Genomic DNA, 55,420 nt, shown 5'->3' on the forward strand with positions numbered 1-55,420 from the left:
CCCCAGCCACCAGGTGCCCCACCCCAACCACCGGGTGCTCCACCCCAGCCGGGATTCCAACCAGGCCAGCCTCCCCATGTAGGCCAATAGCCAGGCCAGCATGTATTGCATCCCCACCAAGGATATGGCTGTGGGACGACAACGACCTCAGGGCCACGTCTTCTTCGGAAAAAAACGGGATGAGCCTGATCCTCTGGAATGTATTGAAAATCCTGGTCTGCTGAGTAATAAGGTGACTGGTCATATTGGGCAGGAACAAATTGGTTTTGATCGTATTCGTTTGAATCATATTGAGTTTGATCGTATTGGTTTTGATCGTATGGATAAGGTTGCATGTTGCGATTGGCACTCCTCTCGTTATCTGTCTGTGCATCTGTGCAGTAGCAGTATACGAGGCATTTGCCTGTAAGGAGCATTGTCCAGCAGGAAATGGGCGGGGGCTACAAATAAAAAAAGGAAGAGCCCGCATTCGCTCTTCCTTTGGTGAATTAAATGGCTGCTTCCAAAAATGCTTTCAATTCTTCGGCTTCGCGCTCGTTCAAGTTGAACGCGAATTCCAAATAGCCTTCTTCTTCCAGATCATCATGTCCAATAATAGCGGAGCGCCCATTTTGAATGTTGATGACAATCGCTTTCCCATAAAAACGGTTGGTCGTCGTAATCGCGAGGTCAAAACGGGTAGCTTCTCCCATGAAGCTGACGAAGCGCGTTCGAGTATCCTCCGCCTCGTCGTACAAGTAGAACAAATCATTTGCCATATAGGTGTCCCTCTACTTCCATAAAAGATTTGGTTTGTGTTCGGTATTGTGTACAGCGCGGACAAAGCGGATGGTTTTGGTTTTGGCACGCATGACGATCGAATGAGTTTCCACCATATCATCGCCGAGATAGCGGACGCCTTGCAACAGCTCTCCATCAGAAACGCCTGTTGCCGCAAAAATGGCGTCGTCCCCTTTGACCAGATCGTTCAGCATCAAAAGCTGCTCCGGATTGTCGAGCCCCATTTTGATGCAGCGCTCGCGCTCGCTGTCGTTTTGCGGCTTGAGCTGGGCTTGCATGTCGCCACCCAGGCACTTGATCGCCGCGGCACTGATCACGCCCTCTGGCGCACCACCGATCCCCAAGAACAGGTCAATCCCTGTATGCGGCAGACAGGCAGCAATCGCAGCACCCACATCGCCATCTCCAAAAAGCTTCACTCGCGCACCCTTTTCACGAATGGCGTCAATAATCGCCTGGTGGCGGTCGCGTTCCTGAATAATGACCGTTACATCTTGCACGCGCTTGTTGTTTGCTTTTGCTACAACCTCTATCATTTTATCCACGGGATCGTAAAGGTTGATTAATCCGGCAGCACGTTTGCCAACGGCCATTTTCATCATGTACATGTCAGGTGCATGCAACAGTGTTCCACGGTCGCCGATGGCGATAACAGACATGGCATTGTTGTGACCCTTGGCGACAATCGTCGTTCCTTCTAGCGGATCAACCGCCACATCTACCTCAGGTCCGCCTGCTTCCGGGTTACCGAGCTTTTCTCCGATATAGAGCATGGGGGCTTCATCCAGTTCACCTTCGCCAATGACGACGGTACCCCTCATGTTGATCGTGTCAAACATGGCGCGCATGGCGCTGGTCGCTGCTCCATCTGCTTCATTCTTTTTCCCGCGTCCCATCCAGTGAGAAGAGGCGAGTGCAGCCATTTCCGTTACCCGCACAATTTCCAGAGCCAATTCGCGTTCCACAGTATGTTCCTCCCCTTATTCTTGCCGGCAAAAATTCACCCCATCATTGTAACATAAAGTTATCACCGATTCGTGACAGGTCGTACAAATTTGGTATACTGAGGGATGAAAAGAGGTGAAACCGGTGAGCAATTCCTATTTGCAGGAAGGGGAATTGGTGCTTCTCGTCCTGGTGCTAACATTTGTGTTTACCGTTTACTACTCAAAACGCAAATCAAAAAAGCGAAAGTAAGGAGAAATATATGTACGACGTGAATACAAAACGAATCGACCAAGTATTGGAACATATGTCTCGTATGCTTGATCTGTTGGACAAGCTCAGCGAACGAGGAGCCAAAGCGGTTTTGGCAGATGAAGTAGCTGTTGCTGCGATGGAGCGAGCCCTGCACTTGTCTATCGAAGGAATAGTAGATGTCGGAAATGCGCTGATCGACGGATTCATTATGCGAGATCCAGGAAGCTACAGCGACATCGTGGAAATTTTGCGGGATGAGCAAGTCATCACGGATGAACAGGCTTTGATCCTGACACGTGTGACTGATTTCCGCAAGCATCTGGTCAATGATTATACGAGTGTGCCGGTCAATGAGATGTACAGCCTGGTAGAAGAAGCTGCCGGTATGATTCGTCAGTTTGAACCACAGGTTAGAGCCTTCTTGAAAAAAGAACTTTTTTAAAAAGATGTTTTCAATCTATCCACAAACGTAGCGGATATTTTATACAAAAGACTTTCGTTTGTTTACTAAAACGTCTTCATCCACTACAATAGGGAGAAAGGACGGTGATACGTATGACAAACGAAGGAACGTCCACTCGTGATCAAATCCTGCACATGCTCAAGGTCAAAGGTTCACTCCCTGTCAGCGACATGGCCGTCGAGCTAGGGATTACTGAAATGGCGGTACGGCGTCATTTGAACACCCTGGAGAGAGATAATTTGATCAAGTCTACGCTTGTTCGGCAAGCGATGGGACGCCCAACGAATGTTTATTCATTGTCGCAGGAAGCAGACGAGCTGTTCCCGCGCAATTATTCTCATTTAACATTAGATTTTTTACAGGACATAAAGGAAATCGACGGTTTGTCCAAAATAGAGATGCTGTTTAGACGCCGCGAGAATCGCTTGGAGGAGACTTATCGCTCCCACATGCAAGGTGACTTGGAAAATCGTGTAGCCAAGCTGGCCGAGCTACAAAACGATAAAGGCTATATGGTCGAATGGGAAAAGGACGAAAATGGAGACGGCTATCGGATTCAAGAGTTCAATTGCCCAATCTCGCAAGTAGCTCGTGAATTCAACCAAGCGTGTAGCTGTGAGCTTTCCTTGTTCCGTCGGGTTTTGAAAGCCAATGTCGAGCAAACCACGTGCATGGCAAAAGGCGGAGACAAATGCGTGTTTCACATCAAGGAAGCGAAATAAAATAGTTATAACGACAGTCCACTCGAATCGGGTGGATTTTTTCTTTTGTTTAAAACCGGCTGTACTAAATAAGAACGAGGCAGGCACAGGATTCGGTTAGGGTCCTGTGCCTTTTTTTCTAGAATCACGCAGGTATTAAGTACCTTTTTGCTCTCATTCTAGCAATCTTAATGTTGGTTTAACGTTTTCTTTATGTTGGACATTTACTATTTATGGTGTAAAAAACAACAAAACACACAGAAAAACAACGGAAAGGCGGAATGATATCAAGATAATTTTGGTTAGCCGGATAGCTGTCGTGACGAAAAACAGATGAGGAGAGATCCGTAATGAAAAAAATGGTATCAAGTATAGCTGCTTCTGCCATCTTGTTGGGTGGAATTCTGCCAGTTGTTGATTCCGCACATGCAAAAGACAAATTTTCTGAGAAAAAGATGACGATGACATTTGACGTGATCAGTGACATTCAAGGAGACCTCCAAGATTTTGATCACGTTTTGCAAGACATCAATGAAGAAAATCCAAAGTCCGAAGCACTGATCATTAACGGTGATATTACTCCTCGCGGCTACGATTTTGAATATGAAGCCGTGCAAGATGTGCTCGATAACAATCCTCACCCTGAAAATGTGTGGTACAGCATCGGAAATCATGAGTTTTATGTGCCGAAGTGGAAGAATCCCCAAACGCTTGCACAAAGTAGCTGGCCAAACGGCACAACGGAAGAAGAGTTGTTCGATAACTTCTACCAATTCAGCGGAGAAGACAAGGTCTATCACCAAAAAGAAATCAATGGATATCCCTTTCTCTTCCTCGGCACAGAAAAATACATGAAATACCACGATCCTAAATTATGGGATGAAGTATATATGAGCGACGAGCAACTGGATTGGCTGAAAGATAATCTGAAGCATTACAGCAAGCAGGACAAGAATAAGCCCATTTTTGTATTCTCGCACCATGTGCTCCCGGACAGTGTCTCGGGCTCCAGACAAAATCCATACAAGAACGATTACCTGGATGTGGACAAGCTCCTTGACATCTTGAAAGACTATCCGCAAGTTGTTTTCTTCTCGAGCCACACCCATTGGGATCTGAACTTGCCGGACTGGGCAGGCAAAAAGAAAGTCAAAGGCGGAGACAAACGCGGCTTTACTGTCGTAAACACGGCCGGCATTGAAAAGGGTTGGATGTCAGCCGGTCCAGACGGTGGCGAAAAAGTCACGCCGGATGGAGGGGCTTTCAAGCAAGGGCTGCGCTTGCAAGTGTACGGTAATGATGTCGTCATCCAAGCGTATGACTACCAACACGACAAAGTAATTAAGAAGCTCAGCATCCGTAATGGAAAAATCGAGCAGTTGCCGCCGGATGTACAGGCAGACGATGATGATAATGTGCTTGTCAACGCGACGCAATACATGGAGTACGCAGTTGGCAAGCAAAAAAACTGGCGGGATTTTGATCCCGAAAATCCACCAACATTTCCAGGAAACCAGGTCGTGTATGTCCGTCATAAAGGGGAAATGAACCTGGAAGCCGGCACGCCACTTATGGTCAAATTCAAGAAATAACGGGACTGACGAACATTGTTCGTTAGAAGAGGGCCGATCAGGTCCTAAACAAAAAACAGGAAGCGGTATAATGCCGTTTCCTGTTTTTTGCGATTGGAAGGACGAAGGTTTACACTAACAGGGGAGAGCTTGTTCAACCGGCTTACGACAACAGATAGGAGATGGAACAACGTGAAACAATATAAAGGCTATTTGCTTGATTTGGATGGGACGATCTATCGGGGGAAAGAAGCGATTCCGGGAGCAGCAGCATTCATCACCCACTTAAAAACACACCAAATTCCGTATTTGTTCCTGACAAACAATTCTTCAGCCTCTGCACAGCACGTGGCAGAACGGCTGGTAGCAATGGGCATAGAAGCACAGGCTAGCGACGTGTATACCACGAGTATGGCTACTGCTACGTATTTACAAGAGCAGGCACCAGCGGGAACACGCGTGTACGTGATTGGAGAGGCGGGCTTGCATGATCAGCTCACGGATGCAGGCTATGTGATTACAGAGGAAGACCCGGCTTATGTCATTGTCGGGATTGATCGTGCGTTTACGTATGAAAAACTGGCGATCGCCGCACGTGCTATCCGTGCAGGAGCAACTTTTATCGCTACAAATGCAGATGCAGCCCTGCCGACAGATGCCGGTCTGTTCCCTGGCAATGGTTCACTGGTGGCAGCCGTCTCCGTTGCCTCCGCGACCAAACCAATCGTGATTGGCAAACCAGAGTCTATTATTGTCCGTTACGCTCTGAATCAGCTTGGTATTGCTGCGGCTGATACGCTGATCGTCGGGGACAATTTATATACGGACATTGAGGCAGGTGCCAACAGCGGCTTGGACAGCTTGCTCGTTTTGACAGGCTATTCCACGCGCGAAGAAGCAGACAAGCATCATGCTTCGCCTACCCATATTGCGGAAAATTTGCCGGAATGGCAGCAGCGAATCTCACTATGATTCGGCGCATTCTTCCTGCTGCTTCTGGCGGTGGGCAATGCGGCTGGAGGCGGCGGCTGCGACCGCTCCGACGAGATCGTCCAAAAAAGTATGGACACCAAAACGCTTGTCGTTGAGTTCGGCGAGTTTGCCGTGCTTCAGCTTGTCTACATAACCGAAGTTAGTGAATCCGATGCTCCCGTACAGGTTGACAATGGCGAGGGCGAGTACCTCGTCAATACCGTATAAGGGCTCGTCTGTTTCGATAATCGCCTGGAGCGGAGGCAGCAGCTGCTTTTGTTCTGCGAGGATGTCGAGCTGAATCCCGGTCAGCAACGCGTTTTGGACCTCACGTTTTTTCAAGACGGACGCGACACTCTCGAGACACAACTCCAAGTTGATGTCCGGGATGTATTGTGACTGCAGGAACATGACAATTTCAGCAATGTCGTTCAAACTGACTCCTCGTTTTTCCAATAGCTCAATAACGAAATCTAGACAACTCTCGCTATTTAGTGGATGCTCACTCATGCTTGCGGTTCCTCCTTTTTCACGTGCGTGTTCAAATAGTCGACTTTTCAGCACCCAGAAAGTCGGCATGAATGCATCTAGTATCTGCATACAGATAGGCACCTATCCCGATCTACCGACATACAATGCCAGAAGAGCAGTATGCAAGGAGGGTGAACAACTGTATGGAAGAAAAAGAGCTTCTTCAAGAGAAGTACGGATTTGAACTTCAGGGATATCGTACGACGGGGGCAAGCAAGGTACTGGAAACGGATCGAGGCCTTTTCTACATGTTCGAGGCGCCAGCCGGATATAAATACAAAAGTAAGTTTATTGAGAAAGTAAAAAAACATTTAAGCCAACAGCAAAACATTCGCTTGTTAAAGCTGGTCAACACAACAAGCGGGCAGGCTCACATCGTTGATGATGAGCAGCTTTACTATTTATACAGAGGCGTGCGAGAGGCGGTTCCCGAAAATCCATATTATGCCAGTGGTCAGTCACTCGCGAAGTTCCATCAGGCCACGAGTGATTTTTCATCTGACAAGATGTTTATACCCTATAGCTCTCTTGGCAACTGGCCGAGCATGTGGCGCAAAAAGCTGCGGAATTTTAATGAGTACCGGGATGAAATGGATGAGGAAAATGTAGAGCTCGCGCCAATGGATGAATATTTGTTGACCTGCTTCACGTACATTACTCAGCTCGGGGAATTGTCCGTTCAATATTTGTTGGATGCCGGATACGATAAAGTCGTGAAGGAAACAGCGAGTCTCGGGAAAGTAGCCTACCAAAATTTTGATCAAGGGTATATGCTATGGAAAGAGAAGGATGTACGTCTAATGGCAGGTGAATGGAACTGGGTTCTTGATATGCGTACTCGCGATGTGGGGCAGTGGATCAAAGCCGAGACAAAGCGAAACGGCTGGAATGAAGAGGCTGTGTCCAGCTTTCTCGATGGCTACAACAGCGTCTCTGCTCTGCTTCCCGCTGAATATGCCGTGATTTATGCGCTCATGCTCTACCCAGGCAGGTTTTTGAAGCTCGTAGAAACTTATATGGAGTTGCCAGTAGAAGAGCGCCAGGAAGTCAACATTCAAGCATGGCAAACGCAGCTGGAAGACGAGCTAACCAAAATGGAAGACGGACTTCGAAAGTACCCATTATTCATTGCACAGCGTTATGACGTATCCATTCCACAAATTGACTGGTTGTGGAGGAAAAAAGATGATCAAGCAACAAGTTTTCGTTACGAGGAAACTCAATCCTGAAGTGATCGCGATGCTTGAAAAAGTAGCCGAAGTCGAACAATGGACAAAAAATGCGCCAATCCCGCGTGAATTGTTGCTGGAAAAGATTAAACATGTAGATGCCGTCTTGACCATGCTGACAGAACGAGTGGACGAAGAATTTTTGGCGAGTACAAAACGACTCCGTATCGTGGCGAACATGGCGGTCGGTTACGACAATATTGATTTGGAAGCGTGCAGACGACACGAGGTCATCGTAACCAACACGCCCGATGTGCTAACAGAGTCTACTGCCGATTTGGCTTTCGCTTTACTGATGGCGACAGGCCGACGATTGACGGAAGCCAACCGATTTTTATTACAGGGCGAATGGACATCGTGGAGTCCGACTCTCATGGCTGGACAAAATGTATATGGTTCGACTCTGGGGATTATCGGAATGGGGCGAATTGGGGAAGCTGTGGCGAGACGCGCCAAAGGATTTGGCATGCGAATCTTGTATCACAACCGGAATCGCAAACCGCAGGCTGAGCAAGAGACAGGGGCACGGTATGCGGATTTGGCGGAGCTTCTGCAAGAGTCCGATTACGTCGTTCTGCTTACACCGCTGACAGAGGACACGCGCATGCTGATGGGGGAAAAACAGTTTTCGCTCATGAAAGAAACCGCTGTGTTTATCAATGTTTCTCGTGGTGGGACAGTCGATGAGTCCGCATTGTATCAAGCGTTGGTTGAAAAGAAAATTTGGGCGGCTGGCCTGGACGTTTTTGCGGTTGAGCCTGTCCCAATGGATAACCCGCTCTTGCAGCTGCCGAATGTAGTCGCGTTTCCACATATTGGTAGTGCAACTGTGCAAACGAGGGCGGAGATGGCGAGGCTGGCTGCTGCTAACATCGTAGAGGTGCTAAGTGGAAGGGGACCACTGACTGCGGTATGAACACGTTCTTTGTTTTACTTTCAGGACTCTTCGCGCTGCTCTTGCTTGCAGCAGTAGCCGTTTCGTTTCATGTAACCTGGCGCTTGACGCATCCTGTACGAAAACCGATTCACATGGAACCCCGAGATTTTGGAATCGAACAGGTTGAGCCGGTTGTTTTTTCGAGCAGGGAAACGACGATTTCGTTGGCTGGATGGTATTTGTCGGCAGAAAAAAATGGGCGAGTTTCGAATGGAAGCACGCTGATCTTTGCTCACGGGTATAGTCAAAACAGATTAGAGCCACATCTGCCAGCGTTGTCTCTGGCTGCAAGACTGGTTCAGGCCGGCTTTGATGTATTGATGTTCGACTTTCGCAATTCCGGGGAGTCCAGCAAAGCACTGACTACGATTGGTCTTCGAGAACAGCAAGACCTCCTTGGGGCCATCGATTTTGCAGCAGCGAAGAAGCCAGAGCACAGACTTGGTCTCGTCGGATTTTCGATGGGGGCAGCAACCTCTTTGATGGTTGGCGGAGTGGATGAACGCATCACAGCGATTGTGGCAGATTCACCGTTTTATTCCTTGCGTGAATACTTGGCTGAGAACTTGCCGCAGTGGACGGGCCTGCCCCGCTTTCCATTCAACTGGCTCATTCTTACCTTGTGTCCTGTTTTGCTAGGAGCCAACCCGCGAGACGTCAATCCGTATCAGGCAGTCCAGCAAGCGAAAAAACCTATTCTTTTTATACACGGGACAGGCGATACGACGATCCCCCTGGCAAACAGCGAACGACTCTTTGAGCTGACTCAAGACGAAGATTCCGAGATTTGGATCGTACCACGAGCGAGTCACGTCCGCAGCTATGCGTTAGTTCCTGACGAATACGGGAAGCGTATCATTGCCTTTTTTGAAAAAGGAAGGGAAAAGAGGAAATGAAAAAAGCAGCTACGCGGTTGCTGTAGCTGCTTTCATGTCGATGTGACTGGATTAGAATACTTGTTGAACTTCTTTGATCCCTGGGATTTCTTCCACCAGTGCACGCTCGATTCCTGCTTTCAGGGTGATGGTAGAGGAAGGGCAGCTACCGCAAGCACCCATCAGGCGCAGCTTCACGATGCCATCTTCTACATCAACGAGTTGTACGTCTCCGCCGTCACGTTGCAGGTAAGGACGCAGTTTATCGAGAACTTCTTGTACTTGATCCATGATATCCATGTTACATTCACTCCTTTCCAACCTCTCCTTTATTATAATCATACCATGGTGAGAAATCCATGGCTTACATGCCCTGTTGACACTTTGAAGTTTCGTTGACACACCGAAGTTTAGCAGCATGGACTTTTTGTAATCTTTGCATGTTATAATGAAAAAGAAAGAAGCAAGTACTTCAATATAAGGAGTCAGATCTTCGTGAACGTATTTCGCAATGTGAAGGAATTGATTGGTAATACGCCGATCGTCGAAATTACTCAATTTGAGCTTCCAGAGGGTGTCCGCTTGTTCGCCAAGCTGGAATATTTTAACCCAGGGGGCAGCGTAAAAGACAGACTGGGCATGGAGCTGATTCGTGCCGCAGAAGAGAACGGCCAATTGGCCCCAGGTGGTACCATTATTGAACCGACAGCAGGAAATACAGGAATTGGTGTAGCGCTGGCCGCTGTAGGAACTGGTTATAAAGTCATTTTCTGCGTACCAGCGAAGTTTTCCGAGGAAAAGCAAGAGCTGATGCGTGCCCTCGGAGCAGAAGTCGTCAATACACCGACAGAGCTCGGGATTAAGGGTGCAATCGCCAAGGCAAAAGAACTCGCAGAATCCATTCCAGGTGCTTTTGTTCCACAGCAATTTGCTAACCCGGCGAATCCGGACGCACACTACAAAACAACAGGTCCGGAAATTTGGAGTCAAATGGACGGCCAAGTACACGTATTTGTGGCAGGCGCTGGTTCTGGCGGTACTTTCATGGGGGCTGCTCGCTACCTGAAAGAACAAAACCCAAACGTAAAAACGGTCATTGTCGAGCCAGAGGGTTCCATCTTGAATGGAGGAGAATCCGGCCCGCACAAAACAGAAGGGATCGGCATGGAGTTTTTGCCTCCGTTCATGGATACGAGCTACTTCAACGCCATTCACACGATTCTCGATGTGGAAGCATTCGATCTGGTTAAGCAGCTGGCTGCCAAGGAAGGCTTGCTCGTAGGCAGCTCCTCAGGTGCAGCCATGGCAGCGGCACTGCGCGAAGCAAGAGAAGCAGCTCCAGGGACGAATATCGTTACACTGTTTGCCGACGGCAGCGAACGTTATCTGAGCAAGAAAATTTACCAGGGAGGAATTTAAGATGCGTATCAAAACTCGTCTGATCCATGGCGGAATCGATGGAGATCCACATACAGGAGCCGTATCCGTTCCAATTTACCAGGTAAGTACTTATAAACAGGAAGCCATTGGCGTTCACAAGGGCTTCGAATACTCCCGTACCGGGAACCCGACCCGTCACGCATTGGAAACATACATCGCAGAAATCGAAGGCGGCGCACGCGGCTTTGCATTTGGTTCTGGTATGGCGGCACTCTCTACCATCCTCTCCATGTTCAACAAAGGTGACCATCTCGTGGTAGGTGACGATGTATACGGTGGTACTTACCGCGTCGTTACACGTGTTTTCTCCCGTATGGGTCTGGAAGCAACCTATGTAGATACAAGCGATTTGGCAGCAGTAGAGGCGGCAATTCGCCCGGAAACCAAAGCAATCATTATGGAAACACCAACAAACCCGCTGCTGAAAGTAAGCGACATCAGCGCATTGGCAGGCATCGCGAAAGCAAAAGGCGTACTGCTCGTGGTAGACAATACGTTCATGACACCATACTGGCAAAATCCGCTGGATCTCGGTGCTGACATCGTGTTCCACAGCGCAACGAAATATTTGGGCGGACACAGCGACGTGGTAGCAGGTCTGGTTGTAGCAAAAGATGCGCAAGTGGGCGAAGACCTCCATTTTGTGCAAAATGCAATTGGCGGTGTGCTTGGACCACAGGATTCTTGGCTTTTGCTGCGCGGTATGAAGACGCTGGGAATTCGGATGGAAGAGCATGAGCATAATGCTCGTACACTGGCAAAATGGCTGTCTGAGCGCAGCGACATCAAACGCGTCATTTATCCTGGTCTGTCTAGCCATTCCGGTCATGAGCTGATCAAAAAGCAAGCGCGTGGCTTCGGTGGTATGATTTCCTTCGACGTAGGCAGCGCAGAGCGTGCTGACGAAGTGTTGGCAAAGGTAAAATACTACACGCTGGCAGAATCGCTGGGTGCAGTGGAGAGCTTGATCAGCGTACCTGCACGCATGACACATGCTTCTATCCCGGCAGAGCGCCGTGCTGAGCTCGGTATTACGGATGGCTTGGTACGCATCTCTGTTGGTATTGAAGATGTTCAGGACTTGATCGAGGATCTGGACCAAGCATTGTCCTAAGCTAGCTGACCCGGGGGAGGGCGGATATAGTGACTGTCGATATCAAGGTTTTTGGGACAGAGCAATTGTGCGCAAGCTGCGTCAATTTGCCATCTGCAAAGGAAACAGCCGAGTGGCTGGAGGCGGCACTCTCTCGCAAATATGGGAGTGACAGCATCCGCATCGTTTATAGCGACTTTCAACAGCCGCAGACAGACGATGACAAAAGCTGGGCGAATCGCATTATCGAGGAAGATTTATGGTATCCGCTTGTCGTAATTTCCGGGGAAATTGTCGGTGAGGGAAATCCGAAATTAAAGGACATCTATGAAAAGCTGGAGAGCATGGGCGTGCAGCCGATTGCTTCGACAGCAGATGCCGAATAAACCATAGAGGGAACTACAATCATTTTTTAAAGCGACCAGATGCATGAGCCTGGTCGCTTTTTTTCAATCTGTGCGAAACCGAACAGCTCATTTTTACGTCTATCTAACAATATTGATAGCGAAGGGTGTTTTTTGGTATGGATGGAAAAACAATACTGAGTGGTGTGCTAATTTGTACGCTGTGTTTTGCGGGGATACTGGCTCCTACTTCCACTCAAAATATCGCAGAAGCAGAATCTGATTACATGATTACATACGAGATTCCGCCGAATCCAGAAAAGTACTTGTTTTCGAAAGAACAGGAAATATCGATTACGAATCCACAACCGATACCTTTTGGACTACGTCCTTATTCTTCTACTGACTATATAAATGACATGCACGTTAATATCGATGAATTTCAAACCTCTAAAAAAGGCTTTCTATGGAATGTCTATCACTTTATCGGAATACTCTCTCCAGCATATCCCACAGACGCCAATATGGAAGACATGGACCGCCAGATCGACAATGTAAAGGGTTTTTCGGATGAGCGGGTAAAATTACGGGAAGCCCGTGCGCAAATCGAAATGAACGCTCGTTTGCAGCCACTCGTTCAGGCTGGATACGTCATGCCAAACGAGATTGACGATGGATTAGCGACAAAGGAATTCGTAGCTACAGTGCTTTATCGCATGTTTGGGAAGACCCGACCCTATCACGGTGGAATTGACCTGAAGGATTCAGAAAATGTTGCCGTTCGCTGGGCTGTTGAGGTAGGGGTGCCTGGTTTTGTAGTAGACAAAGAAAAGTATATTGATCCGCAGACACTACTTACTATGAACCTTGATCCGCACACACTACTTAGTATGAACCCTGGTCCGGAACCATACGTGGATTCTGGTACGTATGGTGACCTGTTTTATTTTATCACGCTTATTATGCCGGGGAAAAAGACGGACAGGGGATGGGAGTATTATCAAGTGGAGCTGAATGAAAGCATGCTGTCCGACTACGCGGCACAGTTCATCCAGTTGAATGGAGAGCCTTATTTGAGTTATCGAAACTACGCACTTCATGGAACAGCCGAATACAAAAATGCAGCGAGAAGCATCCGTGAATGGATGATCCCGCGATTCCCGCAGTTGCTCGACCAAGCACGAAAGGATGCGATGAAGCCCCGCGTATGGGACTGGAGCCGTGATCTCATCCATCATCCGAAGTTTGCCAAGCAAGTGGCTGCCTATCGCAAAAATAAAAGCGGCAAAAACGTAGATGCCGTCTATCATGCGGTCAGACAGCATTACAATCTGAACATCCGTCAGGACTCGCCAGCCATAATCAAAAGTGTGCTGGATAACATCAAGTAACGTGCTGTTTACTTTTTGTATATCATTCGTAAACATTCTGTAACGAAATAGAGCAGGCTTCGTCCTATAGTAGTAAATGTAACCAATAACCTAACATTTAGTGGAGGCCATAACGATGAATAAAAAATGGATGAAGCCTGTTACATATTTGCTGCTTGCAGGAGTTGTAGGCGTAGCTGGATTTTCTGCAATGAATACACAAATAGCTCATGCAGATTCTGAAAAAGGAAAGCAGTTTTCTGCCGCAGCTGAGTTGAAGCTTGCGAAAAACACCTATGTGATCGATCAAAAGACGGCTGACGTGAATGGCGATAAGAAGGATGACGTCGTATACCTGATTGGTGAAAAAGAAAAAGCGGATGACATCTATTCTTCCAATATGAACATCGTAGTGAAAGACGGAAAATCCGGCGCTTATAGCCAAACCGATATCAAAGAGCTGGGAGGCTATGAAGGCGAGCTGACCCTCGTAGACTTCACGGGTGATCATGTTGCGGATGCCTTCGTGAAAACAGCGACTGGCGGAAGCGGCGGTGTTTACAGCCACGTAATCGCTACTTTTGAAAACAACAAACCAGCCGTGATTTTTGGTGAAAAAGAAAACGAAGGAATCCGTTACGAGGGGAAATTCGTGGATGGCTTTAAAGTAGAGGGCAAAGGCTCCCACTTGGATAAGCCGCTGACGCTTGACGTAAGTGCGAACCAGGATGTATACGTAGCTGCCAAGCTGTATGACAAAGCGGGCAAAGTACAGCCAACAGAAGATGCTGTTTCTGTATTCTCCTATCCATTCGGTTCTTTGACTCCAGTCGATATGGATGCGAACGGCACATTTGAGCTGGTCGGGGAGCAACGACTTGTAGGAATGAACAACACAGATACCGTTTCCCGCATCAACTCCGTATGGGGCTACCAAGGTGACGGCAAATGGAATCCATGGGAAGTGGAGTATTCTACTTTCTTGAAAAAACACCCGGGTGAAGCGATCAACACGATGATTGAAAAGTAATAATGGTAGAGCTTGATCCGCAGCCTCCTTTTTCATGACGGAAATGAAAAAGGAGGCTGTTTTTCGTTGCCAGCGACTGGTTCTATCAACCGACTTTTTCTCATATGGATTTTGGGTACAGGGGTAACCAAAGGAGGAAGAGCGGATGGACCAACCGATTGCTCGCTACTACGAGTTGAAGGAAATTCAGAAGCAGGTAGAGGAAGAGTTAAACGAGCTGCGGAGTAAACTGATCGAAGCTTACAGCGAAGCAGGCAGCGCAGAAGAAGGCGAATACAAGCTGGTGATCTCCTATCAGGAGCGGCGAGAATACAACGATGATCGCCTTTACAACGCTTTGCCGGATCCTTCGCTTTGGCGCCTCATGTCGAAGGCCGATACCGGGAAAATTTCGAGCTTGCTGAAGCTGAATGTCATTCAAGAGAAGGTACTGGCAGACACCTTTGAACCAAAAAAAGTACCTGTTTTACGTGTTCAAAAGCGATAAACCAGCAAAATGAGGAAACCGTCAGGATTAGTCTTGACGGTTTTTTACGTTCAAAGAATTATCTTGTATAATGGGATGGTATTGCCAATTTCTGAGAGGACGATCGTGCAGATGAAAGTCTTATTTTGCAGTCAGCCATTTCAAGAAAACAAAGTCGATGAAACCTACGAATATGAGTATACGTGCGCAAAACAACTCGGCTTGGACATTCAGCTGATCAGCTTGGAACAACTGATATACCAGGACAACCCATTAGCGGCTGTGAAACAAATCCAACCCTCTCCTGAAAAAGTAATGGCTATCTACAGGGGATGGATGCTAAAACCGTTCCTGTACCAAAAATTGTACGACGCCCTGCTAGCCAAAAATGTAGAGTTAATCAATTCACCCGAAAAGTACGTGCATTGCCATTACCTGCCTGAATCTTATGAGGTCATCAAAGATTTCACCCCGTTGTCGGTCTGGCTGCACAAAGAAGAGATAGACGCGTCATTTGAAAACGTGTATCGGATCGTAAATAGATTTGGACAGGCTCCGATTATGATCAAAGATTATGTGAAATCTCGAAAACACGACTGGAATGAGGCTTGCTATATTCCCGATGCTTCCGATAAAGAAAAGGTACAGCAAGTGACCAGCCGATTTTTGGAGCTGCAACAGGATGAGTTGAATGAGGGAGTCGTCTTTCGAGAATTTGTGAAGCTTCAATTTTTGACCCATCACTCGCAGAGCAACATGCCATTATCTCAGGAATATCGTGTTTTCTTTTTGGATGGCGAACCCATGTACATGGCAAATTACTGGGAGGAAGGACAATATGACGATACGCCGCCAGACCTCCAGTCATTTTTAGAGGTAGCGAAAAAAATCAAGAGCCGCTTTTTTACTATGGATATCGCCAAGCTGGAAAATGGCTCGTGGACCATCCTCGAGCTAGGGGATGCACAGGTGTCTGCTCTGCCTGAACAGGCTGATAGATTTGAATTTTTTACGAGGTTAAAAAGAAATCTTCTATAGAAAGAGGGATTTCTCCATGAAAATAGGCTTGGCTCAGACGAGGTTTCCCCAATCAGCGGCGGAGGGGCTTACAATCATCAAACAGCAGATGATCAACGCTGCACAAAACAATTGCGATCTGATTTGCTTTCCTGAATCGGTCATTCCGGGGCTGCGCGGTGTAGGCTATGAGGTGGAGGCATACGATCATGAGATACAACGGAGAGCTTTGGAAGAGATTCGTGTGCTGGCGAAGGAATGCCAGCTCGCCGTCATTTTACCGATGGAATGGAAAGATGAGCGCGGTTATCATCTAGTCGCCTTTGTGGTGGGGAAACAGGGAGAAGATCTTGGGCTGCAAATAAAAAATCAGATCGATCCAGATGAGGATCAGTTTGACTATGTTCCAGGCGAAGGGCGCCAATTGTTTACGATAGAGGATGTGGCGTTTGGCATTGTTATTTGCCATGAGGGATGGCGATATCCAGAGACGGTACGGTGGGCGGCACGCCGTGGGGCGAGCATCGTTTTCCATCCGATGTTTACAGGGGAAGTCAGCAATCCCGATTTTTACAACGGGGCAATGGTTTGCCGAAGCTTGGAAAACAACATCTACTTCGCCAGTGTGAACTACGCGATTCCGGATCAACAAGTGACGACGACGCTGATCTCACCGACCGGGGAACGGCTGTGTGTGGCGGCGTCAGGGGGCGAAGAACTGCTAATGTACGAGATTGATCCCGCAAGAGCGACACGATTATTGGCCGAGCGCTTCCAGCCTGAGTTGGTTGATTAGGAAGGTATCGTCTTACCAACCATAAAAAGCTGACGTCCAACCATCCCGACGTCAGCTTTTTTGCCAGTCTACATCTCCATATCCACATAACGTCCATACTTGGGGACAGCTACACGATCAAACTCAGCAGCCAATTGGACTAATCCATCGGCCAACTCCTCACCATACATAGGTGGACCGTGACCAGTGATTGCATACGCAGGGGCGAGATTGGCAAGCTTTTCGACGGATTGCCAAGCTGCCTGCCAATCGGTTGTCAAATAAACAGGAGGACCGGTCAATTGCTTTTGCTGAGTCACGACTTGATACAACGAGTCCTGCTTTACCGTAACAAAAGCGTCTCCTGCAAGGAGAGTTCTGTCTTCATCACGAAATAACGAAATGTGCCCAGGCGAATGTCCAGGTGTGTGTATCCAGCGCCATCCAGGCATTTCGGGAACACTCCCGTCTTCGGGCAAAGGATGAACATGGCTGCCCACATCGATTGGTTCATTTGGAAACAACGGCGATATCTTCGCAAGCAGTCCGCCTTCAACCGTTCCATCTGGCTCCGGATAGTATTTTTGGCCTGTCAAATAAGGGATTTCAAGCGGATGGGCATAGACGGGAACCCTCCACGCTTTTACGAGCTCGACGACTGCCCCAACATGATCGAAATGGCCGTGAGTAAGCAGGATGGCTCTCGGCTTGGCTTCCTCACCAAAGCGCTCCCGGGCAATCTCGATGATTTGTTCCGCCGATTGTGGCATCCCCGCATCTACCAGAACCCATGATTTTGAATCACCGACCAGCGCGATGTTCACAATTTGAATGGTGTAGCATTCTACATCTGGTCTGACTGTCTCTTCGACTCCGCTTCGAAAGGAAGTCATCGGCATGTAGTTATCAGCCAGCGTATCTTTCATATCCTCATATGTGTTTGGTTCCATTGAAAAAACCTCCAAGCTGGTTATTCCGGTCTACGATATTATGCCGATTCAGCTTGGAGATTATATAAAAAAGAAAACCTGTTAGACCATCCGGCCAACAGGTTTGTGCACTATCCCATATGTTTTTTGTACATCCATAGCTGACCGCTCTTGATGACACGAGCCATCTGACCAACCAGAGACATTTTTCCCATGCTGGCAAAGCCTTCCTTTTTGCCGAGGGAACCGAGGAAGCCCTTGTGCTTGAGAGCAGGCAATGAAGCTGGATACTCCTCGCCTTTGATGTCTTTTTTCAACATCAAGGCAATTTGATCGCCTTGGATCTCAGCGGTTTGTGCGCTCGGCGCGATGATGGTGCTTGCACAGTCACCTACCACATACACGTTCGTATGGGATGGGATTTGATGATACTGATTTAGTTTGGCGCGTCCGATGTTGTCTGTTTCGATCGGTAGAGAGCGCACGATTTTGTTAGCTTGAATACCTGCTGTCCATACGATAACATCACTTTCAACAGGCTGGTTGTGGTTGTACACGATCCCTTGCTCGATGCCAGTGACATTTGCCATGGAAACAAGCTGTACATCGTGCTCAATAAACCATTGAGAAGCATATTCCTGAAGCTTTTTCGGGAATGGGCTCAAAATGCTTTGACCGCGGTCGATGATGCGCACATTCAGGTCGGGACGGCTCTCGCGCAGCTCAGCAGCCATTTCCACTCCGGAAAGACCACCGCCCACAACGCTAACCGTGCCGTATGGGTTCACATTATTGATTGCCATGTATGTGTTGCGAGTAGCTCCCATGGTTTGGATCGAACATGTAAATTGATCAGCACCAGGGATATCATGGTAACGATCCTCACAACCCAATCCGATTACAAGCCAATCGTAGGAGAGGGTGTCCCCGTTAGCAAAATTGACGACCTGCTCGTCCAATTCCACGCCAGCAATTTCACCGTATTTGACGGTCAGGCGTGGATCGTTTGGAAAAGTAACACGCAGGTGAGATTCCGGTGTAGTACCTGCCGCCAGAGCGTAATACTCTGTTTTCAAGCCATGAAACGGCATACGGTCTACGAGGGTTATAAATACGTCATCTGGTAAATCAGGGGACAGGACTCGCTCAATAATACGAAGACCCCCGTATCCTCCTCCAAGGATCACAAGTCGTTTCATAGAAGGTCTAGTCCTTTCTTCTGTCCGTTTTTTACAGCACCCACTCTATTTTTAGTCTCTTTCACTAAAAATGCAAGCAGAATCTTTTTCCCGTTTTCTCCGCTGGATTTTTATCAAAGTCGAGGTACAATAAAGTACGTGATGATGTCGAAATAATCGGTAGGTGACAATAGATGAAACCACTAGTAGAATTTTGCGCGAGCAATGTTTCCTCCTATACGCAATCCGTCGTGGATGCATTGGAAAATGATCCTGATCTGGATGTGGACGTACTCGAGTACGGCTGTCTGGGGTATTGCGGTGAATGCTACATGGAGCCATTCGCGCTTGTAAACGGCACATTGGTACAAGCTCCAACAGCGGATGAATTACTGGTGAAAATCAAGAATAAATTACGGGAGGAAGAAGAGCTGCTGGATGCAGACTTTCCTCTGTAAGATTGTTCTCTTAGGATGTTCATTGGGGAGCATGATCAACCGTGCACGTATCAAAATAGTAAAGCTGATGCCCAAGTGATTTGGAGCATCAGCTTTTTTATGGATTAATGTTCTTTGATCACGTTGTAGAAGGTATCGCGTTCCAGCGCGCGTTTTCCAGCGCCTTTGATCAACCAAACCAACTCATCTACAGTCAGAGCTTGCTGGGTAAGTGCACCGGCCGAGTGACTGATGCGCTCCTCGATCAAGGTTCCATGAGCATCGGAAATTCCCATTTGCAAAGAAAGCTGTGTGAGCTGGGTACCGATGTTGATGAAGTATGCTTTGATATGCTGGAAGTTATCGAGCATCAGACGGCTGATCGCCATTGTTTTCAAATCATCAATGGCAGAGTTGCGGCGTTTGATGCCAGCTGTTGCTTTGATCGGTTGAACGGCCAATGGAATGAACACCATGAAGCCGTTTGTGTCATCTTGCAGCTCGCGCAGGCGGAGCATGTGGATCACGCGCTCTTCCAATGTCTCGATGGAGCCGTACAGCATGGTGGTATGTGTTTTCAAGCCCAACTCATGAGCGGTGCGGTGTACTTGCAGGTACATGTCTGTACTCGCTTTTTCCGGGCTCATTTTCATACGATAGCGCTCAGTCAAAATCTCAGCGCCACCGCCAGTAAGGCTTTGAAGACCAGCCTTCATCAGCTCTTGCAAAACCTCGCGGATGGATAGACCGGAAATACGGGAGAAGAACTCGATCTCTGCACCTGTATACGATTTAATCGTCACATCCGGGTACGCCTTTCTCAAGGTACGAAGGGTGTCGAGGTAGTATTCAAATGGCTTGTGCTGGTTATGTCCGCCAACGATATGGAATTCACGGATACCCGGATGGAAGCGCGTTTCTACATAATGAAGCAGCTCTTCCATGCTCATCGTGTAGGCACCCTCATCCCCTTCATCGCGGCGGAAGCCACAGAATTTGCAATGAGCTTCACACACGTTAGTTGGGTTGATGTACAGATTTTGCAAAAAGTAAACGTTATCCTGATTCTTGCGATAGTTAACAACGTTAGCCAATTGTCCAATCGTCAAAAGATCGTTGGAATTAAAAAGGGTGACACCGTCTTCCAAGGTAAGTCTTTCGCCATGCATAACTTTTTCAGCGATTCCGGCGAGAGATTTGTCCTGTATGGCAATCGTTTCAAGCGCCATTCCAAACACTTCCTTTCAAAGTCAATGGTTCTTAGATGAAAGAGCTTTAATCCAGTCATACCCAATCGATATTCGTTCCATGGGAGTGGAAAGGCTCTTAGGAATAGAGTAAATCTCGGGCAACAAGAGCACCTATATTATAAACCTCTTGGTAAGTACGAACAATATCATAAGTTCTCCAACTCTACACACGGCTCCTCTTCGCCAGATTTTCCTTCTATTGGTGATGAAAAGCCGATATTTCTAAGTGCGGAATATTGTAAAAAACTAACAAATATCGGCATTAATTGGGGAAAGTAGGAATTTTCCGTTTGCGAAATTCTAGCTGTTCTTGTAAAATATAGTAAGAAAGCCTGATCTATTATTAGGAGGAGCTTCAAATGCGGGACGTTTTGCTCGAGAAAATCGAACTCCTTCGACAGCGTATGGTAAATATGGGGTTAGAGTTTGGGTTAGATCATCCAGATGTCCTAGAATACAGTATACAAATTGATCAACTACACAACGAACTGAACCAGATCGATCATAGTCTGTCTAAGGCAGGGAACCGGAAGAAAACGTATAGATTTTATTTAATGGAAAACAATGCACATTTTGCATAGGAAGGGGAAACCCTTCTTTTTTATTTGAAAAGAGAGAATGAGCGCGTAAAGTGCAGGGGAACCTTGTGGGAAGAAGCGTTTCTTAGTAAACTGAATATACTGGTTGTAACAAGTGCAGGAATGATGAGCCTGTGAAGGAGGGAAAGAAGCATGATTACATTGACAGAGCGCGCCAGTCTGAAAGTAAAAGAAATGCTGGCGGCAGAAGGCAAGCCCGATGTGTTTTTGCGGGTAGGTGTCAGAACAGGTGGTTGCAGCGGCTTTACCTACGGGATGGGCTGGGACGAAGAGATGAAGGAAGGCGACGAGACCTTCGAGCAAAACGGTGTAAAAATTGTTGTCGATAAGGACAGCTATCCATACATTAAAGGTACAGAGATCGATTTCAAGGAATCGATGATGGGTGGAGGCTTCTCCATCGAGAATCCAAATGCAGTCGCTTCTTGTGGGTGTGGATCTTCGTTCAAAACAGCGTTGGCTGAAGGAAAAGCGGAGAAATGTGACGACTAATTGGCGGCATATCAACGTTTTTCGATTCCGGTAATCTGACCGGAGCCTAGTCGGTAGCCTAACCGGAATTTTTCGGGAAGCCTACCGTGGGTTGAGGATTGCACTCGAAAATCTGCGGATTATCAATCGCGCGAATGTACAATAACAACCCCGAAATTTACGTTTTAGGGTTGTAGATAACGGCCTTCTTAACGGTGGATTGCGTAAAAATACCGTTGAGGAGGCTTTTTCTTATGGTGTTGAAGAAACGCGCAAAACGTACACCAATCGGAAGGCGGCAGGCGGGCACTGAATATCCGCGACTGACGTTTGACCAAGCTTTTGATCTAGTAGTTTCCGCTAAATGTGCGGAGGGAGTACGAGAGCGGACCTTGACGGGCTACAGCAATCATTGGAAGCAATTCACAAAGTGGTTACACGATAATTACGATGTGGAGTACGTTGACGAGCTTACGTCGGATCACTTCCGCGACCACGTAAACTACATGCGGTATGACGCGAAGAGATACGATGGGCACAAGTTTATCACGTCAGAGCAGCGGATCGGTCTTTCTGATACGACGGTAAATATACGGCTACGTACGTTAAAGGCCATATTCAACCATCTGTCGCGCGAAGAGTTGATCGAGGTAAATCCGATTACGAACGTAAAATTGATTCGCCAGGACGTTGATCTAACAAATTGCTTTACGGATGAAGAAGTGAAGGCTCTATTGGAGCAACCGGATAGGCGCGATTTTGTAGGCTTTCGCGATTTTGTCGGAATGACGTGTCTATTGGATTCTGGAATGAGGGCATCAGAGTTGCTCGGTCTTCGAATTCCGGACATTGATTTTCAAACGCGATTCATAACAATACCCGGCGAACGTTCAAAAAATCGAAAGCCGCGCCATATCCCTATATCCGCACATACTGCGAAACTACTACTACAGCTCATCAGTGAGAATCGCGAACACTTTACGACTGATCGTTTGTTTTTATCTTGTTACGGCGAGCCGTTATCACCGAATCACTTTAATAAACGGTTGAAGTATTACGGAGAGAGGGCTGGAATAAGCGCCAAGAAAATGACGAGCCATGTATGGCGTCATACGTGGGCAAAGGGAATGGTGCTTAACGGCGCTGATCCGTTCACTATTCAGAAGATGGGAGGTTGGGCAGATATCCGAACCATGAGGCGGTACGTTCAAATGGATACGGAAGACATGCGCAACAGTCACGACGCACACAGTCCAGTTAATCGGTTCATAAAGAGACGCTAGCCATTTCCGGCTGGCGTTTTTTTCCGTTATCGGTACGAATCGGGTAATCACATCCTATCTCCGGCAATGTCCGCAAAACACCGTAGTGACGCGTGTCTATCCGTCAACTATGCCGCGAATTAAGTTTACAAAACTGTACATTCGGCGCAATTTTCGGGGCTCAAACGTAGGCGTGACGCGGGTTCTCCGGTTTACATGTAAAGTTACTATAGCGGTCGCTGACGGGAGGCACCGGACGAGCTGCGCTAACTCAGAGGGATCGGAAGTTACCGTCAAAGTGACGAAATCCAGCGCGGCGTATGGGCTTATCGCGGTCGGGAATAGTGCCGTTTGTTTCCGAATAGAGGTGTTTTCATCCGCTGGGAGCCTCCGGCACGCGACCCCTCCGAAAACTTCGGGGGTATGTCGAATCATGTCGATATTGTCGCGATTGTACGCACAATTACGCCAATTTAACCGAGGCGTTTATGCACTCGTTATGCATGTATAAACGTTTTATGCAATTATACATACGATGCATAAACGTTTACATTACGCCATTGTTGCGTATGCATGAACAAGAGGACGTATGCAACGGATGAATACGCTCAGAAACCGCATAACGGCGCTGGGCACTTTAGTTCACATACGCGACATAACTTTTTATTCTCGGACTCAACTAGCTGACACAAATGCATAAGTATACATGTAGATGAATGGTCGGAATAGTGTCAAAAACGGAAACAATTCAAGTTTTTGTCGGTCGTGCGAAGCCCCAGGACACCCCTCCGAAACCCCGCGGTCTGGTATCTACACCTTGCGCGCAGGATTTAAAACCCCGGGTCTTGAGTTTACCCAAGCGACTCATATTTACAAAAGCGCTAAAGTCGAAAAAAATTTGCGCAATATTTTTAAACTTTTGGGCTCTGAATCTGCGAATGAGACGAGTGTTCACCGTAAGCACGCGCCTTTTATGGTATAATTAGGCAACTAATGCGGATGGGGGTCCGATATGAAACGGTTTACGCTATCATTATTCGTTATTGTCTTAATCGCGACACTATACGGATGCGGTCCGAAAGGCGATCCGAAAGAAACGCTAGAGTCGTACTACACGAACGTAATCAACGCGAACTATGACGCAGCGTACGGACTTCTATCGGAGGCCGACCGGAAGGCTACGAGTAAAGAGGATTTCGTGCTATTTATGCAGTTGAATGCGGAGCTCTACAAGTTGAACGGGGTCGAGGTTAAGCAGGCGGAAAAGAACCGTGAGACAATCGTATTCGACGTGACGGAAAAACAACACAGCTATACGGAGGAAAAGGATAAAAGCCATACCTACAAGCGTTTGGTAGTGGTTGAAAACGACGAGTGGAAAGTGTTCGCGGATAAAACTTATGGAGACAGTATTGCGGGTCAAATGGTAAGGATCGGACAATTGCATTTGAACGGGATAGGAGAAAAGAAGGAAAGTCCGAATGAGGCGGCAATGTGGTTCAACAAGGCTCTTAAGCGAGATAGTGCGCACAACGATGCTAATTTTGGGTTAGCTCTATCGTATATGAAGCTGGGGCGGTTTGAGGAGTCGATCGATGCTGCCAAAAAGTTCGTGGATTCCGAAACCGACAGCATCAAAAAATCCGACGGCTTGAACGTGCTTGGCGTTAGCTATGAGGCTATGCGTGACGTAGCTAAAGCAAAAGAAGCGTATCAAAAAGCGGTCGAGTCGAATCCTGATAATGAGTACGCGAAGACTAATTTGAGTCGATACAAATAACAAAAAGCCGCTTTCCTTCATCGCGAGGGATAGCGGTCTTTTCTTTAGCCAGCGTCAATTCTACGGTTGATTTTCGCCTATCTAGCGCGTTACCTATCGAGGGAGGGTTACGATACCGTCCGGAGTATGAACGTAAGAAAAGCGCATCCCGTGCGTGTGGGAGCGCTTATTTATCGACTGCACAAAGAGATCAGTAGGCGTCAAAAATCCGCGTATCAAAAACTAACTTTGACCTAGCGGGGTGTTAGCGTTTGTTTTACGTAATCTCTTCATGTATTTACGTTGGGCATGCGTTAAGTATCGCTTATATCGTTAACACGCGTCATCTAGCGTTAGTTATAGTTGCACATATTTTTATATCGGCTAAAACTAACAAAAGAATCAGACTGTTATTTCGATGATTTCTACTGTAATTTTTAAGCACAGCAAAATTACGTAAGGGATGAAATTAATTGATTAATCATGAAGAAGATCAGAATAGATATACGCTTGATGACGTTTTTGAGTTGCTTAAAAGGGTGGAAAATGATTATGTAAGGAGAGAGCAGGATCGAATAGAATTACTCGATGACCTATTCGACATTTTCTATCGCGCTAAAATTGCGGAGGGAATAGCGGAGAGAACATTAGAAACATATCGTGAAAACTACCGCTTTTTCTGCGGATACTTAAAAAGCAATGATTTTGAGTTGAAGTTGAAAAGCGTGACGCCGTCAGTGATAAGAAATTATATTACTTGGATGCTGAAATCAAAACGTAAATGGAATGGTCATTCGCATAAGCCAGAAAAGTATCAGACAGAGGGTCTTTCACCGGTAACTGTTAATATGCGACTAAAGGGACTCAGAACCATGTTCCGGTTTTTACATGCTGAAAAACTAATTAATTCTAATCCCTTCGCTAATATAAAAAATGTTAAGGAGACGGAAGGGGATATAAATATACTGTCAGTAAATCAACTTAAGAAACTTATTCGTGCCCCAGACCGCACTACATATAGTGGCTACAGAGATTTCTCCATGCTAATTCTCCAAATTGATACTTTTTGCAGAGTTGGTGAAATTGTTTCGCTCAAGAAGAAAGACATCGATTTCGAACGGGGGATAATACGCCTCAGATCAACGATGACCAAATCGCGGCGGTCAAGAGTATTGCCAATATCTGAATACACAATGAGATTATTGAGAAAGTTGATAGACTACACGAGCAAAAAATCAAATTCTGAGTACGTCTTTCTAACTGTATACGGAGAAAAAATGAGTGCAAATCATTTTCGAAGTCGACTAAAGAAGTACGCCGAAGCAGCGGGACTAGATATGCGTATCTATCCTTATCTTCTTCGCCACACCGGAGCAACTATGTTTTTGGAAGCGAATCATAATACGCGATTACTACAGTTGCTACTAGGTCACGTTGATCCGCGTCAAGTTCTTAGGTACACACATCTATCGAGTGCCTATATAAAAAGCGAACATGAGAAACACTCACCGCTTAATCAGGTGGTGAAATGAGAAAATGGAAAACTATAATTAAGAGAGGGTTGTAACGAGGAAATGATACAAGTAACAAATGCCCACTGTCGGAGAATTTCCGGTTGGTGGGCGTTTTTTTTACTCTTCTTTGTCTGGAGTGTATTCAATAATTTGCGATGGCGTTAGTCCGAGGTTTTTGCATAAGGCATTTAAAGTAGGAAAATCAATGCGTGTGCTAGCGTTTGCTACCAATGATTTTACCGTATTTCTATTCAAACCTGTCTTTTCAATAACGTATTTTTGGTCCCAACCTTCTGCTTTCATTATCTTGTCTAGGGATATACGAATCATAGGATAAACTCCTCCAAAAAAATACTTGTTAACTAGTTGACATGTATACAAGATAGCGATATGATTACATCACAAGAAGTTAACTAGTTGACTTGCTGATATCTTAACACATACTCAATGGTTATCCAATAGGAGGAAACGAAAAGTGAGGATGAAGGCAGGGACGTACCAACGACTGACACTGCGTACGCGGTTGCGGTTGCTTATGGCGCTCATAGCCGAACAGGAACGGGGGCGCCGCGTATGACACCGATCACGCTGCGATTTTACGACGACGAGGCGGACGAATACGGAACGGCTCCGGGATGGCTTATCGATGACAAGCATTGCTTTTACGTAGCCAGCGAGGACTATTTGCCAAATCAAATACTCTATTGGTGCCGCGTTAAGAAGGCGGAAGATTATTACGAATCAGACTTGCGCGAGCGACCGATGTTTGAGGGACCGGAGATTACCGAACAGATGGTACAAGCCCTCGTCGATAAACTCGCCAGCATGAGCGGGCTCGATATGATGCGCGAGTACCTCAACTATTCGATATATGGTCATTACTTCAAATACCACGAGATGCTACCGGAACAGTTCCGGAGCCAAATCCAAGGAGGGTTTTAATATGAAAAACATAAAAATCTTAACTAGTTACGATGATGTCGATGGTTCTATCGTTGCGGATATCTTCGATGGGATACTAATCTCCGATCGGTACGCAATTACCTACGATAAAATGTCACTTGCCTTCGCAACGGTAACGCAGGTTTATGGGCACAATGGGGTTTACTCTACGGACGCGGAGCTATTCGAGATAGAGGTCGGAGATGATTTTGATATATCGTCTCTTTACCACTTCGGCCTAACGGAGTTTTTAATGTGCATTGCGGAACATAACGTAATCGTGAAAGACATGAACGCATAAATACAGCTTGCCGATGAAGTTGTCGGCGATAGGCGGGCCGATAACGGAGGGGTCTCATTTCGCGCCAACGGAATGGGATCGATAATGAACGAAAGCGCCGGCGCCAAACGGTCGCTTTATTTTTTTTTGTCCGGAAAGTGTGCGAAACAATTTGGTGTACGAATTAATACATAGAGGGTGCGCGAAATAGGCGATCGCGTACGACAAAAGTAATGAGCGGGAAAATTTCCTGCGCCAAAAGTGTGCAGAAGCGATTGAGCTACGAATGAACAAGTAGAGGAGCAAACGGCGCGAACCGATCGGGCCGGATAAAACGAAAAGGGAGAGGTAAATATGACGACATTCGGTCAATTTGCATTAAAAACCGAAACTACGGCAAGGCACAATCCGAATTGCTGTGAAAGTTGTAATGGCGTAACCACAATTGCAATAACTGACGCGTTTGAACCAGAAAACAGTGCGCTTTTTTGGAAGTTCAAGTTTACAATGAGCGATGGCCGCGAGTTAACAGTCGGCGACTACAATGGAAAAGGAGGTTGGGTACGAGGTATCCAGATTGAAATAGTAGGCGATCAGGATGCGGCAGACATAATTGAGCTGCTAAGGGGCGCTGCTGGCCGGATTCAAGATCAGTATTATCAGAACAACAGGCGATGCGATGCTTACGAGCAAGAATAAAAATCACACCGTCGGCTGACGTGCTCACGGCGTTGGCCTACGGTATGGGTTCGATTATAACGCGATAAGAACGGAGGACGAACGAATGCAAGCACGCGATTCACGTTATCAGCGACTGATGGAACCGGGGCGGACGGCAGCCGCGCAAAAACATCGGGTGCTATCGGACGGAGGCGGCGGATTCACACCGATCCCTCACGCTATCTACCGCGAGATAATGCCGGAACTCGTTGCGAAGTATGACGGTGCGACCGCCCGAGACGCGCTGACGATCTATATGTACCTCCAGGCGCACGCTCACGGGAAAGAGACAAACGACTTCTACATGTGGGCGTACCCGACCGTTGAGCAGATCCGGAGAGATACCGGGATTCACGGCGACCGAATCAGACCGCTCGTTTCTATCATGGAATCGGAGGGGCTCGTAATGACCGAAAAAGTGGCGTGGATGGGGAACGTCAAGAAGCTGTATCTACCGCTTTTCTATCCGAAAAGATACGATTCCTATTTACGGGATGGCACGGATTCCTGAGTCTGGGAACCAACGGAATCCCGCGCATAGGAAAGTAATAATAACGAATTAACAAGAACGAAAGAACAAGAACGATAAAAAGATATCGCATCAATCAGTCACTACGTTCCCTCTATCGCGAGGTCAGTCATATATGAACTAACACATATCTTATCGCGCAAAGACAAGACCAATTAAAAACGAAAGAGCCGCGCCCCATAAACGGGAATCGCTCAGAATGGAGGTCGTCGTTTGCAAAAACAGGCAATTCAACACGCAGGACTCACCGCCATCGCCCGCCGTGGCTTCCCGAATCACAAGCGCGAGCATTACCGCAAACACGCGGAAACATCGCTCGCCTCTCGTAACAAATTGACTCGCGAAATTATCGACGAGCTCATTTCCGAAGGGTGGGCGCAATTGGATCATACGAAAGTCGAGGACAAGCCGTTACTCGCGGTCGGCACGTCTGCCCATACGTTAATCAACGGTCGCCCATCGGTGCCGGCGCTACTCGATCATTTGGCGGACTACATACTTGCGGAGGATCATACGCGCGGCCTCAAGCGGACGAGAGTACCGGATGAGTTCGCGGTGGAGGATCGTCCGTACATCGGGTCAGGTGCGGCGGACTTCGTATTGCTCCGTTATTACGGTCGTCTCCGGATTGGGCCGCGCAACCGTCACCGGATCAAGCGCTGCGAAGTCTGCGAATGGTTTTTTCTAGACCGGAGTCGGAACAACTGCGCGAAGATATGCGGCGACGAGTGTCTCGCGTATAAGGACAAGATTCGGCAGCGGGTGGGGCGGACGGGCGACGAGCGGTTAAAGAAGGACCAGGAGCGACATACGTTAGAGTATCCGTTTTACAGTCCGGTAGAGATGCGCGAGATTCCGTATTACTCAGAGACACCGACAAAAGACTCGAGGATGGGACGAAATGAGACGCGAGACAGCGGGTGTTACGCAAAAGACAACGCAGATGATATGGACAAGCGGTTTCGGAACGGGAGACGCGCTCCGAAGTGGGTTCCGGAATCGGAGTACGAGGGTAAACGCTATAATCCGAAAGGTAATGCGAGATGGAGAGACGCGGAGGAACCGGGCGACGTCGTGACGTACAACATGCGGGAGGTATCGGCAGAATGGATGCGGGCGCGAGAGTGGCAGAACTATCGAAATCATCGGCACAGTCTGACAGTCGGGACAACCGTGCTATAAGGTGGGAAGGGCTACAAAGGGTTCTTTAATTTGCCCTTGTAGTTGAGTATTCAGTAGGAAGTTGACTAAAAGGGAGTGAGTGAAGTGGTCAAAGTTGATAGTGAGCTGGTGATTCGGTTACGTGCAGTAGAAGGGCTAACCCAGGACGAGTTCGGTAGACGGATCAAGGTAACAGGCGGAATGATCAGTGAGATTGAGCGTGGAATGAAACAAGTTAGCAGGAAGTTAGCTATCCGGATCGTTGCGGAATTCGGTCTGACTCCTGAAAGCGCGCAGAGACTTCGTGAATTACCCGCCTAATTATTTTTTGATCACATATTAGATTTTTGATCATAATTACCCAACTTAATTTTATGTCAAGTGAGGTGAAAAAGTCAAGTAATGAATAACGCCCTTTGGCGCTTGGACGCCGACCATCTCGCAGCCTACACGGAGGATATCGGAATCATGGCGCGAATCCGCCGTTACTATCCTGACGTTGAACCGATGGCGAGGTATTATCGCGCAGGCAAACGGATCGCGGTGCAGTATCGCGTACCAAATCGGAGGAAACGATCGATGCGGCGGATGCTCGGTGTTGACGTTGAGTGTGTACGCAATTAGGCAGTTTTGGCGGTTTTGAAGCACGGGGCTACGTTCCCCTTACCGGCTATCGAATGCATTAGAAATGTAGGCTTAAATAGGGCGAAATCACCGATTTGCGAACCAAATGCACACATAAAATCCCCCCGTCCGATTCCGACGGACGAGAGGAGAAAGTAACAGTAAAGGAGGCGATAAGATGAGCAAATTTACAGGTGTCTACTTAGTACCTCAATGTGTAGGACACTGTGAATACAATGAACTACGTGAGACCGTGCTTAAGTGGTTAGTCCAGCAACAATTGACCATTAATGAAGCCATGCAGGTAATCAAGGCTCTAGAGGTTGATTTCATGTCACAGAAATGCTCTGGAGTTTAGTGACTAGCGTCTTGGTTTGACCCCGACCTCGATCTTTTTATTTTCAGGATAAATAATTGCCCTGTAATTAGGGCTAACACTTTCTATCATCGGGTTGTTCTCTTTCGTTAATTTAATATAGCCGATGACTACGTCGTTTTGGATAGCAGTTACAGCATCATCGTTTGCAAACAACACGACATCTGCAATACCTTCAATAGTCCAGTCTTTTAATGTTAACAAATCAATCACTCCCTACTTAGTTTAGGAGTTCTTCTACAAGAAATTACAAAATCCTCCAAGAAAGGAATTGCCGTCATGACCACTGACTCATTTCAGAGCGCATTACTAGCGGAAGCACAGCGCCTCCAAACGCTTGTTAACGATGACGAACGTTTACGCACGGAGTTCCCGCGCGAGTCCCGCTTTATAGCGAGTACATTCCAGGACCGCGAAGATGAATTCCGTAAGCTATGGCAAAGCAGGGAGACGGCCGGAAGAGAGCGGCTGCTATTACGCTCGCTACCTTTCTATCGCGCAGGATTTACGCATATCAACGACAATCCTACGTGGTGCAGTCCGGTACAAGAACGCGGGGTCAATCGAGGTCAAACGCGCAGAAATACGCCAGGCGGTCCGGAAACTCTCCAGGCTTATTCGTGATGGACTCCGGGATAAGTCAGACGAGGTTGAGGGTATGGGAGCAATTGAAGCGTTGCGTTGATATAGCGCCAAAACTGGAGACGGTCGAGGCGCTTTCAATAAACCAATCAAACGGAGGAATAACAATGATCAAACAATGGGAACTAATGGAGCAGTTTAAGAAGCAAGATGAAAAGTTCAAAGAATTGCGAGATCGTTACTGGGAGAAAGAGCGCGATGCAAAGGAGCACGTACAAACTCTTAGATCGCAGTATGACGCATGTGTGCATCGCGAATTGAAAGAAGGGAAGGATTGTACAGCAGAAAAGGGTAAGCTACGCACACAAATCGTAGATGCCGAAAAAGCTGCGGAATTAGCGGTGCAGGAGCGAGTGCAGGTGTATCAATTTATTTCTGATGAGAAGGCACAGGCAGATCGTATTACAATTGCGCATCTAGCGGAAGACTACCGGCTAAACCAGATTCCCGCGATACGTGCCGCAGAGGTTGACCCAATTATCGCGAGGTTGAAGGATGCGCGCGCCGCTTATTTCAACGCTGTCTTGGACCTGCACGAAGTGAGGGATCGCTATCAACCTTTCTACTCTCAATTTAACGAGATGGTTTATAACTATTACAAAAACGGCCAACACGGAGCGCATCCTCATATTCCACACGTATTCGAGGACAGACTTGCTCCGTTTATTCACGAAAATGAACTTGTCGCTGCGCAGAGTCATCGTCGCTTACCCACAGACGTTGCACGCGTGGTATCCGAGGACCAACAGTAATTAAAAATTAAGGGGGAAACGCATTTATGAAAGAACACATTCAAAAAGTATATGACATTATACAAGGGTCTACAGGTACTTATCGCGTATTTCAGCAACAACTTCGCGACGAAATCCAAAAGATCGAACGCGATCCGAAGTTTTCAGAGCATGGAAGGGAATACCTTATCAAGGAGTTAAAGAAAGATAAAGAGCAGGAACTAATCGACCTGGCAAAGATGATGAAAAAAGGGATTCGGGAGGAACTGGCTAGTGCAAAAATGAAGGCCGAAAAGATCATTAATGCTCCTATGAAAAAGCCAAATGACGCAACAATCGAGCGTTTCCGAAAGCAATTAGGCGAATTGAAAACTACGATTGCACTTACACCAAATCCCGCTAGAGCAAAACAAGCATTAATGGAATTTACTGGCGGTATAGAAGACCCATACCTCGCGGAAATGGTTCGTGAAGATTTCGGAAATTTAATTGTTCCGATTGTTTCCGGCATGGGTGGTCAAGAACGAGGACGCTCCCAACTGGAATTGCAGGAGGTATTCCGCAAGCTGAAAGACGATTACAAGTCCGAAGAATATAGAGAAGCGGAGGAGATATTGCAATCGGCAGAAGCGTTAGAGAAAAGCGATGTGTTCAATAGTCTGGTTGTCCAGGTGGTCCAGACTGATTTAGGAAGCCTAGCAGCCCTCTCCATTAATGACCCCGATAACTACGACGAGAAAAAGGCTTATCAAGAGTCTTTAGAAAAAGCAAAACAGGCATAGCTATATCGACGCAGAGCGCTGCCCTAACGGGTGGCGCTTTTATTTCTTATACAGGAGGAGATTAGATGGCGTTTGAGACAAACGAAGAAATCGCAGCAAAGACGGAGGAGCTCCGGCAACGAGTCGCAGCCAGCCGAATCGCTAAAGGTCAGCCGCCCGAGCCACCGGAGAAATTCGTACCGATTCCGCTCGGCGTCATTCTAGCGGAACAGTTGGCACCGTTTTACAAGATCGCGGTCCAGTATGCGGCAGTTATCGCGTCGGGGTCGTTAGTTCACGTTGACACTTCGAAATTGGAGAAATACCGCGAGACGGCGAAGCTGGCGCGTATGTGCATCGGACGTCACTCCGGTCTTATTGCGAGCAGCGTAGAGTGGTGTCTGCGAGAGATGGACGAGATTAACGCAGCCATTAACGAAGGCAAAGAGAGTGAGATTGACAAAACCTCCAAGATGCGCAGGTTTAGTTTCTTCTTGGAATACCTAAACGAGTCACCATGGGCTGATACCTACGATTATAAAAGCACCGAGCCTCACCATATTCGAGAAGCCAAGATAAAAGCGGAAGTCGAGCGCTTGAAGAACGATCCGGACGCGTATCAAGCGGAACAGGATGCCGCCTGGCGTCATTACAGCGAGATTGAGCACTTAATTTAAGGAGTGATAAGCATGGGAAAAAGAAGATCAGATATTGGCCGAAGTTTGACTGACCAACAAAGACGAGCGGCGCAAGACCTTGTTGCGAATGAATTCTGTGAGCTATCAAGTGGAAAGAAACTAACCAAGGATGAGCTTGCGGAGAGGATCGGTATTTCCAGGTCTACGCTGTACGAATGGCTCAAGATTCCGGAGTTCAATGAGTACCACCGTATGATCTCGCGCGATAAGCTGCACGCTCACGGGAGCGAGGTGGACGCCGCTCTTATAAAACTGATCCGCATGCCGGAGCCGCGTATAAAAGCGATCGAGCTATGGTACAAGTTGCAGAGGGAACTCGCGGATGTCCACGTAATCGAGCATGAAAACGAATCGAAATTACCACGTAAGTCTGACGCAGAGATCGCGGCGGATATCCACAAACTGGCCGAGATGGTGAACGGGGAGGAATAATCGTGGACTTTTATGCAATGGCTGTAACAGCAAGCGCGGCAACCACGAAACTCGCCGCAGTGATTGAAGGAACACGCGGATTTTTTCCGTCCGATTACGTCCAGTTCCGTCAGATAGTGGCGGAGCTCAAGCGCGATAGGGTCGAGGAGACTGCACAATTCGCACGCCACATGGACGAGGTGTACCGATGCGTAGCGCGATTGGACGAGTTGAGACGAAAGTGGCCGGAGAACTCGCGACCGATCCGAAGGGAAGTAGCGAAAATTGCGGTGTTGCTTGGCGCGATTGACCTAGCCCGCGACCATCTTATCGCTAAAATCGGTCAGAGGGCGGGTGAATAGCGATGGCATACGATTTAACCGCCCGCCTCATCCTCAAAGACGAAATGAGCTCAAAGCTGACGCGTATCCTCGCAAATATGACGCGTACGAACGATATGTTCCGACGTGCTGCGAACTCGACGGATATGTACCAACGCGCAACGAGTAATGCGAGTCGGGCAACGCGCCAATTGGCAGAGGACAGCAATCGGATGGCACGGTCTTTCCACTCAATGCCGGGCTCTATAGGTAAGGTAACGGGACTGCTCGGGGGGGTGGCTGCGGGAACAGCGGCGGTCGGAGTCGCGTTTAGCTCACTGGATAAGGCGATGGATTACGAAGCGCAATTGTCGTCTATTAAAGCGCTCACGGGTGCAAGCAACGAAGAAATGAAGCGCATGAGTGATCTCGCGATGGAGATGGGCTCAAGTACAAAATACTCGTCACTCCAAGCCGCGCAGGGAATCGAGGAGCTGCTCAAAGCCGGGTTAACTCCCGCGGCTGTTCAAGCAGGGGGACTCCAACACGCGCTGAACCTTGCGACTGCTGGCGGGCTTGAGTTGGCAGATGCCGCGGAGATCATGTCCACCGCGCTTAACGCCTATAAGCGTGATACACTGACCGCGGAACAAGCCTCGAACATCTTGGCGGGAACCGCAAACGCATCCGCGACGAGTGTCCAGGAGCTCCGCTATTCTCTCTCGGCGGTATCGGCAGTTGCAGCGGGTGTCGGTATGACGTTCAAGGATACGAATACAGCGCTCGGACTCTTTGCAAACTCGGGAATTAAGGGAAGCGATAGTGGGACCTCACTGAAAACGATGCTTTCGAATTTACAGCCGACGACGAAAGACCAAATCGAGTTATTCAAACGACTCGGCATCCTTACGAAAAACAACAGCAACTTGTTTTACGACTCGCGCGGCAAGTTGAAATCGCTCGACCAGATCGCGGGTATCTTGCAAAAATCGCTTGGCAAAATGACCGATCAACAACGTATGCTCGCACTCGAAACAATGTTCGGATCAGACGCCATCCGCGCCGCTACCGTCCTCTATAACGAAGGAGCCGAAGGTGTCCGGAAATTCCAAACGGAAATGTCGAAAGTATCCGCATTAGACGTTGCCAAACAGAAGATGGACAACGCGAAAGGTGCCATCGAACAGTTGAGCGGAGCAATCGAAACCATTCAGATATCCGCGTTACAACCGCTGCTCCCAACAATTAAGGACCTGACACTCATGTTCGCGGATATGGCGACGCAATATGGACCGCAGATTACGGCTACTTTCGATGAGATCGGAAAGAGTATCCGCGAGTTTATGGACCCGTACGTCAACAATCCGCAGAAATGGGAAGTTACGGGACAAGCCGAAATGAAGTTCAAGCAAGCGGAAATAATGGACAGGGCAGGCGGACCACCTCCGTTTTGGAAGCACCTTATCGGCGGCTTTGAGGAATGGTATAGCTCATCCGGTAAACAAATGATCGAGTCAGGTGCGTCACGGATTGCCAAAGACTTCGGCTTGTTCCTTGAGGAAAAAGCGCCAGATATCGCAAAAGCTGGCCTCATAATCGGCGCTAGGATTGCGACGAGCATCTCCAAGGGCATACAAAGCGAGATGGAAACCAGTGTCATCGGTAATGCGATAATGTCGTCACCAATAATGCGCGCTAACCAAGCAGGAACTTGGGCGTTCGACACGTTTATGCCGAGCTTTACTGATAAACCAGACGGTTCACATTATAATGGAATTTCGTATATCCCACGCGACGGCTACATTGCACGTATGCACGAAGGTGAGCGCGTACTGACAAAGCAGGAAAATCGCGAGTATTCCGCCGGAGGTTCCGGCGGAAGCGTCAATGTCTCCGGTAATACATTCGTGGTAAATGCGGCTGGTGGCGATTTGAACGATCCGAAGGTGATCGATAGGCTTGCGTTATCTCTTGCGCGTCAGGTGATACGGACTAGATAGAATAACGTACGATAGAATAACGATTGCCCACCGTCGAGAGATCGATAGTGGGCATTTTTTGGTTTAAAGAAGCTGCGCGGAATGTTAGGCGGGATAAGAGCGGCGATTCTGGTCTATACTGATATGGTATAAGAGAAACACGGAGAACGTGGTATAACTTTTATGTTGAATACAACATCACACCACTTTATAATTGGATTAAGGTTAGCAGTTAGCAAATCTTGTTTAACGTTCAACACAAGAAAAAAAATCCGCAGATGCCTAAACATCAACGGATTTTTATAAAGCGTGACAGTGGGATTTCTCACGGCGCGAGTATTTCTCACGATAATCCACCTGCGGCGGCCAAACCATTAGGTGGATTATTTGCGTTTATTTTTGTCATTTTCACACAACGCTCCGTATATTACTACGATCCAATATGTTACTTCAAGAATGGACTCGATCTCCATATGGCTATCACCTCCCCTTATAGGAGAGTCGCCGCGAGAATCCCATCTGTTTCCTCTCTAGTTTACCTATCTTTATCTGTAAAACTCAATAGATTACCTATATAATGTGCGAAATAATTTTCGACAATACTAGATGTTGTGTTTTAAGCTTGTTTCCCTCCTTTGATATAAGTCTATCACACTCCACTGTAGCCACTTGGCTACTTTTTATGGGCCATCTGGCTACTTTTTATTCTGCTCACAGACATCCCCTCATGTTGCGCCTTAAATGCATTGAGCAACTATAACTTGCGCCCACTTATCGGAGTTACATCCAGTCGGTGGGCGCTTCTTTTTTGTCCTAAACCAGCGGAGTACAGTAAGAGGACTAACGTTAAAGGAGCGTGCTCGCCCATGACCTACCGCGATTATGCTCCGCGCAGGATTACGATTGAGAAGGTGTTGCGAGCGGTTAGGAAGTGGAATCCTAGCGTCAAGTACGGGGATTTGTTTCCTCCGATTTAAGTTGCGCTAGCTTGTCCGTTTGGGTATTATAGTAGCAGCGCTATCCACCGTTATATAGGTGCGCGATTAACAATCCCGAAAGCAATCCTCAATCATCCAAAAACGTGACAAAACGTTGCTCTGACGTGGTTTTGGCCTACCGATAGCCTATCGTAAGCCTAACGGAGGCTTCTCCATCGAGAATCCAAATGCAGTCGCTTCTTGTGGGTGTGGATCTTCGTTCAAAACAGCGTTGGCTGAAGGAAAAGCGGAGAAATGTGACGACTAAGGACAAATAAGACAGAACCCCTTCGACTTGTGTGAATGATTGCGCACGAGTTGAAGGGGTATTTTGTTGTTCGGAATGAAAAAAATTTACAAAATAAGGACTAGAATTTATAGTTAGGAATAATTGGAAGTGAAATAAATAGATGAGAGGCAGGATTATGATGATGAAATTCAAACGGCTTACTGCTTGCGTATTTTCGGCCATCCTTTTGTGTACAGCCATTCCAGCTTCGATTGATGCGGCACCACAGGTGAAGTCAAAAGGATATGTGGCCGGCAATCTGACGATGTTTCCACAGCTCGATGTGAATGTGGGCGAGAAAGTCACGATAACAGCAACGATTGCGAAACATGGGAAGATAAAAGGAGATGCGGAATTTCACTTCACTGGTCCCGATGAGGATCTCGTGATGGAGGATGTGAAGGTCACAGAAGGAAAAGAGACGTACGAGGTAACGGGAACCTTTACTCCCTCGGAAAAAGGAAAATATGAAATTAAACTCACACTAACCATGAAGGGTGAGGACAAGCAAGAGACAACGGGTGCTGCGTCTGGCATCATTCGGGTAGGAGATGAATGGAAATACTTCTTTGTCGCAGATGCAGACAGCAAGCTGAAAGGTACGATCTACAAGGATAAATTGGTCAATGAGAGTCCGATGAAAGTGACTCAAGCCAAGCAGGTGACCGGTAAAATCTATCGTGGAAATCAAGAGATTTATTACTTGCAGGTCAACGATCCAGCAGCGGAAAAAGGGCTGCAACAAAGCTCTCTTTACAAGGTAAAGCAAGGTAGCAGCACGCCAGAAGCTGTGAAATTTGCGGGAGACAAGATTACGTCCTTTGTCATGGATGGAAGTGATATGTACTTTACGGCTTATACTGACGACAACCGAGCGATGCTGTATAAAGCGAAAACCAATTCGGACAAAAAAGAGGAAGTTCTTGAAAATGTAGACTATGCAACGGTTTCAAATGTCTGGTATTACTTCCATGACACCCGTGATCAAGGACTCTATAAAATGAAGCTGGATGGGACCGAAAAAACGAAGCTTACTAAAGATGACACGAGAATAGATGTTGAGAAGGGCGGCAGCTTTGAGGTTTATACAGACGGGATTGCCTATGTGGATAGCAGCTCTCGGCACGTGCTGATTTCCAAAGAGGGTAAGCATTTGCAAGATGGCGAGCAAATCAAGGGCAAGATCGTTGATGTCGTAGGTGACAACATGTTCTATCTGGACAGCGACAAAGCTTTGTATCGGACACAGCTCGCTTCAGATAAAACAGAGAAGATCATGGACTTGAAGAGCGATGCGATTGTAGAGATAAACGTACCCGCACAATACATTCTCTATGCCAAAGCAAACAATGAGCTTTACAAGGTTCAGTGGAAATAACACAAGGAATCCATACTTCGGTATGGATTTTTTTTGCGGCAACCTGTCACAAAATGACGCCTTTGTTTGTTATACGTGCGAATCGGAGGTGAGAGGGCTTGGATCATAACGAAATGGAGCAAGTGCTAAAGGAGGTCAGAGCCGGGGATATCGACCAATTTGGTTTGATCATCGATGCGATGCAAAAGCCGTTGTTCGTGTATTGCTATCACATGCTGGGACACCGACAGGAAGCGGAGGATGCTGTCCAGGAGGTTTTCTTGAAAGCATTCGAGCAGTTGGACAGCTATCGACACAACGTTTCTTTCTCGGCATGGATGTATAAGATCGCGTATCATCATTGCCTGAACTTGTTAAACAGGGCGAAGCTGAATCGCGTAGTCACTTTTTTGCGTGCGGGGGTTCAGACGGTCAGTCGCCATGAGGGTGAAAAGAAGATAGAAGATACCGAGTACTTGAACAACCCTCTTCATGTAGCGGTATCAAAGCTATCCGTAAAGGAGCGGAATCTCCTGATCTTGCGTGTGGTGGAAGAACGCAGCTACGACGAGCTGGCCATGTTGTTTGATAGAAAGCCAGCTACGCTGCGAAAACAGTATGAGCGTGCATTGAAAAAATGTAAATCTTACATGCTCGTGAGTGAAGGCGGTGATAGACATGACTCGATCTCAGCAACCTGATGATTGGAAACAGCAGTTACTAGCAGCCGCCAATGATTTCGATGTCAAGGATCAAGTCCTTCAAAAAATCAAGGAACGAACAAATATATCGGAGGGAAAACAGATGAAAAAAAGATTGGGATTACTTGTTGCGGCTATTCTTGTGTTTGGAGGAACATCCGCTTATGCAGCCATGAAGGCATACGAATTGAAGAATGAAAAAGGGGAAGCGGTAGTGAAAGTGCAGCAGACTGCTGCTCCACAGGAAAAAAGCAGCGCTGAAACGATGAAAACCTTTGAAGACGCGCGAAACTCGCTTAAGCCAGGAGAAGGGGCAGCTATTTATATACCTGGACCGGACAATCCGAAAAAACGTGTTTCCTTCACATATATTCCTGTTGAACATTTAACCACACCACCGTTGCAGAAAGAAGTGGGCAGCTTTTATGAGGTACCAGCAGAGATAGAGGGTGGCTACAAATTTTTAAAAGGACATGTCGAGTATCCGTTTGATTATAGCCAACCAGAATTATTCGCAGAAATGCACAAGGAGGCGGAGAAGGACAAGAAACAAATCGTCATGCGAAAAGTATCTCCTAAGCCGACAATAAATAGAGTCTTTACGTTGTACAAAGGGAGTGAAGGAGCAGGGACGGACGGTGACGTGTACATCGCCATCACGAACTTTGAAGGTTTGAAATGGATCGAAGAAGCAGCAGGAGAGGATGCAATTGTAGAAAAAGTGAAAGTCCAAAAATATGAGGGAATGTATGTAGCCCAGAAGCTATTGGATGGAACAGAACAAAAACTTGTAAAGGTTTATCAAGAGGACAAAAACAGACTCATTGAAGTGGGTACCAAGAATCCAGCATTGACGAAAAAAGAATTGCTGTTGATTGTCGAGAATTTAAAGTAAAAACAGTTCAGGTTAAAACTGTAACATTTAACCAATTCTGCACGTACTTACAAGAGCAGCTCTTTTATGGAGTCTGCTCTTACGTTCTTTTTTCGGGCAAAAAGTCAATGTAAGGAGTGAAGAGATTGGCTGATGCTGCGCAAGAACAAAAAGGCTTACAGTGGCTTTTGCTAGGGGCATTTGGGATCGGCATACTGTTTGACTGGATGTTTTACGGGAAAGGCTTGGGTATCTCTTATCTGTTGTTCGTAATCGGCTTGTACGGCCTTTTTATTTGGCAGGCTAGGCAACGCATTCATTTACCCTTTTCTCGAAAGCAAGTATTCGACTGGATATGGACGCTTCCGATTTTTCTACTGGCGCTAACCTTTTTTCTATTTTCCAATTCTCATTTTCATCTGTTCAACCTGGTACTGATTCCATTTTTATTCGTGATCCAAACGATCCTGATCACCAAGCGTCATCAAGCGAAATGGTACGAAGCAGGTTTTTTCATGGAGATAGTGGAGACATTGATTCTTTACACTCCGAAGTATACGCGCTTGCCATTTAGGCTGATAAGGGAACGGATCAAGGACAGGTTGGACCAGGAGAAGTATGGCGTAATGAAGAAGGTTTTCATCGGAATCGGCATCTCGCTGCCTCTTCTGGTGATTCTACTCTCCTTGCTCTCGAATGCGGATAGTGTGTTTGGACATTTTCTGGGTCAAATCCCGCGAAGGGTGATTGATGTCGATTCACTTGAAGCAATCTTTCGAATGATGCTAATCGGGCTCATTACGATCCTTGTATTTGCTTACATGTATTCTCTTTTCGGGAAACGAGAGGAAGCAGTAGAACCGCCTGTGCCTGAAGATGACAAAAAGATCGTCTGGGACGGAGTTATCCTTGTAACGATTCTGGCGATCATCAATATCGTGTACACAGCGTTTACATATATTCAGATATCGTATTTGTTCAGCGGGGCAAAGCGAGTTTTACCAGATGAATTGACGTACGCCGAGTATGCTAGAAATGGCTTCAATGAGCTGGTGACGGTCACCGTTATTAATTTCTTGATTCTCCTATGCTCAATGTATTTCGCTTCCCGGGCAAAACCAATGCTCTATCGGATCATACAGGTTCTGCTGAGTATGCTGACGATTTGTACGGGCTTCATGCTCGTGTCCGCCTATTTTCGCCTTTCGCTGTATGAGGATGCTTACGGGTACACGCATACGCGGCTGTTAGCTCACGTTTTCATGATATTTTTGTTTGTGCTGTTTATCATTGCTCTTTTGAAAATTTGGCGAGATGGTTTCTCTTTGATCAAGTATTACGCGATTTTGACACTCGTGAGCTACGTCATTCTGAATTACATCAATATGGACGTCATCATTGCCAAAAACAATGTACAGCGCTATCATGCGACTGGAAACATCGACATCGAGTATTTGAGCGAGCTGTCTTATGACGCCATACCAGTGGTTATGGAGCTTGTGCAGGACAAAAAGATAGAAGAGAAGTTTATGGAGATGCTGCAAGAGCGAAAAGAGATTTTGTATGAGGACAATAGCTGGCAGTCCTTTAATCTCTCGGAGTATCGGGCAAAAGCTTATCTTCCATGAAAATAGGGAGGACGGAGACGAGGTGATCTATCGTCTCCGTTTTGTTTGGAACCAAAAGAGATAAAGAAAGATTCCCGCAGAGGTGATGACCACGGTGCCTGTAAAGACATAATCGTTCCATACTAGATTGGCGGAACTGATAGGCATGGCACCAGGACCTAACGCCAGCAAGTCTTCTCTGGCATCTGACTTCATGACAGTACGTGTACAGATATTGGTTTCCAGCTCATTTAGCTCCCAATAAGAGGCATAGACAAGGTATTCTTGACCTGGTTGAAAAGGAATGCCGCATGCACCTCCAAGACCGCTGGTGACGATCTGAACTTGTGTCTGATCCACTCCTTTCCACGTAGACTGCACCTCGAAAATAACGTCAAAGCCCCCTCGCTCTGGTTTATCCCAAAAGGGAAGCCAACGAAGCCAGTCTGTTCGCTCATTTACCTGGAGCACCTTGCCTGTAAACACAGCAGCAGACCGATCCTTTGCTGTTAAAGGGTCAGGAGGTCTGGCACAACTACAGGCCGACGCAGGAATAGGCTGGATGAGAAAGGTGAAAAGAAGCACGAACGAGAAAACGGTAAGAATACCTTGAATGTTCCTGAACATCATCACTGATCCACTCCTCTAAACCATAAGACGGAGGAAAGAGAGGATTGTTCCGAAAATGATGTTCAACAATCTTTCCCCAATTCGTCACTGTTCGTTCACATGATCCCAGATTTTGGATTGGTTTCATCGAGTAAGATGGAAGTGTAGAAAAAGAAGAAAGAAGGGGTCAAAAGTGAACAAGAAGTGGGGTCTATTGATTTCTTCAGTTGCATTGTCTGCAATGTTGATGACAGCATGCGGCGGAGACAAGGAAGCTGCTAGCACGGCTCCTGCAGCAACTACTGGCACACAAGTGAATATCGAAGCTAGTAACTGGAAATTCAATCAAGAAACCTATGAAGTAAAAGCTGGCGAAGAGTTCACGATCAACTTCAAGTCGACAGAAGGCTTTCACGGTATTGGTATCCAAGGGCTGGATGTAGATCTCCAAAAAGATGGCAGCAAAACGATGAAAATCGATACAGCTGGCGAGTATACCATCTTTTGCAACGTGATCTGTGGACCAGATCATGCCAAAATGGTAGCAAAATTAGTCGTGAAATAATTCGATTCTCTTATTGGCATAAAACAACAAACAAGCACTTTGGCCTGCATATCGGGTCAAGGTGTTTTTTCATTTCACAGGTGGGGACATACTACATGGGCAGCTACTCATCGAGTAAGGGAGGAAACCACATGTCCAAGCACAACAACAAAGACAAGCGCCCAACGGAAGCATCCGCCGGCTCACGCAGCACTCCTCCGAAAACGGGAGAGAACACCGGGCATAATTTGCGGAAAGAAGATCGATCGTAACATACAGGAGTAGATTCACGTAGGAAAAGCTCTCCCCATGACGGAGGGCTTTTTGCTTGTTATATACATGTTTTCGTGATTTTTGCACATGGTAAGGAGGAAAAGTTTTCAAGTCGGTGATGCGTCCCAAAAAGGAGATGAGTGACACTGGATAAGAAACACTACTACGTGACCTTGCAAGCAGGAACGACCGTGGCAGAAATTCGCGATGAAAAAGGCTCCGCCACGTACGATTTTGAGATCGAAGCGACCGACGTACAAGTGGAAATGATGCGAGATTTGTTCAATAACTGTGTCCATGGGGATTTCATGATGTGGATGCATGGGCATACGCTATGGTCTGACATGCCGGATCGGGACAACGACGAATACGATGACAACCTGCGAGCCATCTACCAGCTTATTTATCAGTATGGCACCGAAAAAACAAAAAGTGATCTCGAGCAAATGGGCCTTGTAAAACTATTGGGGCTGGATAGAGAAGAGTTGCGCCCTTTTTAACGGGTCAATCATAGAAGTTTTCTAAGAAGAAGGAGTGAACAGCATGAAGATGTGGAAGCAAGGAATGATGACAACAGCGCTGGTAATGGGGCTTGTTATGCCAGGTGTCGCGTTGGCACACGATGTATCTGCAACAGTTGCCCAGTCGAGCAAGCCGACTCACAGCCATGATGAGCATGGAGAGAAGCACATGAAGGTGCGACACAGCTCAAACAGAGGCGTTCATCAAAAAATGTACATGCTCTTGCTAGCGGAAAAATACGCACCGGATAGTGTGGGGAAATGGCAGGCAGCGTTTAAAGAACGCGATCGGTTAATGAGCGAGTTCGAGGCGCTGAGTGACGACCCGAAGTGGCAGGCGAAGCGTGAAGAACGCAAGCAACTGATCAACAAGCTGAATGAACAAGTGAAAAAGGGCGAAATCACCAACGAACAGATGGAAAAGCAGTTTAAGGAATGGAAAGACAAAAACATGGGGCCAAAAGAAGAGCGTGACGTCCGAAAAGCTCGGATTGAGCAAATGAAGAAAACACACGAAGCTTTTGACTCTGCGATTGAATCTGGTGATACAGCCAAGATTAAGGAATCACTCCAGCAAATGTTGGAACAAATGCAAGCAAACAATTCTCGCATGGCGGAAAAGCTGGCCATGAAGAAAAAATAACGTTTCGAACTAAAAAAGGACGTGACCGACTTACTGGTACGCGTCCTTTTCCATATTTGTTACAAGCACAGCAGGGGTCCATTCATCCAGAAAGACCATCTGTTCGGTTTGGCAGGAGGGACACCAGCCTGTATGGATGCATTGGTGGTGCGTACGATCCATGTAACCATTATCCATCTTGGAATCGTCTATCTCCCGGTAAGGACTGTAGTCGCCATAAAAGTCATACAGACGGCCTGCATCTTGCAGAGCTTGACCGCACGTTGAACACGCTTGTTGGAGGGCAGTAAAGCCATTGCAAACTGGGCAGAGATGATTCAAAGCGTATCGCCTCCTCGCTCCTCCTACTTTGCACGCGAACAAAAGCGGTTATGCAAAGGAATAAAAAATCCCTGTCGCAGCCATAGGAGGCAACAACAGGGACGAAACATTTTTATGATTTGAAGTTGTCCATGCTGGAAGAATGGCCAGGCTGCAATTTGGCATCCGGATTAAAGTAGGAAACCGCATTGTTTACAGCGGTAGGGGCCTCACCAAATCCAACTGCGATCAGCTTCACCTTACCAGGGTAGGTTGCGATATCGCCTGCTGCGAAAATGCCTGGGATGTTTGATTCCATGCGGGTATCGACCACGATGGAGCCTTTTTCGAGCTCCAGCCCCCAGTTCTTGATCGGACCGAGAGAGGAGATGAAGCCGAAGTTGACAATGACTGCATCGACTTCCAGATCGATTTCTTCTTTTGTCGTGCAATTGGCCAGCGTGAGTTTTTCGATGCGCTCCTCGCCGTGCAAAGCTGAAATTTCGTAAGGTGTCGTGACATTTACTTTGGAGGACATGAGCATTTCTACGCTGTGTTCATGTGCGCGGAACTTGTCTCTGCGGTGGATGAGGTGTACTTCTTTTGCGATAGGTTCTAGCATGAGGGACCAGTCCAGTGCGGAATCACCGCCGCCAATAACAGCTACACGCTGTCCCTTGAAGGAGTTCAGATCGGTAACAAAATAGTGCAGATTGGATTTTTCATATTTGACGGCATCTGGGTGTTCCAGCCTGCGAGGTTCGAACGCTCCTACCCCAGCAGTGATGATGACGGATTTGGAGTAGTGAGAGCCTTTGTCCGTTGTGATTTCAAACACATCGTCTACTTTTTTTACGACATTTTCCACTTTCTCTTCCAGGCAAATGGTTTGCTGAAAGCGTGAAATCTGATCCTTCAGATTATTGATCAAATCTTGTGCTAAAACCTTTGGAAATCCGGCTACATCATATATGTACTTCTCCGGATAAAGAGCGGATAACTGCCCGCCTAGCTGGGGCATGCTCTCAATGATTTTTACACTGGCCTGTCTCATCCCGCCGTAAAAAGCGGTAAATAACCCGGCAGGGCCGCCTCCAATGATCGTAATGTCGTAGATTTGCTCGTCCTTTTGCAGAAAATTCAATCCAAAGCACCTCCGAATTAATCGTAAGCGAACTCCTCAACCATTATAACCCATACAAGTGGAAAAACAGGAGAGAAAATTCGAAAGATGATAGGCAAAAAAACCTTGCAAATCCAATCGGTTGCCGATAAGATGAGGATGACTGTAAAGAATTTGTCACATTTTTCTATGTCTGACTTTGTGCATTTTTTCACAGAGTGGTTCGGATGGCATGACAGGGCAATAATTCCGATACTACACGGGTCATGAATTGGGGCATCTTAATTTGTACCAGACCACGTGAAAAATCGCACAATCTTCCTTAAGTTACCATGGACAATGACATCATACATGATTGGAAGGGATACTGATGGGTACACCCAAAATCCTGATTCTTGGCGCTGGGTACGGTGGTTTGCTCACAACGTTGCAGCTTCAGAAAAAGCTCAACTACAATGAGGCAGAAATCACCTTGGTCAACAAGCACAACTATCACTACATCACGACATGGCTGCATGAGCCGGCTGCAGGTACAGCACCGGCCGATCATGCTCGCGTCAGTCTAGATGGCATTTTGAACAAGGACAAAGTCAACTTTGTCAAAGGAACGGTGCAAGCCATTCAGCCAGAGGAGCAGACCGTCACGCTCGAAAGTGGCGAGGTGCTGTCGTATGACTATCTCGTCATCGGATTGGGCAGCGAGCCAGAAACGTTCGGAATTGAGGGACTCAAGGAGCATGCGTTTAGCATTCGCAGTATCAATGCGGTCCGTAATATTCGCGAGCATATTGAATACATGTTCTCCAAATTTAAAAATGAGCCGGATCGTACGGACTACCTGACGTTTGTCGTAGGTGGAGCTGGCTTTACAGGCATTGAGTTTTGTGGAGAGCTCGGCGATCGTCTGCCAGAGCTGTGCCGAGAATTTGATGTCGATCCAGAACTGGTGAAAGTCTACTGCATTGAGGCAGCACCAACTGCATTGCCTGGCTTTGACCCAGAGCTGATCCAATACGCAATAGATGTATTGGAGAGAAAAGGCATCGAGTTCAAAATTGGAACACCCATCAAGCAGTGCACCCCAGATGGCGTACTGTTGAATACCGGAGAAGAAATCAAATCGAAGACCGTTATCTGGGCAGCAGGAGTCCGCGGCAACAGCATCGTGGAAAAAGCAGGCTTCGAAGTCATGCGCGGTCGCGTCAAGGTAGACGAATACTTGCGTGCGCCTGGTTATGAAAATGTTTTTGTCGTAGGGGATTGTGCCTTGATTTTCAACGAAGAAGGTCGCCCTTACCCGCCAACTGCGCAAATTGCGGTACAGGAAGGCGAGACGCTGGGTGAGAATCTCGCTGCCTTGGTTCGTGGCGATCTTCCGCAAAAATTCATCCCGCATCTGCAAGGGACATTGGCCTCTCTTGGAAAAGGCGAGGGTATTGGGCAAGTTGGTTCGAAAAAGCTGTTCGGCAGCACAGCAGCCATGATGAAAAAAGCGAGCGACCTGCGCTACTTGTACAAAATTGGTGGCGTCGGTCTCGCGCTGAAGAAAGTAAAGCTGTAAAACGATGCGTCACGCGAGCATTCAAGTCCGGGGGCTCATGGTCCGCGAAGAGATGGATCGGTACAACGCTATGATGGAAGTGGGCCTTTATCTGGAGGAGCAGGGGCGACACGATTTGGCATGGCATGTACAGCGTGAAGTAGATATTCTCATCCTGCCTGCCATCGAGCGGCTCAAGGAAAAGGGCCGCGAGAGGGATCGGGAAAATCTGCGATACATGATCGATAATGGGCTCCTTGATGACGAGGATGATTGATAGGTACCCCCGGCGAAGAAGAGCCGGGGGTTTCGTTTAGCTAGGATGTGAAAGGAGCGAGCTGGATGCGTGAAGGGAAGGTTTGGCTAGGCGCCTGCGGGATCGTCATTCGTGGGCAAGAAGCATTGGTTGTCAAAAAAACGTACAGCGGACTAAAAGGACAATGGTCATTTCCCGCGGGGTTCGTGCAGGAAGGTGAGACAGTAGATGAAGCAGCAGTGCGTGAGGTAATGGAAGAAACGGGTGTCGAGGCAGTCGTACGACAAGTAGCGGGAATCCGTTCAGGCGTTATTCGGGAGTCCATTAGCGACAATATGGTCGTGTTTTGGATGGATTACATAGGGGGAGAACCGCGCCCGCAGGAAGGTGAGATCGCGGAGGCGAGATTTATGCCGATACAAGAGCTGCTTCATGATCCGTTGTCTTCGACTTATTTGAAAATCATATTGCCGGACTATATCAAACGGGAGCAGGGAATGACAGGTCAATCCTTTGCTATCGATCCCATTTTTCAATACACTTCCTATAAAATTTTTAAGTAATTCTGCGAATAAGCTAGATAAACCGTAATGTTTCCGCTTACATTGCGGTTTTTTTATGGTTTTTTCGCAATGAACTGCATTGTGAACCAAGGGGAGATTCTGATATAGTTAGATACATCAAAATAATCTGAATATACATGCAATTAATTTTCACGCATGTATGCCGAAAGGGGAGCTCAACATGAGACAAAAACAAGAACAGTGCCCGTACTGCCATGGCCAAGGGTATTTCCAACTGCTCCTGGGGGGCTCGGAGAATTGCCCTAACTGTGACGGAGCTGGCACACAGGAAGCTCAGAAGGAAGCTGTTTCTTCTCATCAATAATGATTACGGAACCTCTATAGAAAACCGTCGAAGCGAATGCATCGGCGGTTTTTTCTGACAGGCGTGCAACACATACGCTAGGCTTCTCTTATTGACCGACCCCTCGCCTTTTTGCTACACTTAATACCGAAAATAGCCCGTCTTTCCTGTATTTGCTTAAAATAGTGGCAAAAGGTGGAGAAGGTGGCAGGAGGTCTTTTTCGTCGATGAACTTGATGCAATTTATGGTATCCATTGTTCTGTTCTCCGTGCTTGGGTTTGGCATTGGGTTTATTTTAAACATGATTTTGAAAACGACATGGTTTCCTGTTGTGATCGGTGTTGGTATAGTCGTAGGGGCACTTGTGTATCAACAAATCGTTCCGGGAATTTGGGATGCGCTCATTCTGGGCTGCGGCATGGCAGGTACAGTGGCGAGTGGCATGACCATTCAAACGCTTCGCAAAAAAGGATATCGGATGTTTTAACAATAAGATCAAGCAGGCCTTTGTTTTAGGCCTGTTTTTCTTTTGGCATTTGATTGGAAAAATGGGCAACTGACTGAATATTTCTGTAATCAACCAAAATTTGTGTATACTTTCCTCCTCGTCGGGACATGACTAGAAACGAGAGGAGGTTTACCAAGAAATGAATGGAAAGCAGTTCGTAAGTATCGTCGCGCTGTTCATCCTGGTCTTGACGGCCTTCGCAAGCGATGGATACAGCTATAATGTTGTGGGAGACCACGGTGTCTCATCCACTTTTGGAATCAAGGAAACGAAAGAGGGGCAACGTGTCGTCAAAAAACGGACGGTATCTGCCAGTTCTCTTACTCAAGTGATTGATAAAGCGGATGTATTTCACGAGCAATATCCAAAAGTACGTGTAGTAGCGACAGGCTACTATGCGGGATACGAGTCGACGGGCAAAAATCCATCTCACCCCTCCTATGGGATTACCTATTCAGGTGTAAAAGTACGTAGAGACGACTATTCCACGATCGCAGCTGACTTGCGCGTTTTCCCGCTGGGGACCATTTTGTACATTCCCGGTTATGGATATGGCGTTGTAGCTGATAAGGGTGGAGCGATTCGCGGCCATAAGATTGACCTGTATTTCGAGACCAAGCAGGACGTATTCTCGCAATGGGGGAAAAAATCGGTGGATGTGTATATCGTAAAAAAAGGTGAAGGCAAAGTAACGGAAGCTTTTCTGAATAGCTTGAATGAAAAAGGAATCGCAGCCATGGCGGAACCCGTCAGCGGCAAACAACAAACTGAATAGCAAGTAACGAAAACGAATGGATGCCGCATCGGTGGCATGAAAGAAAAAAAGAAAAAACGTTCAAGGCACAAGCTTTGAACGTTTTTTGTGTCAATTTGTATGAATCAAATCAACCAGCTTCTCCAGTCCTTCCAAAATGCGAGGAGAAGGGCGGCAATAGAGGCCTTCTTCCAACAAGTGGACCTGATTGTTTCGAATCGCGGTCATGTTCATCCACTCGGAGCGGTTTGTGATCATGTCAGGCTTGATTCGCTTCAGTTCTATTCCGCACCAGACAACGCAAATATGATCCGGATTGCGTTCCATGACCATTTCCCGCGTTGCTTTGACGTTCGCGACAGGATAGTCTGCAAAAATATTGATGGCACCCGCAATGTCACTAACATCAGTCAACCAGTTTTCCTGACCGGGTGTGTAGATGGGATTCGGCCACCATTCCCAGTACAGTTTGGGGCGTTGAGCGTACGTCGCAGCCTTTTGTCGGATGCTTTCAATGGTTTCGTCAAATTGGACCGCAAGCTGCTCGGCTTGCCTCTGTGTTCCTGTCGCCTCACCGACGAGTCGGATATCATGAGCGATTTCCCCGATCCGGGAAGGGTTCAGGACGATATGAGGAATGTCTCTGTCGCGGAGAGCTTCTATATTATTCTCCATGCCAGGTACAGAGAGCGACGCTACGACGAGATCCGGTTGGAGAGCAGCGACCCGGTCCATATCGATTGTCAAATCGGGTCCAACCCGGGGGAGATGCTGCCACTCCAGCGGCCAATCAGAGTGATCATCCAAACCGACGACATGCTCATGCAGGCCTAAATAATACAGGATTTCGGTATTGCTGGGACAGATGGAAACAATGCGCATGGGAGCCCTCCTTTAAAAAAACGGATGGAGCAATAACGCAATCATGACGCCTAACCAACCGCCGATCAGTACCTCGATTGGTTGATGACCGAGCAATTCTTTCAGTTTTTTCGCTTTTTCCTGGTTAGGTCGTACTTTTAACGATTTCATTCCTTCTAGCAGGTGGTTGAATTCATCGACCAGCTTATTTAAGACAACGGCTTGCATACCGGCATGGCGGCGGACACCTGCGGCATCAAACATCACGATCACACCGAGAATGGCGGAAATAGCGAACATGTTGCTGCCAAAGCCCTCACGCAGTCCCACGGCTGTGGATAGTGCTGTCACGGCAGAAGAGTGAGAACTGGGCATACCGCCTGTACTCATGAGCAGTGACCATTGCCACGTTTTCGTTGCAAAAAAATGGAGGGGAATTTTGATAAATTGGGCGATCCCTATGGCAAGCAGTGCTGCCCATAAGGGGAAGTTTTCAAAAAAATCCGCCACGGAAAATCCATTCCTTTCTACTGTGCGCTTATCTCTAGGATTATTGTAACAGAAGGGCGTTGTCTTAATCCGTGAAGTTTTTGTTTGGATGTAAAGTCACTGCCAATCTGTGTTACCATAAAGATGGAAGGTTCGAAACGGAGGCATGCACCCATGGGGTATCCCGAGCAGTATTTGCAGTTCATTGAAAAATTCAATGATGGAGAATACTACGAATGCCACGATCTGTTGGAAGACATCTGGATGGAAGACAAGTCAAACAAGTTTTTGCAAGGATTGCTGCAATTGTCAGTCGGACTGTACCACCAAGAGTACGGCAATATAAAAGGTGCTCGCTGGATGTTAGGCAATGCACGAAAGTATTTGACTCGTTACCAGCCAGTTCACTGGGGACTGGACGTAACAAGAGTTCTTCGTTACATAGATGAATGCGAGAAATTGTTGCCGGAAAAGGATGTCATTTCTTACACAGAGGCAAAAGCCATGACGTTTCCACCCTTGCGCTTATATGTTGACACATCGTGTTAAACAAATGTGCCCATATTGTATCCTACCACAGAGAAAGAGGGAAGAGTATATGAAAGTAGCAGTAGAAAAACGCAGACAGCTTGTGAATATCGCGTGTGATGAACTGATTGTCCCGCTATGGAAGGGCGAGGAGATTTCGCAAGTATACCCGGAATTGGACGAAGCTTTTGGAGGCAGTCTGAGTGACTTGCAACAGGACAAGGAAGTAACGGGTGAGGCGAAGGAAATTACGGTTGTCCACGGAATGAACAGCGTAGCTGCAAAAAAACTGTTGATCGTCGGGATGGGTGAACCAGGGAAATTTGATTTCGTCGCAGCCCGAAATGCATGGGGACGAGCGGCCAAAACTGTCGTAGGAAAAGGCAACGGCAAAACAGTGGTAATTGATTTGCCAACAACAGAGCATCTGAGTGCCGACCGTCTGGCACAGGCAGTGACGGAAGCCTTTGGCCTTGCCGAATACAATTACGAGGGCTACCGTCAAAAGGCAAAGCGTGAGTTTGACCCAATTGCGACGGTGCAAATTTTGGCAGCAGATGCCGATGCTTCATTGGTACAGGCAGGTGTTGCACGTGGTTCAGCGCTCGTATCCGGGACGAATCTGGCCCGCACGCTCGTCAATGAACCAGCAAACTACTTGACTCCCCGCGCTTTGAAGGATGTGATGGTCGAGGTAGCAAACCGCTATGGCATGACTGTGGAAGTAATGGAAAAAGCAAAGCTGGAAGAGCTGGGGATGGGCGGAGTTCTCTCTGTAGCAAAAGGCAGCGAGCTTGAGCCTTATGTCGTCGTAGTCAAATATCAAGGAAGAGACACGTGGGACGATGTCATCGGCTTGATCGGTAAAGGCGTGACGTTTGATACGGGCGGGATCTCCATCAAGCCAGTAGCAGGCATGGAAGACATGAAGTCGGACATGGGTGGAGCAGCTGCGATGATCGGCGCATTGGAGGCGCTGGGACAGATCAGACCAAAAGTAAACGTACTGGCTGTCGTCGGTACCGTGGAAAACATGCCATCCGGAACGGCATTCCGCCCGGGCGATGTCATCACGACCATGAGCGGCAAAACGGTAGAGATCATTACGACAGACGCAGAAGGTCGTCTCGTGCTGGCTGATTGCATCACCTATGCAAAAGAGCAAGGAGTGTCTTGCCTGGTGGATGCTGCTACCTTGACAGGTGGTATTGTGGTCGCCCTCGGCCATTTCTGCTCTGGCGCCATGACCAACGACAAAGCCCTGCTGGATGAGCTGATGAACGCAGCCGACGTGGCGGGTGAGCGTTTGTGGCAGCTGCCTACCTTCGATGAGTACCGCAGCTTGAACAAGAGCCGTTTTGCCGATTTGAAAAACTCTGGTGGACGTTATGGCCACGGCATCATCGGCGGTGTTTTCCTGCAAGAATTCGTTGGCGACACACCGTGGGTACATCTGGATATCGCGGGTACGGCGTACACAGCAAGTGCCGGCGACATGCAACCAGCTGGCGGAACCGGAGCAATGACGCGCACCATTGTTGAGTTTGTTTCCAGCCGCAGTGAATAAGAAGTAGTTCAATATCTCATTTCAATATAAAAGAGGAGTGTTTTCACATGGCACAAAATCCAAGCAACGAAGCACGTCGTCAACTGCTGGAGGATGCAAAAACGATCGCAGTAGTGGGTCTGTCCAACAAGCCGGACCGCACCAGCTATATGGTATCGCAAGCTATGCAGAACGCGGGCTACAAGATCATCCCGGTCAATCCTGTCATCGCGGGTGAAACGGTTTTGGGTGAAAAAGTGCTTGCCAGCCTGACTGAGATTGATCAGCCAGTAGACATCGTCAACGTGTTTCGCCGCAGCGAAGACATCCCGCCTGTTGCGCAGGAAGCATTGAAAATGCTGAACAAGCCAAAAGTGTTCTGGATGCAACAAGGCATTGCCAACGAAGAAGCTGCTAAATTGGTAGCAGAGCAAGGCATCGAGGTTGTGCAGGACATGTGCATCAAGGTAGATCACTCCCTGCTGCGGGTTGGGAAATAATCGAGAACGCTGATCAGCGAGGGGAGTGGAAACAACATGTTTATCAATCCATCATCAGACACCAAACGCGACCGTATTCCCCCTAATCAGAAGCAGACGACAGGTTTTCCTGTCCTGCACTACGGGGAGGTTCCTGAATATACAGACCTGTCCACCGAGTGGAGCTTTCGTCTTTTCGGTCTCGTCGAAGAGGAAGTAACACTGACCTATGAGCAAATGATGGCTCTGCCAAAAGGCGGTACGACCAACGATATTCACTGCGTCACAGGCTGGAGCAAGCTCGACAATGAATGGGAAGGCATTCCGGTAGAGGAAGTACTGAAGCTGGTAAAGGTGAAGCCGGAAGCGAAGTACGTCATGCTGCACGCTGAGCATGGATGGACGGTGAACATTCCGCTTGTCGACTTCATGAAAAGCGGCAATTTGTTCGCTACGAAGCATAACGGCGAGGATTTGACCCCTGAACACGGCTGGCCGCTGCGCTTTGTCATACCGCATCTCTACTTCTGGAAAAGCGCCAAGTGGGTGCGTGGGATTGAGTTTATGGAGAAAGACAAGCAAGGGTTTTGGGAGAAGAACGGTTATAATATGTATGGCGATCCTTGGAAAGAGCAGAGGTTTGCTTGGGATTGATTGGGAAAAAGAGGCGGTGATTATTCCGCCTCTTTTTTGTTTTAAAGGTTCTTGCTGGATAGATTGTGAATTTAATGCTATCGCGGCTAGATGTTTGGTCCATAACATAATGAAATAAAGAACCATCAACTACTACCCTTTTTACTTCCTTCGTAAACAACTTAATAAAGTTTTCCTCCTCAAATCGGTCAGTCTACCATTTGGGGTATTTTACCATACACATACTTCTGGGAATATGCTCTGAAGTTAGTTAACAGAACACATGATTTGATAATTGAGGGGAGTGAGAGCGGTGAAAGTACCAAGGATTTTGCACTATCCAGGCAGCAAGTGTAGCATGGCTGACTGGATAATCGAACATATTCCAGAACATACCACATATTTGGAACCATGCTTCGGATCCGGAGCGGTATTTTTCAACAAAGAATCATCCGCACTTGAAACGATCAATGACCATTACGGAGATGTGGAAAATTTGTTCAAAGTTATCCGTGATCATCCACAGGATTTTAGCAAACAAGGTTAAATTGACCCCCTATAGTCGAGAAGAATACTACAACTCCTGCCACGTAGAGGAGAGGGGAACGAACTTGAAAGGGCAAGGATGTTTTTTTCGGTGCTGGATGGCGAGGGGTGGAAAAACATCCGACAGAAAGTACCTGATCGGATATTGACGGTAACGGATAGATTGAAAAGGGTACAAATAGAACAACAGCCAGCTCTGCGATTGATTGAACGATATACAAATCCAA

69 protein-coding genes and 1 pseudogene (1 of these 70 cut by a window edge) are annotated in these 55,420 nt (G+C 47.3%); 55 read left to right on the plus strand and 15 right to left on the minus strand.

Annotated elements, in window-relative coordinates; genetic code table 11:
* The 3 genes from C7R91_RS16585 to glpX all read right to left on the minus strand — a co-directional run.
* Positions 1-335: hypothetical protein (locus tag C7R91_RS16585; RefSeq protein ID WP_106786207.1), on the minus strand; the 335-nt coding region annotated here is incomplete at its 3' end.
* 153 nt (positions 336-488) lie between these two features.
* Entirely contained in the window at positions 489-758 is a 270-nt protein-coding gene (locus C7R91_RS16590) for a DUF3055 domain-containing protein (protein ID WP_047073008.1), read from the minus strand.
* Between the two features lie 12 nt (positions 759-770).
* Positions 771-1,745, minus strand: a complete 975-nt coding sequence (gene glpX / locus C7R91_RS16595) for a class II fructose-bisphosphatase (protein ID WP_047073006.1) — start codon at positions 1,743-1,745, stop codon at positions 771-773.
* A 242-nt stretch (positions 1,746-1,987) separates the two neighbouring features.
* Here glpX and C7R91_RS16605 point away from each other — a divergent pair, with 242 nt between their 5' ends.
* The 4 genes from C7R91_RS16605 (at position 1,988) to nucF (ending at position 5,687) form a co-directional block, all read left to right on the plus strand.
* Positions 1,988-2,422, plus strand: coding sequence for a DUF86 domain-containing protein (locus tag C7R91_RS16605; RefSeq protein WP_047073004.1), 435 nt, complete (start codon positions 1,988-1,990; stop codon positions 2,420-2,422).
* Between the two features lie 113 nt (positions 2,423-2,535).
* The gene (locus tag C7R91_RS16610; protein ID WP_047073393.1) at positions 2,536-3,165 is read left to right on the plus strand and encodes a helix-turn-helix transcriptional regulator; all 630 of its coding nucleotides are present in this window, start codon (positions 2,536-2,538) and stop codon (positions 3,163-3,165) included.
* 329 nt (positions 3,166-3,494) lie between these two features.
* Positions 3,495-4,736, plus strand: a complete 1,242-nt coding sequence (locus C7R91_RS16615; protein WP_047073003.1) for a DUF4073 domain-containing protein — start codon at positions 3,495-3,497, stop codon at positions 4,734-4,736.
* Between the two features lie 171 nt (positions 4,737-4,907).
* A complete protein-coding gene (gene nucF, locus C7R91_RS16620; RefSeq protein ID WP_047073001.1) occupies positions 4,908-5,687 on the plus strand; it encodes a 5' nucleotidase NucF in 780 nt (259 codons plus the stop codon).
* Here nucF and C7R91_RS16625 read toward each other — a convergent pair.
* Positions 5,682-6,197, minus strand: a complete 516-nt coding sequence (locus C7R91_RS16625; protein WP_047073000.1) for a phosphatidylglycerophosphatase A family protein — start codon at positions 6,195-6,197, stop codon at positions 5,682-5,684. The two genes, nucF and C7R91_RS16625, sit on opposite strands and share 6 nt — an antisense overlap.
* A 164-nt stretch (positions 6,198-6,361) precedes the next feature.
* Here C7R91_RS16625 and C7R91_RS16630 point away from each other — a divergent pair, with 164 nt between their 5' ends.
* From C7R91_RS16630 to C7R91_RS16640, 3 genes are read left to right on the plus strand one after another with little or no spacing between them, the layout of a single operon-like run.
* The gene (locus C7R91_RS16630) at positions 6,362-7,447 is read left to right on the plus strand and encodes a YutH/CotS family kinase-like spore coat protein (protein WP_047072998.1); all 1,086 of its coding nucleotides are present in this window, start codon (positions 6,362-6,364) and stop codon (positions 7,445-7,447) included.
* Positions 7,404-8,363: a 2-hydroxyacid dehydrogenase gene (locus tag C7R91_RS16635; RefSeq protein ID WP_047072996.1), complete on the plus strand. Its 960-nt coding sequence runs from the start codon at positions 7,404-7,406 to the stop codon at positions 8,361-8,363. Before C7R91_RS16630 ends, C7R91_RS16635 begins: the two co-directional genes overlap by 44 nt.
* Positions 8,360-9,280: an alpha/beta hydrolase gene (locus C7R91_RS16640; RefSeq protein ID WP_047072993.1), complete on the plus strand. Its 921-nt coding sequence runs from the start codon at positions 8,360-8,362 to the stop codon at positions 9,278-9,280. The genes C7R91_RS16635 and C7R91_RS16640 overlap by 4 nt, the downstream gene beginning before the upstream one ends.
* 51 nt (positions 9,281-9,331) lie before the next feature.
* Here the strand turns inward: C7R91_RS16640 and C7R91_RS16645 are convergent, their stop codons facing one another.
* Positions 9,332-9,559 carry a NifU family protein gene (locus C7R91_RS16645; RefSeq protein WP_007715787.1) on the minus strand — a complete coding sequence of 76 codons (228 nt, stop codon included), beginning with the start codon at positions 9,557-9,559 and terminating at the stop codon, positions 9,332-9,334.
* A 195-nt stretch (positions 9,560-9,754) separates the two neighbouring features.
* On the opposite strand from C7R91_RS16645, the gene C7R91_RS16650 reads away from it, so the two are divergent.
* The 8 genes from C7R91_RS16650 (at position 9,755) to C7R91_RS16685 (ending at position 16,815) form a co-directional block, all read left to right on the plus strand.
* Positions 9,755-10,678 (plus strand): PLP-dependent cysteine synthase family protein, encoded by a 924-nt coding sequence (locus tag C7R91_RS16650; protein ID WP_047072992.1) that lies wholly within the window; start codon positions 9,755-9,757, stop codon positions 10,676-10,678.
* A 1-nt stretch (position 10,679) separates the two neighbouring features.
* Positions 10,680-11,813, plus strand: coding sequence for a bifunctional cystathionine gamma-lyase/homocysteine desulfhydrase (locus tag C7R91_RS16655; RefSeq protein WP_047072990.1), 1,134 nt, complete (start codon positions 10,680-10,682; stop codon positions 11,811-11,813).
* Positions 11,814-11,842: 29 nt separating this feature from the next.
* Positions 11,843-12,178, plus strand: a complete 336-nt coding sequence (locus C7R91_RS16660; RefSeq protein WP_047072988.1) for a YuzD family protein — start codon at positions 11,843-11,845, stop codon at positions 12,176-12,178.
* A 137-nt stretch (positions 12,179-12,315) separates the two neighbouring features.
* Positions 12,316-13,527, plus strand: coding sequence for a hypothetical protein (locus C7R91_RS16665; RefSeq protein ID WP_047072986.1), 1,212 nt, complete (start codon positions 12,316-12,318; stop codon positions 13,525-13,527).
* A gap of 115 nt (positions 13,528-13,642) precedes the next feature.
* Entirely contained in the window at positions 13,643-14,536 is an 894-nt protein-coding gene (locus tag C7R91_RS16670) for a YybI family spore inner coat protein (protein ID WP_047072984.1), read from the plus strand.
* A 145-nt stretch (positions 14,537-14,681) separates the two neighbouring features.
* A complete protein-coding gene (locus C7R91_RS16675; protein ID WP_047072982.1) occupies positions 14,682-15,023 on the plus strand; it encodes a hypothetical protein in 342 nt (113 codons plus the stop codon).
* A gap of 111 nt (positions 15,024-15,134) precedes the next feature.
* Positions 15,135-16,040: an ATP-grasp domain-containing protein gene (locus C7R91_RS16680; RefSeq protein ID WP_047073392.1), complete on the plus strand. Its 906-nt coding sequence runs from the start codon at positions 15,135-15,137 to the stop codon at positions 16,038-16,040.
* A 16-nt stretch (positions 16,041-16,056) separates the two neighbouring features.
* Positions 16,057-16,815, plus strand: coding sequence for a carbon-nitrogen hydrolase family protein (locus tag C7R91_RS16685; protein WP_047072980.1), 759 nt, complete (start codon positions 16,057-16,059; stop codon positions 16,813-16,815).
* Positions 16,816-16,883: 68 nt separating this feature from the next.
* Here the strand turns inward: C7R91_RS16685 and C7R91_RS16690 are convergent, their stop codons facing one another.
* Positions 16,884-17,744 (minus strand): MBL fold metallo-hydrolase, encoded by an 861-nt coding sequence (locus C7R91_RS16690; protein WP_047072978.1) that lies wholly within the window; start codon positions 17,742-17,744, stop codon positions 16,884-16,886.
* Positions 17,745-17,854: 110 nt separating this feature from the next.
* Positions 17,855-18,922: an NAD(P)/FAD-dependent oxidoreductase gene (locus C7R91_RS16695; protein ID WP_047072977.1), complete on the minus strand. Its 1,068-nt coding sequence runs from the start codon at positions 18,920-18,922 to the stop codon at positions 17,855-17,857.
* 173 nt (positions 18,923-19,095) lie between these two features.
* On the opposite strand from C7R91_RS16695, the gene C7R91_RS16700 reads away from it, so the two are divergent.
* The gene (locus C7R91_RS16700; protein ID WP_047072975.1) at positions 19,096-19,359 is read left to right on the plus strand and encodes a DUF1450 domain-containing protein; all 264 of its coding nucleotides are present in this window, start codon (positions 19,096-19,098) and stop codon (positions 19,357-19,359) included.
* Between the two features lie 104 nt (positions 19,360-19,463).
* Here the strand turns inward: C7R91_RS16700 and mqnE are convergent, their stop codons facing one another.
* Positions 19,464-20,567, minus strand: a complete 1,104-nt coding sequence (gene mqnE / locus C7R91_RS16705) for an aminofutalosine synthase MqnE (RefSeq protein ID WP_047072973.1) — start codon at positions 20,565-20,567, stop codon at positions 19,464-19,466.
* A gap of 380 nt (positions 20,568-20,947) precedes the next feature.
* Between mqnE and C7R91_RS16710 the strand changes: the two genes are divergently transcribed.
* The 5 genes from C7R91_RS16710 to C7R91_RS16730 all read left to right on the plus strand — a co-directional run bounded on the left by C7R91_RS16710 (position 20,948) and on the right by C7R91_RS16730 (position 26,211).
* Entirely contained in the window at positions 20,948-21,169 is a 222-nt protein-coding gene (locus C7R91_RS16710; RefSeq protein WP_047072970.1) for an aspartyl-phosphate phosphatase Spo0E family protein, read from the plus strand.
* Positions 21,170-21,319: 150 nt separating this feature from the next.
* Positions 21,320-21,679, plus strand: coding sequence for an iron-sulfur cluster insertion protein ErpA (gene erpA / locus C7R91_RS16715; protein ID WP_007716763.1), 360 nt, complete (start codon positions 21,320-21,322; stop codon positions 21,677-21,679).
* A gap of 233 nt (positions 21,680-21,912) precedes the next feature.
* Positions 21,913-22,941, plus strand: coding sequence for a tyrosine-type recombinase/integrase (locus tag C7R91_RS16720; RefSeq protein ID WP_047072968.1), 1,029 nt, complete (start codon positions 21,913-21,915; stop codon positions 22,939-22,941).
* Positions 22,942-23,932: 991 nt separating this feature from the next.
* A complete protein-coding gene (locus C7R91_RS16725) occupies positions 23,933-24,700 on the plus strand; it encodes a tetratricopeptide repeat protein (protein ID WP_047072965.1) in 768 nt (255 codons plus the stop codon).
* A gap of 452 nt (positions 24,701-25,152) precedes the next feature.
* On the plus strand, positions 25,153-26,211 hold the full coding sequence (locus C7R91_RS16730) for a tyrosine-type recombinase/integrase (RefSeq protein WP_236697956.1): 1,059 nt from the start codon (positions 25,153-25,155) through the stop codon (positions 26,209-26,211).
* A 99-nt stretch (positions 26,212-26,310) separates the two neighbouring features.
* Here C7R91_RS16730 and C7R91_RS16735 read toward each other — a convergent pair whose 3' ends face one another.
* Positions 26,311-26,523: a helix-turn-helix domain-containing protein gene (locus tag C7R91_RS16735; RefSeq protein ID WP_047072963.1), complete on the minus strand. Its 213-nt coding sequence runs from the start codon at positions 26,521-26,523 to the stop codon at positions 26,311-26,313.
* Positions 26,524-26,766: 243 nt separating this feature from the next.
* Between C7R91_RS16735 and C7R91_RS16740 the strand changes: the two genes are divergently transcribed.
* From C7R91_RS16740 to C7R91_RS16770, 7 genes are all read left to right on the plus strand, one after another.
* Positions 26,767-27,135 carry a hypothetical protein gene (locus tag C7R91_RS16740; protein ID WP_047072961.1) on the plus strand — a complete coding sequence of 123 codons (369 nt, stop codon included), beginning with the start codon at positions 26,767-26,769 and terminating at the stop codon, positions 27,133-27,135.
* A 1-nt stretch (position 27,136) separates the two neighbouring features.
* The gene (locus C7R91_RS16745; protein WP_047072960.1) at positions 27,137-27,436 is read left to right on the plus strand and encodes a hypothetical protein; all 300 of its coding nucleotides are present in this window, start codon (positions 27,137-27,139) and stop codon (positions 27,434-27,436) included.
* A 333-nt stretch (positions 27,437-27,769) separates the two neighbouring features.
* A complete protein-coding gene (locus C7R91_RS16750) occupies positions 27,770-28,114 on the plus strand; it encodes a hypothetical protein (RefSeq protein WP_047072959.1) in 345 nt (114 codons plus the stop codon).
* A gap of 85 nt (positions 28,115-28,199) precedes the next feature.
* Entirely contained in the window at positions 28,200-28,646 is a 447-nt protein-coding gene (locus C7R91_RS16755) for a hypothetical protein (protein ID WP_236697955.1), read from the plus strand.
* Between the two features lie 231 nt (positions 28,647-28,877).
* Positions 28,878-29,846, plus strand: a complete 969-nt coding sequence (locus C7R91_RS16760; protein ID WP_047072956.1) for a hypothetical protein — start codon at positions 28,878-28,880, stop codon at positions 29,844-29,846.
* An 84-nt stretch (positions 29,847-29,930) separates the two neighbouring features.
* Positions 29,931-30,146, plus strand: coding sequence for a helix-turn-helix transcriptional regulator (locus C7R91_RS16765; protein WP_047072954.1), 216 nt, complete (start codon positions 29,931-29,933; stop codon positions 30,144-30,146).
* An 81-nt stretch (positions 30,147-30,227) separates the two neighbouring features.
* On the plus strand, positions 30,228-30,449 hold the full coding sequence (locus C7R91_RS16770) for a hypothetical protein (protein WP_047072952.1): 222 nt from the start codon (positions 30,228-30,230) through the stop codon (positions 30,447-30,449).
* Between the two features lie 361 nt (positions 30,450-30,810).
* On the opposite strand, the gene C7R91_RS16780 is transcribed toward C7R91_RS16770, so the two are convergent.
* Positions 30,811-31,029, minus strand: a complete 219-nt coding sequence (locus tag C7R91_RS16780; RefSeq protein WP_047072949.1) for a hypothetical protein — start codon at positions 31,027-31,029, stop codon at positions 30,811-30,813.
* 75 nt (positions 31,030-31,104) lie between these two features.
* Between C7R91_RS16780 and C7R91_RS29150 the strand changes: the two genes are divergently transcribed.
* From C7R91_RS29150 to C7R91_RS16835, 12 genes and pseudogenes are all read left to right on the plus strand, one after another.
* The gene (locus C7R91_RS29150) at positions 31,105-31,449 is read left to right on the plus strand and encodes a hypothetical protein (protein WP_141336873.1); all 345 of its coding nucleotides are present in this window, start codon (positions 31,105-31,107) and stop codon (positions 31,447-31,449) included.
* Positions 31,450-31,574: 125 nt separating this feature from the next.
* Positions 31,575-32,219, plus strand: a complete 645-nt coding sequence (locus tag C7R91_RS16785) for a hypothetical protein (protein ID WP_141336872.1) — start codon at positions 31,575-31,577, stop codon at positions 32,217-32,219.
* A 26-nt stretch (positions 32,220-32,245) separates the two neighbouring features.
* Complete coding sequence (locus C7R91_RS16790) at positions 32,246-32,980, plus strand: hypothetical protein (protein WP_047072947.1); 735 nt, start codon at positions 32,246-32,248, stop codon at positions 32,978-32,980.
* A gap of 65 nt (positions 32,981-33,045) precedes the next feature.
* Positions 33,046-33,636 (plus strand): hypothetical protein, encoded by a 591-nt coding sequence (locus C7R91_RS16795; protein WP_047072946.1) that lies wholly within the window; start codon positions 33,046-33,048, stop codon positions 33,634-33,636.
* Positions 33,637-33,648: 12 nt separating this feature from the next.
* On the plus strand, positions 33,649-34,089 hold the full coding sequence (locus C7R91_RS16800) for a phBC6A51 family helix-turn-helix protein (protein WP_047072945.1): 441 nt from the start codon (positions 33,649-33,651) through the stop codon (positions 34,087-34,089).
* A 2-nt stretch (positions 34,090-34,091) separates the two neighbouring features.
* Positions 34,092-34,430: a hypothetical protein gene (locus C7R91_RS16805; protein WP_047072944.1), complete on the plus strand. Its 339-nt coding sequence runs from the start codon at positions 34,092-34,094 to the stop codon at positions 34,428-34,430.
* A 2-nt stretch (positions 34,431-34,432) separates the two neighbouring features.
* Entirely contained in the window at positions 34,433-36,388 is a 1,956-nt protein-coding gene (locus C7R91_RS16810) for a phage tail tape measure protein (RefSeq protein WP_052773433.1), read from the plus strand.
* 1,119 nt (positions 36,389-37,507) lie between these two features.
* Positions 37,508-37,612, plus strand: a pseudogene (locus C7R91_RS29720) (iron-sulfur cluster assembly accessory protein); the annotation flags it as partial.
* Between the two features lie 157 nt (positions 37,613-37,769).
* The gene (locus tag C7R91_RS16820; RefSeq protein ID WP_047074897.1) at positions 37,770-39,011 is read left to right on the plus strand and encodes a DUF5050 domain-containing protein; all 1,242 of its coding nucleotides are present in this window, start codon (positions 37,770-37,772) and stop codon (positions 39,009-39,011) included.
* 98 nt (positions 39,012-39,109) lie between these two features.
* Positions 39,110-39,691 carry an RNA polymerase sigma factor gene (locus C7R91_RS16825; RefSeq protein ID WP_047074899.1) on the plus strand — a complete coding sequence of 194 codons (582 nt, stop codon included), beginning with the start codon at positions 39,110-39,112 and terminating at the stop codon, positions 39,689-39,691.
* Positions 39,669-40,586, plus strand: a complete 918-nt coding sequence (locus C7R91_RS16830) for a hypothetical protein (RefSeq protein ID WP_047074901.1) — start codon at positions 39,669-39,671, stop codon at positions 40,584-40,586. Before C7R91_RS16825 ends, C7R91_RS16830 begins: the two co-directional genes overlap by 23 nt.
* 116 nt (positions 40,587-40,702) lie before the next feature.
* A complete protein-coding gene (locus C7R91_RS16835; RefSeq protein ID WP_236697996.1) occupies positions 40,703-42,193 on the plus strand; it encodes a DUF4153 domain-containing protein in 1,491 nt (496 codons plus the stop codon).
* 27 nt (positions 42,194-42,220) lie between these two features.
* Here C7R91_RS16835 and C7R91_RS16840 read toward each other — a convergent pair whose 3' ends face one another.
* Positions 42,221-42,802: a hypothetical protein gene (locus C7R91_RS16840; RefSeq protein ID WP_236697997.1), complete on the minus strand. Its 582-nt coding sequence runs from the start codon at positions 42,800-42,802 to the stop codon at positions 42,221-42,223.
* A 172-nt stretch (positions 42,803-42,974) separates the two neighbouring features.
* On the opposite strand from C7R91_RS16840, the gene C7R91_RS16845 reads away from it, so the two are divergent.
* The 3 genes from C7R91_RS16845 (at position 42,975) to C7R91_RS16855 (ending at position 44,762) form a co-directional block, all read left to right on the plus strand.
* Positions 42,975-43,346 carry a cupredoxin domain-containing protein gene (locus tag C7R91_RS16845; RefSeq protein ID WP_047074906.1) on the plus strand — a complete coding sequence of 124 codons (372 nt, stop codon included), beginning with the start codon at positions 42,975-42,977 and terminating at the stop codon, positions 43,344-43,346.
* Between the two features lie 392 nt (positions 43,347-43,738).
* Positions 43,739-44,098: a hypothetical protein gene (locus C7R91_RS16850; RefSeq protein WP_047074907.1), complete on the plus strand. Its 360-nt coding sequence runs from the start codon at positions 43,739-43,741 to the stop codon at positions 44,096-44,098.
* A gap of 43 nt (positions 44,099-44,141) precedes the next feature.
* A complete protein-coding gene (locus C7R91_RS16855; protein ID WP_047074908.1) occupies positions 44,142-44,762 on the plus strand; it encodes a hypothetical protein in 621 nt (206 codons plus the stop codon).
* 30 nt (positions 44,763-44,792) lie between these two features.
* On the opposite strand, the gene C7R91_RS16860 is transcribed toward C7R91_RS16855, so the two are convergent.
* Together C7R91_RS16860 and C7R91_RS16865 are read right to left on the minus strand one after the other, a co-directional pair.
* Positions 44,793-45,083 (minus strand): hypothetical protein, encoded by a 291-nt coding sequence (locus C7R91_RS16860; protein ID WP_047074911.1) that lies wholly within the window; start codon positions 45,081-45,083, stop codon positions 44,793-44,795.
* A gap of 112 nt (positions 45,084-45,195) precedes the next feature.
* Positions 45,196-46,206, minus strand: coding sequence for an NAD(P)/FAD-dependent oxidoreductase (locus C7R91_RS16865; RefSeq protein ID WP_047074913.1), 1,011 nt, complete (start codon positions 46,204-46,206; stop codon positions 45,196-45,198).
* Positions 46,207-46,555: 349 nt separating this feature from the next.
* Between C7R91_RS16865 and C7R91_RS16870 the strand changes: the two genes are divergently transcribed.
* The 6 genes from C7R91_RS16870 to C7R91_RS16890 all read left to right on the plus strand — a co-directional run bounded on the left by C7R91_RS16870 (position 46,556) and on the right by C7R91_RS16890 (position 50,132).
* Positions 46,556-47,746 carry an NAD(P)/FAD-dependent oxidoreductase gene (locus C7R91_RS16870; protein ID WP_047074914.1) on the plus strand — a complete coding sequence of 397 codons (1,191 nt, stop codon included), beginning with the start codon at positions 46,556-46,558 and terminating at the stop codon, positions 47,744-47,746.
* Positions 47,747-47,750: 4 nt separating this feature from the next.
* Complete coding sequence (locus C7R91_RS16875) at positions 47,751-48,002, plus strand: hypothetical protein (RefSeq protein ID WP_007716742.1); 252 nt, start codon at positions 47,751-47,753, stop codon at positions 48,000-48,002.
* A gap of 65 nt (positions 48,003-48,067) precedes the next feature.
* Entirely contained in the window at positions 48,068-48,544 is a 477-nt protein-coding gene (locus C7R91_RS16880; RefSeq protein WP_047074917.1) for an NUDIX domain-containing protein, read from the plus strand.
* Between the two features lie 181 nt (positions 48,545-48,725).
* Positions 48,726-48,869 (plus strand): YuiA family protein, encoded by a 144-nt coding sequence (locus tag C7R91_RS29400; protein WP_173616474.1) that lies wholly within the window; start codon positions 48,726-48,728, stop codon positions 48,867-48,869.
* Positions 48,870-49,075: 206 nt separating this feature from the next.
* Positions 49,076-49,336: a YuiB family protein gene (locus C7R91_RS16885; RefSeq protein WP_047074919.1), complete on the plus strand. Its 261-nt coding sequence runs from the start codon at positions 49,076-49,078 to the stop codon at positions 49,334-49,336.
* A 160-nt stretch (positions 49,337-49,496) separates the two neighbouring features.
* Positions 49,497-50,132, plus strand: coding sequence for a 3D domain-containing protein (locus C7R91_RS16890; protein ID WP_047074920.1), 636 nt, complete (start codon positions 49,497-49,499; stop codon positions 50,130-50,132).
* Positions 50,133-50,222: 90 nt separating this feature from the next.
* Here the strand turns inward: C7R91_RS16890 and C7R91_RS16895 are convergent, their stop codons facing one another.
* Together C7R91_RS16895 and C7R91_RS16900 are read right to left on the minus strand one after the other, a co-directional pair.
* A complete protein-coding gene (locus C7R91_RS16895) occupies positions 50,223-50,993 on the minus strand; it encodes a cobalamin-binding protein (RefSeq protein WP_047074922.1) in 771 nt (256 codons plus the stop codon).
* 12 nt (positions 50,994-51,005) lie between these two features.
* Positions 51,006-51,482: a divergent PAP2 family protein gene (locus C7R91_RS16900; protein WP_047074924.1), complete on the minus strand. Its 477-nt coding sequence runs from the start codon at positions 51,480-51,482 to the stop codon at positions 51,006-51,008.
* 153 nt (positions 51,483-51,635) lie between these two features.
* Here C7R91_RS16900 and C7R91_RS16905 point away from each other — a divergent pair, with 153 nt between their 5' ends.
* The 6 genes from C7R91_RS16905 to C7R91_RS29730 form a co-directional block, all read left to right on the plus strand.
* Positions 51,636-52,010: a DUF309 domain-containing protein gene (locus C7R91_RS16905; protein ID WP_047074925.1), complete on the plus strand. Its 375-nt coding sequence runs from the start codon at positions 51,636-51,638 to the stop codon at positions 52,008-52,010.
* Positions 52,011-52,059: 49 nt separating this feature from the next.
* Positions 52,060-53,556, plus strand: coding sequence for a leucyl aminopeptidase (locus tag C7R91_RS16910; protein ID WP_047074926.1), 1,497 nt, complete (start codon positions 52,060-52,062; stop codon positions 53,554-53,556).
* Between the two features lie 47 nt (positions 53,557-53,603).
* On the plus strand, positions 53,604-54,035 hold the full coding sequence (locus C7R91_RS16915; RefSeq protein ID WP_047074927.1) for a CoA-binding protein: 432 nt from the start codon (positions 53,604-53,606) through the stop codon (positions 54,033-54,035).
* Positions 54,036-54,071: 36 nt separating this feature from the next.
* Positions 54,072-54,668 carry a sulfite oxidase-like oxidoreductase gene (locus C7R91_RS16920; protein ID WP_047074928.1) on the plus strand — a complete coding sequence of 199 codons (597 nt, stop codon included), beginning with the start codon at positions 54,072-54,074 and terminating at the stop codon, positions 54,666-54,668.
* A gap of 292 nt (positions 54,669-54,960) precedes the next feature.
* Positions 54,961-55,194: a DNA adenine methylase gene (locus tag C7R91_RS29725; RefSeq protein ID WP_255322447.1), complete on the plus strand. Its 234-nt coding sequence runs from the start codon at positions 54,961-54,963 to the stop codon at positions 55,192-55,194.
* Between the two features lie 90 nt (positions 55,195-55,284).
* On the plus strand, positions 55,285-55,420 hold the beginning of the coding sequence (locus C7R91_RS29730) for a DNA adenine methylase (protein WP_255322446.1). 179 nt of this gene lie beyond the right edge of the window; only the first 136 of its 315 coding nucleotides appear in the window; the start codon lies at positions 55,285-55,287; its stop codon lies off the right edge, out of view.

This window comes from Brevibacillus formosus (assembly GCF_003013405.1).
Taxonomy (GTDB): domain Bacteria; phylum Bacillota; class Bacilli; order Brevibacillales; family Brevibacillaceae; genus Brevibacillus; species Brevibacillus formosus.

Bases quoted from the DNA above. Each gene is read 5' to 3' on its own strand.
- C7R91_RS16590 (WP_047073008.1), bottom strand. From the start codon at position 758: ATGGCAAATGATTTGTTCTACTTGTACGACGAGGCGGAGGATACTCGA.
- C7R91_RS16605 (WP_047073004.1), top strand. From the start codon at position 1,988: ATGTACGACGTGAATACAAAACGAATCGACCAAGTATTGGAACATATG.
- C7R91_RS16610 (WP_047073393.1), top strand. From the start codon at position 2,536: ATGACAAACGAAGGAACGTCCACTCGTGATCAAATCCTGCACATGCTC.
- C7R91_RS16615 (WP_047073003.1), top strand. From the start codon at position 3,495: ATGAAAAAAATGGTATCAAGTATAGCTGCTTCTGCCATCTTGTTGGGT.
- C7R91_RS16625 (WP_047073000.1), bottom strand. From the start codon at position 6,197: ATGAGTGAGCATCCACTAAATAGCGAGAGTTGTCTAGATTTCGTTATT.
- C7R91_RS16630 (WP_047072998.1), top strand. From the start codon at position 6,362: ATGGAAGAAAAAGAGCTTCTTCAAGAGAAGTACGGATTTGAACTTCAG.
- C7R91_RS16635 (WP_047072996.1), top strand. From the start codon at position 7,404: ATGATCAAGCAACAAGTTTTCGTTACGAGGAAACTCAATCCTGAAGTG.
- C7R91_RS16640 (WP_047072993.1), top strand. From the start codon at position 8,360: ATGAACACGTTCTTTGTTTTACTTTCAGGACTCTTCGCGCTGCTCTTG.
- C7R91_RS16645 (WP_007715787.1), bottom strand. From the start codon at position 9,559: ATGGATATCATGGATCAAGTACAAGAAGTTCTCGATAAACTGCGTCCT.
- C7R91_RS16655 (WP_047072990.1), top strand. From the start codon at position 10,680: ATGCGTATCAAAACTCGTCTGATCCATGGCGGAATCGATGGAGATCCA.
- C7R91_RS16665 (WP_047072986.1), top strand. From the start codon at position 12,316: ATGGATGGAAAAACAATACTGAGTGGTGTGCTAATTTGTACGCTGTGT.
- C7R91_RS16670 (WP_047072984.1), top strand. From the start codon at position 13,643: ATGAATAAAAAATGGATGAAGCCTGTTACATATTTGCTGCTTGCAGGA.
- C7R91_RS16675 (WP_047072982.1), top strand. From the start codon at position 14,682: ATGGACCAACCGATTGCTCGCTACTACGAGTTGAAGGAAATTCAGAAG.
- C7R91_RS16680 (WP_047073392.1), top strand. From the start codon at position 15,135: ATGAAAGTCTTATTTTGCAGTCAGCCATTTCAAGAAAACAAAGTCGAT.
- C7R91_RS16685 (WP_047072980.1), top strand. From the start codon at position 16,057: ATGAAAATAGGCTTGGCTCAGACGAGGTTTCCCCAATCAGCGGCGGAG.
- C7R91_RS16690 (WP_047072978.1), bottom strand. From the start codon at position 17,744: ATGGAACCAAACACATATGAGGATATGAAAGATACGCTGGCTGATAAC.
- C7R91_RS16695 (WP_047072977.1), bottom strand. From the start codon at position 18,922: ATGAAACGACTTGTGATCCTTGGAGGAGGATACGGGGGTCTTCGTATT.
- C7R91_RS16700 (WP_047072975.1), top strand. From the start codon at position 19,096: ATGAAACCACTAGTAGAATTTTGCGCGAGCAATGTTTCCTCCTATACG.
- mqnE (WP_047072973.1), bottom strand. From the start codon at position 20,567: ATGGCGCTTGAAACGATTGCCATACAGGACAAATCTCTCGCCGGAATC.
- C7R91_RS16710 (WP_047072970.1), top strand. From the start codon at position 20,948: ATGCGGGACGTTTTGCTCGAGAAAATCGAACTCCTTCGACAGCGTATG.
- erpA (WP_007716763.1), top strand. From the start codon at position 21,320: ATGATTACATTGACAGAGCGCGCCAGTCTGAAAGTAAAAGAAATGCTG.
- C7R91_RS16720 (WP_047072968.1), top strand. From the start codon at position 21,913: ATGGTGTTGAAGAAACGCGCAAAACGTACACCAATCGGAAGGCGGCAG.
- C7R91_RS16725 (WP_047072965.1), top strand. From the start codon at position 23,933: ATGAAACGGTTTACGCTATCATTATTCGTTATTGTCTTAATCGCGACA.
- C7R91_RS16735 (WP_047072963.1), bottom strand. From the start codon at position 26,523: ATGATTCGTATATCCCTAGACAAGATAATGAAAGCAGAAGGTTGGGAC.
- C7R91_RS16740 (WP_047072961.1), top strand. From the start codon at position 26,767: ATGACACCGATCACGCTGCGATTTTACGACGACGAGGCGGACGAATAC.
- C7R91_RS16745 (WP_047072960.1), top strand. From the start codon at position 27,137: ATGAAAAACATAAAAATCTTAACTAGTTACGATGATGTCGATGGTTCT.
- C7R91_RS16750 (WP_047072959.1), top strand. From the start codon at position 27,770: ATGACGACATTCGGTCAATTTGCATTAAAAACCGAAACTACGGCAAGG.
- C7R91_RS16755 (WP_236697955.1), top strand. From the start codon at position 28,200: ATGCAAGCACGCGATTCACGTTATCAGCGACTGATGGAACCGGGGCGG.
- C7R91_RS16770 (WP_047072952.1), top strand. From the start codon at position 30,228: ATGAATAACGCCCTTTGGCGCTTGGACGCCGACCATCTCGCAGCCTAC.
- C7R91_RS29150 (WP_141336873.1), top strand. From the start codon at position 31,105: ATGACCACTGACTCATTTCAGAGCGCATTACTAGCGGAAGCACAGCGC.
- C7R91_RS16785 (WP_141336872.1), top strand. From the start codon at position 31,575: ATGATCAAACAATGGGAACTAATGGAGCAGTTTAAGAAGCAAGATGAA.
- C7R91_RS16790 (WP_047072947.1), top strand. From the start codon at position 32,246: ATGAAAGAACACATTCAAAAAGTATATGACATTATACAAGGGTCTACA.
- C7R91_RS16795 (WP_047072946.1), top strand. From the start codon at position 33,046: ATGGCGTTTGAGACAAACGAAGAAATCGCAGCAAAGACGGAGGAGCTC.
- C7R91_RS16800 (WP_047072945.1), top strand. From the start codon at position 33,649: ATGGGAAAAAGAAGATCAGATATTGGCCGAAGTTTGACTGACCAACAA.
- C7R91_RS16810 (WP_052773433.1), top strand. From the start codon at position 34,433: ATGGCATACGATTTAACCGCCCGCCTCATCCTCAAAGACGAAATGAGC.
- C7R91_RS16820 (WP_047074897.1), top strand. From the start codon at position 37,770: ATGATGATGAAATTCAAACGGCTTACTGCTTGCGTATTTTCGGCCATC.
- C7R91_RS16830 (WP_047074901.1), top strand. From the start codon at position 39,669: ATGACTCGATCTCAGCAACCTGATGATTGGAAACAGCAGTTACTAGCA.
- C7R91_RS16840 (WP_236697997.1), bottom strand. From the start codon at position 42,802: ATGATGTTCAGGAACATTCAAGGTATTCTTACCGTTTTCTCGTTCGTG.
- C7R91_RS16855 (WP_047074908.1), top strand. From the start codon at position 44,142: ATGAAGATGTGGAAGCAAGGAATGATGACAACAGCGCTGGTAATGGGG.
- C7R91_RS16870 (WP_047074914.1), top strand. From the start codon at position 46,556: ATGGGTACACCCAAAATCCTGATTCTTGGCGCTGGGTACGGTGGTTTG.
- C7R91_RS16875 (WP_007716742.1), top strand. From the start codon at position 47,751: ATGCGTCACGCGAGCATTCAAGTCCGGGGGCTCATGGTCCGCGAAGAG.
- C7R91_RS16880 (WP_047074917.1), top strand. From the start codon at position 48,068: ATGCGTGAAGGGAAGGTTTGGCTAGGCGCCTGCGGGATCGTCATTCGT.
- C7R91_RS29400 (WP_173616474.1), top strand. From the start codon at position 48,726: ATGAGACAAAAACAAGAACAGTGCCCGTACTGCCATGGCCAAGGGTAT.
- C7R91_RS16885 (WP_047074919.1), top strand. From the start codon at position 49,076: ATGAACTTGATGCAATTTATGGTATCCATTGTTCTGTTCTCCGTGCTT.
- C7R91_RS16890 (WP_047074920.1), top strand. From the start codon at position 49,497: ATGAATGGAAAGCAGTTCGTAAGTATCGTCGCGCTGTTCATCCTGGTC.
- C7R91_RS16895 (WP_047074922.1), bottom strand. From the start codon at position 50,993: ATGCGCATTGTTTCCATCTGTCCCAGCAATACCGAAATCCTGTATTAT.
- C7R91_RS16905 (WP_047074925.1), top strand. From the start codon at position 51,636: ATGGGGTATCCCGAGCAGTATTTGCAGTTCATTGAAAAATTCAATGAT.
- C7R91_RS16910 (WP_047074926.1), top strand. From the start codon at position 52,060: ATGAAAGTAGCAGTAGAAAAACGCAGACAGCTTGTGAATATCGCGTGT.
- C7R91_RS16915 (WP_047074927.1), top strand. From the start codon at position 53,604: ATGGCACAAAATCCAAGCAACGAAGCACGTCGTCAACTGCTGGAGGAT.
- C7R91_RS16920 (WP_047074928.1), top strand. From the start codon at position 54,072: ATGTTTATCAATCCATCATCAGACACCAAACGCGACCGTATTCCCCCT.